The organism is Oerskovia rustica (assembly GCF_014836555.1).
Classification (GTDB): domain Bacteria; phylum Actinomycetota; class Actinomycetes; order Actinomycetales; family Cellulomonadaceae; genus Oerskovia; species Oerskovia rustica.
Genome location: NZ_JACSQQ010000013.1, coordinates 1 through 40,966, shown reverse-complemented (window position 1 = coordinate 40,966; position 40,966 = coordinate 1). Strand labels below are relative to the sequence as shown.

The following is a 40,966-nucleotide window of genomic DNA, read 5'->3' as shown; positions in this document are numbered from 1 at the left end:
ACGCCGCGGACGGCGTCGACGAGCCGCTGGCGGACCCCGCGGCCACGGCCGAGGACACCCGGGACGTTTCGGGCGCCGTCGACAACGATTGAGGAACGGCCGTCTCAACCCGGGTGTTCTGGCAGCGCTCGCGAGAGACTTGTGCGTAAGGTCGTGCCTCGATCACCGGGTTGCCGGGGGTCGGTGACGCACCGGTGACGGGGTCGACCGCACGACCGCCTGACGGTGCCTGCGAGAGGGAGAAGCCGGATGACCGACACACCTGGACTGACACCTGGACAGACCCCGAGCCGTGACGCGGAGCGCCAGCAGGCGATCCTGTCCGCGAAGAACGAGCGGCTCGCCGAGGCCCTGCGGGCCGCGCGGGACCAGATCATCGACCTCAAGCGGCAGATCGACGAGCTCGCCAAGCCGCCGGGCACGTACGCGCTGTTCCTCGGTGCGCACCCCGACGGCACGGTCGACGTGTCCGCGGCGGGCCGCAAGATGCACGTCGGGGCGAGTCCGAGCCTGGACGTGTCGCGGTTGGCGCCGGGCCAGGAGGTCAAGCTCAACGAGGCCATGACGGTCGTGGCCGCGGGCGGGTACGAGCAGGTCGGCGAGCTCGTGACGGTCAAGGAGCTCCTGGGCTCCGACCGTGCGCTGGTCGTCGGGCGCTCCGACGAGGAGCGCGTCGTGCGCCTCGCGGGCTCGCTCGCCGACGCGCCTCTGCGCGTCGGGGACTCCCTGACGATCGACACGCGCAGCGGCTTCGTGTTCGAGATCGTGCCCAAGTCCGAGGTCGAGGAGCTCGTCCTCGAAGAGGTCCCCGACATCGACTACTCGGACATCGGTGGCCTGGGGCCGCAGATCGAGCAGATCCGTGACGCGGTCGAGCTGCCGTTCAGCCACCCGGACCTGTTCCGTGAGCACGGGCTGCGCCCGCCCAAGGGCGTCCTGCTGTACGGGCCCCCCGGGTGCGGCAAGACGCTCATCGCCAAGGCCGTCGCGAACTCGCTCGCGCACACCGTCGCCAAGGCGCGCGCCGCCGCGGGCGAGCTCGCGGGGGAGACGGTCGTCTCGGACCCCCAGGGCGCCAAGAGCTACTTCCTCAACGTCAAGGGGCCCGAGCTTCTCAACAAGTACGTCGGGGAGACCGAGCGACACATCCGGCTCATCTTCGCGCGCGCCCGGGAGAAGGCCTCGCAGGGCACCCCGGTCGTGGTGTTCTTCGACGAGATGGAGTCGCTGTTCCGCACGCGCGGCACGGGGCTGTCGTCCGACGTCGAGACGACGATCGTCCCGCAGCTCCTGAGCGAGATCGACGGCGTCGAACGCCTCGACAACGTCATCGTCATCGGCGCCTCCAACCGCGAGGACATGATCGACCCCGCGATCCTGCGGCCCGGGCGGCTCGACGTGAAGATCAAGATCGAGCGCCCCGACGCCGAGGGAGCCAAGGAGATCTTCGCGAAGTACCTGACCACGGACCTGCCGATCCACGCCGACGACCTGGCTGAGCACGGCGGGAGCCCGCAGGAGGCCCTCGACGCGATGATCACGAGCGTCGTCGAGCGCATGTACTCCGAGGAGGACGAGAACCAGTTCCTCGAGGTCACGTACGCGAGCGGCGACAAGGAGGTCCTGTACTTCAAGGACTTCAACTCGGGCGCCATGATCCAGAACGTCGTGGACCGCGCCAAGAAGTCCGCGATCAAGGACCTCCTGGCGACCGGTCAGCGCGGCATCCGGGTCGAGCACCTGCTCGCGGCGTGCGTCGACGAGTTCAAGGAGAACGAGGACCTGCCGAACACGACCAACCCCGACGACTGGGCGCGGATCTCCGGCAAGAAGGGCGAGCGCATCGTCTTCATCCGCACGATCGTCCAGAAGAAGGGCGACGGGGCGGGCGCGGTCGCGCGCACGATCGACACCGTGACCAACACGGGGCAGTACCTCTAGGCACCTGCAGGCACAGGGGCCGGCGCGAGGCGCCGCACCACACGACCAGGCCCGACGGCGCACCCCGCCGCCGGGCCTGGCTCGCGTCGGGGACGGGTCGGGCAGGTGCGTCGTGGCGGTCCTCTCCGTGGACAGCCCGCCCCGCCGTCACGGCCCCGGCATAGGGTGGTGCTCGTGACCGTGCGACGCGTGATGGGGATCGAGACCGAGTACGGCGTGCTGCAGCCCGGGCGGCCGCTCGCGAACCCGATGCTCATGTCGAGCCAGGTCGTGACGACCTACCGGGCGCTCGCGGCCCGTGCCGACGGCGCTCGCGGCAAGGCCCGGTGGGACTACGACGACGAGGACCCGTTGCAGGACGCCCGGGGGTTCCACCTCCAGCGCGCCTCGGCCCACCCCTCGCTGCTGACGGACGACCCGACCCGGCCTGCGCCGTCTGGCCCCGTGGCGCAGCGCCCCGGCGTGTCGACCTCCCTCCAGGAGGTCGCGCGCCCCACGCACGAGGAGTACGACGACCCGAGCGCCGCGAACGTCATCCTGACGAACGGTGCGCGGCTGTACGTCGACCACGCGCACCCGGAGTACTCGTCGCCCGAGGTCACGAACCCGGCCGACGCGGTCTGCTGGGACGTCGCGGGCGAGCGCATCATGCTCGCGGCCTCGCGCGAGCTGAGCGCCGTGCCGGGCTCGGAGGTCGTGCTCTACAAGAACAACGTCGACGGCAAGGGCGCCTCGTACGGCACGCACGAGAACTACCTCGTCGAGCGCGACGTCCCGTTCGCGACGATCGTCGAGCTGCTCACCCCGTTCCTCGTCACTCGCCAGGTCTTCACGGGTTCGGGCCGCGTGGGCCTCGGCGCCGTGGGGCAGGAGCCAGGCTTCCAGCTCTCGCAGCGCGCGGACTACATGGAGGCCGAGGTCGGCCTCGAGACGACGCTGCGCCGCCCCATCGTCAACACGCGCGACGAGCCGCACGCCGACCGTCAGCGCTGGCGGCGCCTGCACCTGATCATCGGGGACGCGAACCTGTTCGAGGTCGCGACCTACCTCAAGCTCGGCACCACCTCGCTCGTCCTCTTCGTGATCGAGCAGCTCGACGCGCTCGCGTCGGTCGAGGCGGCGACCGGGGTCTCGCTGCGCGCCGAGCTCGCGGCCCTGCGCCTGCACGACCCCGTGACGGACGTGCAGAGGGTCAGCCGCGACCTCGACCTGACCGCGCCGCTCCTGCTCGCCGACGGGCGCCGGCTCACGGCCCTCGACGTCCAGCGCGTGTATGCCGACGTGGCGCGCCGTGCGGCCGAGCACCTGGGCACGCTCGACGACGAGACCCGGTCGGTCCTGGACCGCTGGGACTCGGTCCTCGAACGGCTCGGGACGGACCCCTCCTCGTGCGCCAAGGAGGTCGAGTGGGTCGCGAAGCTGCGGCTCCTGGACAGGCTGCGGCAGCGCGACCACCTCGACTGGGACCACCCGCGCCTGGCCGCGATGGACCTCCAGTGGTCGGACGTGCGCCCCGAGCGCAGCATCTACCACCGGCTGCTCGCCGCGGGCGCGGCCGAGCGCGTCGTCGACGAGCGCGCGGTCTCCCAGGCCGTGCACCACGCGCCGGAGGACACGCGCGCGTACTTCCGGGGCGAGGTCATGGCCCGGTTCGGCGACCAGGTCTCGGCCGCGAGCTGGGACTCGGTGATCTTCGACGTCGTGGGCGCCCCGTCGCTGCAGCGCGTGCCCATGCTCGACCCGCTGCGCGGCACCCGGGCCCACATCGGCGCGCTCCTCGACGCGAGCACGGACGCGGGGGCGCTCCTCGCAGGCCTCTCGGGCAGCCGATGACGGACCCCGCCGCGCGCTCGCGGCTCGTCGCACCTCGCGATCGGCACGCAAGAGCCTAGGCTTCAAGAAGACGCGGGCCTCGCGCAGGGCCGCCCACGGACCAGCAGGACAGCACGCACACCCAGGAGGCGAAGATGGCCCAGGAACGCACCAGCGCATCGCACGAGGACCGGCGTCCCGACGACGACGCGGCCACCCCCGCGCCCGTCGCACCGCAGGCCCAGGACCGGGACGCCGAGGTCGACTCGCTCCTGGAGGAGATCGACGAGGTGCTCGAGTCCAACGCCGAGTCGTTCGTCCGAGGGTTCGTCCAGAAGGGCGGCGAGTAGCCGGACCGGCCAGGAGCTGATGACCATGGACTTCTCCGGGCGTCTGCCGCACGCCTTCACCACGCCGGGCTCGTCCTCCTTCGTGGAGTTCCTCGCGAGCCACGCCCCTGACCTCCTGCCCTCTGCGAAGGCCGTCGCGGGTCCCTCCGCCGCAGCCGGCCACGGCGCTGCGGGCGCGCAGCTCGCCCCGCACGCCACGACGATCGTCGCGCTGACCTTCGGGGACCCCGGGTCCCTGGGGGCCGGGGTCGTCATGGCGGGGGACCGGCGCGCCACGATGGGGTCGATGATCGCCAACCGCGAGATCGAAAAGGTCTTCCCGGCCGACGAGTTCTCCGCGGTGGGCATCGCGGGGACCGCGGGCATCGCGGTCGAGCTCGTGCGCCTCTTCCAGCTCGAGCTCGAGCACTACGAGAAGATCGAGGGCGCGCTCCTGTCGCTCGACGGCAAGGCCAACCGGCTCTCGACCATGATCCGGGCGAACCTCGGCCTGGCCATGCAGGGCCTGGCGGTCGTGCCGCTGTTCGCGGGCTACGACCTGGACCGTGGGCTGGGGCGCATCTTCTCCTACGACGTCACGGGCGGACGCTACGAGGAGCGCGACCACCACAGCGTGGGGTCGGGCTCGGTCTTCGCGCGCGGGTCGCTCAAGAAGCGCTGGCACCCGGGGCTCGAACCCGCCGACGCGGTCCACGTGGCCGTCGAGGCGCTGTACGACGCGGCGGACGACGACTCGGCAACGGGCGGCCCGGACGCGGTCCGTCAGATCTGGCCCGTGGTGGTCACCGTGACCGCCGAGGGGTACCGCCGAGTCCCTGACGACGAGCTCGCGGCGGTCGCGGCGCAGATCGTCGCGGAGCGCACCGAGCAGGCCGACGGGAACCGTGCGGCGCGCGTGCGCATCGCACGCCCGACGGCGGGGCTCGCCCCGGAGCCGCCGGGGCTCCCGGCCGACCAGCCGGACCCGACCGACCAGAACGAGGGAGGTGACGCACGATGAGCATGCCGTTCTACGTCTCGCCCGAGCAGCTCATGAAGGACCGGGCCGACTTCGCGCGCAAGGGCATCGGCCGGGGTCGCTCGGTCGTCGTGCTCGCCTACGACGAGGGCATCGCGTTCGCGACGCACAACCCGTCCCGGTCGCTGCACAAGATCTCCGAGATCTACGACCGCATCGCGTTCGCGGCGGTCGGCAAGTACAACGAGTTCGAGAACCTGCGCGTCGCGGGCGTGCGGTACGCGGACCTGCGCGGCTACTCGTACGACCGGTCCGACGTGAACGCGCGCGGGCTGGCGAACGCGTACGCGCAGACGCTCGGCACGGTCTTCACGACCGAGTCCAAGCCGCTCGAGGTCGAGCTCGTCGTGGCCGAGGTCGGGTCGAGCCCGTCCCAGGACCAGATCTACCGCCTGTCCTACGACGGGTCGGTCGCGGACGAGTCGGGCTTCGTCGTCATGGGCGGGCAGGCCGAGCAGCTCGGCCGGGACCTGGGCGAGGCCTGGCACCCCGGCATGACGCTCCCCGAGGTGCTGCGTCTCGCGGTCGCGACGCTCGGCGGCGCGGGCGCCCACGACGCCCGGGACGCGCTCGAAGGGGCGGAAGCGATCCCCCCCAGCCAGCTCGAGGTCGCGGTCCTCGACCGCACCCGTCCTCGGCGCGCCTTCCGCCGCCTGACCGGCGCGGTGCTGGCCGGGCTGCTCGAGGAGACACCCGAGGAGGCTCCGGATGGACCGTAGGATCTTCGGTCTCGAGACCGAGTACGGCGTGACCTGCGCCTCGGACGACGGCCGCGGCCTGTCCGCGGACGAGGTCGCGCGCTACCTGTTCCGCAAGGTCGTGGCCTGGGGGCGCTCGTCGAACGTGTTCCTTCGCAACGGCTCGCGCCTCTACCTCGACGTCGGGTCGCACCCCGAGTACGCGACGGCCGAGTGCGACGACGTCCGCCAGCTCGTGGCGTACGACCGCGGCGGCGAGCGAATCCTGGAGGGCCTCGTGGCCGACGCCCAGGAGAGGCTCGAGCACGAGGGGCTGCCTGGACGCATCCACCTGTTCAAGAACAACACCGACTCGGCGGGCAACTCCTACGGCTGCCACGAGAACTATCTCGTGCGCCGTCAGGGTGACTTCTCGCGCCTCTCGGACGTCCTGGTGCCGTTCCTCATCACGCGCCAGGTGCTCACGGGGGCCGGGAAGATCCTCGCGACACCGCGCGGTGCGATCTACGCCCTGTCGCAGCGCGCGGACCACATCTGGGAGGCCGTCTCGAGCGCGACCACGCGCTCGCGCCCCATCATCAACACGCGCGACGAGCCGCACGCCGACGCCGAGTCCTACCGGCGCCTGCACGTCATCGTCGGTGACTCGTCGATGGCGGAGACCACGACGATGCTCAAGGTCGGGGCGACCGACCTGATCCTGCGCATGATCGAGGCGGGGGTCCCGATGCGGGACATGGCCCTCGAGAACCCGATCCGGGCCATCCGCGAGATCAGCCACGACATGACCGGCAAGCATCCCGTGCAGATGGCGAACGGGCGCACCGTGACGGCCGTGGACCTGCAGGGCGAGTACCTGCAGCGGGTCAAGGAGTTCGTCGACGCGAACGAGACCCCCACGCCCGTCGTGAAGCAGGTCCTGGACCTGTGGGAGCGCGGGCTGCGTGCCCTGGAGACCGACGACTTGTCGCTCGTCGACCGTGAGCTCGACTGGGTCATCAAGCTCAAGATCCTGCGCCGCTACCAGGAGAAGCACGGCCTCGAGCTCGACGACCCCCGCATCGCCCGCCTGGACCTGGCGTACCACGACATCTCGCGGACCGACGGGCTGTACAACATGCTCGCGGCGCGCGGCATGGTCGAGCGCATCACCACGGACCTCGAGGTCTTCGAGTCGACGGCGATCCCGCCGCAGACCACCCGGGCCAAGCTGCGCGGGGACTTCGTGCGCAAGGCGCAGGAGGCCCGGCGGGACTACACGGTCGACTGGGTGCACCTCAAGCTGAACGACCAGGCCCAGCGGACCGTGCTGTGCAAGGACCCGTTCCAGAACGTCGACGAGAGGGTCGAGCGGCTCATCGAGTCCATGTGACGTCGGCCCGCAGTCCGGACACGAGCAGGGACGGGGCGCCGCCACCGCTAGGGTGGTGGCACCCCGTTCCCTGCTCGTCCCGAGGAGCTTCGTGCGCCGTCAGCACCACTGGTCGTCCGTCGTCGTCGTACTGGCGCTCGTGCTGACCACCACGGCCTGCTCGGAGCTGCCGGAGCGCGAGGACGCGTCCGCGAACTCCGAGGTCACGGTCTCGGGGAAGATCGGGGACCCGCCCGTCGTCGAGTTCCAGCAGCCCCTGAGCGTCCCGGACGAGCGTGGCGAGGTCCTCGTGCCCGGAACAGGCGCGGAGCTGGTCGAGGGGCAGGACGTGCTCGTCAACATGTACGCGCTCGACGGGCGGGACGGCACGGTGCTGCAGAACACGTACACCGACGCCCCCACGTCGCTCGCCCTGACGGACGCCGAGGCGGGGTCGGAGATCGTCGACCTCCTGGCCGGGCAGCGGGTCGGGGCGCGCGTGCTGTACCTCGAGGAGGCGAACGACGTCCCGCTGGTCCTGGTCATCGACGTGCTGCCCACGCGCGCGTCGGGGGCCGAGATCCCACCGGTCGAGGGGTTGCCCACGGTGGCGCTCGACGACGACGGGGCTCCCACGGTGACGATCCCCGCCGACACCGCCCCTCCGGGGGACCTGGTGGTCCAGCCGCTCGTCCGCGGCGCCGGGGTCCAGGTCGAGGCCGGGCAGGTCGTCACGGTCCGCTTCACGGGGGTCGCGTGGTCGTCGGGCGAGATCGTGGACTCGAACTGGCCCGAGGGCACCAAGCCGGCGTCGACCATGATCGGGATCGGGCAGATCATCGAGGGGTGGGAGCGGGGCCTCCTGGAGCAGAGCGTCGGCAGCCAGGTGCTGCTCGTCGTCCCGCCCGCCCTGGCCTACGCGGGCACGGGGCGGCCGTACGCGGACGAGACGCTCGTGTACGTGGTGGACATCCTGGACGCGCACTTCCCGGTGGTCGACGAGACACCGGGCCTAGAAGGTCAGACGGAAGGTCAGTAGCTCATGTCGGTCACGGTCCGTGTCATCCCCTGCCTGGACGTCGACGCGGGGCGCGTCGTCAAGGGCGTCAACTTCGAGAACCTGCGCGACGCGGGTGACCCCGTCGAGCTCGCGGCGCGCTACGACGCCGAGGGGGCGGACGAGATCACGTTCCTCGACGTCTCGGCCTCCTCGGGCAACCGCGAGACCACGTACGACGTGGTCCGCCGGACGGCGGAGCAGGTCTTCGTACCGCTCACGGTCGGTGGCGGGGTGCGCACGCCCGACGACGTCGACAAGCTGCTGCGCGCGGGGGCGGACAAGGTCGGGGTCAACACGGCGGCGATCGCTCGCCCCGAGCTCGTCGCGGAGATCGCCGACCGGTTCGGCAGCCAGGTCCTGGTGCTCTCGGTCGACGCGCGACGCGTGAGCGGTGAGGTGCGGACGCCGTCGGGCTTCGAGGTGACGACGCACGGCGGTCGCCGGGGGACCGGGATCGACGCGGTCGAGTGGGCCGTGCGCGCCGCGGAGCTGGGCGCGGGCGAGATCCTGCTGAACTCGATGGACGCCGACGGCACGACGGGTGGGTTCGACCTGGAGATGTTCGCCGCGGTGCGCTCCGAGGTGAAGGTCCCGCTCATCGCGAGCGGGGGAGCGGGCACCCCCGAGCACTTCGCCCAGGCCGCGCAGGCCGGCGCGGACGCCGTGCTGGCCGCGAGCGTGTTCCACTTCCGGACGCTGACGATCGGCGACGTCAAGGAGCACATGCGCGAGGCCGGCCTGCTCGTCCGCTGAGTGCGTGCCCGACGACGACGCGCGCCTCAGCGCGGTCCGGGCACCACGGCGTCGAGCGCTTCGACGTCGGCCGCGTCGCCCTGGACCGTGACCCCGGCGTGGCGCCCGCGACCGAACGCGTGGAGCACGAGCTCGCCCACCTGACCCGTGACGACGACCGTGCCGGCGAGGCGTCCGTCATCGGACGGACGCTGCGGCGGTGACTTGACCGCCAGACGCTGCCCGCCGGGGACGACCAGCACGACGCTCACGGGGGAACGGCGGAAGAACAGCGGGGCGGCGCGGCGGAGCTGCGCCCAGAGCGCGTCCCGCAGGCCGGGCGGCAGGTCGCGGGCGCGCCCGTCCGAGGGGTTCGTGCCCCCGGTGCCGCCGTCCGTGCCGGTCTCTTCCGGCCCCGCCTCCCACGTGCCGCGCCGCGCGTCCTCGGTGTGTACGAAGTACTCGGCGAGGTTGACGAGGTCCCCGGCCCAGGACCACGGGCTCCACGCGGCGGGAGGCTGCTCGACGCGGGCCAGGAGCGCGGCGTAGCCTCCGGGCTCGAGCGCGGTCGCCGCGAGCTCCTGGAGGTGGCCCTCGGACCAGCGGTGCAGCGGCCCGCCGTTGGCGCCGGCCTGCGTCCACGGCTGGCGCTCGCGCAGGATCACGTGCGCCGCGAGGTGCCGGGTGCGCCACCCCTCGCAGAGGGTCGGGGCGTCGGGGCCGGCCTGGGTGAGGGCGTGGACGAGGGCGGCGCGCTCGTGGGCGTGCCAGGCGGTGGGCTGCATCGGGCCATGCTCGCACGAGCACGCCATGTCCCGTGTGAGAAGATCGTGACAACCCCCACGAAAGACGAGGATCGTCCGTGTCCGCGCGACGGAGCACCCCCACGAACACCCCGCCCCGGACCCAGGACGCGCGCCCCGGCGCTGCGCCCGGCCGGTCGGAGTCCACCCACCCGCACCCCGACGCACCCGCAGGGTCCACCGGACGGACAGTGCCGCCCGCGCCCTCGTCGTCGGCGACGACACGGCGCCACGCCCTGACCGGTTCGCGCACGCGACGCTCGCTCCAGCTCATGGGGCGCGGCATGCGTTCCGAGTGGCGCGTCTACATCTTCGCGATCGGGGCCTCCGCGCTGTTCGGCGCGACGACCGTGGGCATCAGCCTCGCGGTCGGGCGGGTCACGGACGAGGTCGTCGTCCCTGCGCTCGCGGGGGACGCCGACGCCCGGGGCGACCTGTGGATCGCTGGGCTCGTGCTGGTGGGCATCGCGGTGACGCTCGCGCTGACCGTCGCTGGTCGGCGCATCTTCGCGGGCTACGGCTACGCGAACATCCAGGCCCGGCACCGCACGGCCGTCACGCACCAGTACCTGCGCCTGCCCATGTCGTGGCACCGCGCCCATCCGGCGGGCCAGCTCCTGTCGAACGCCAACTCCGACGTCGAGGCCGCGACGGGGGTCTTCAACCCGCTGCCCTTCGCGCTGGGCGTGGTCGTGATGATCGGCGTGTCCGCGGTCATGCTGTTCCGCATCGACGTGTGGCTCGCGTGCGCCGCGCTGATCGTCATCCCGGTCGCGGTCGCGGTCAACGTCGTCTTCCAGAAGTACATGTCGCCCGCGATCACACACGCTCAGCAGCTGCGGGCCGAGGTCTCGGACGTCGCGCACGAGAGCTTCGAGGCCGCGCTCCTGGTCAAGTCGCTCGGCACCGAGGCGCGTGAGGAGCGCCGCTTCGCGGCCCGCACCGACGAGCTGCGCGCGGCCAACGTGCGCGTCGGGATCGTCCGCGCGTACTTCGACCCGGTGATCGAGCTGCTGCCCTCGCTGGGCACGCTCCTGGTCCTCGGGGTCGGGGCGGCCCGGGTCTCGGCGGGGGCGGTCGACACGGGCGAGATCGTGACGGCGGCGTACCTGCTGACGATCATGGCGGTCCCCGTCCGTGCGTTCGGGTGGGTCCTGGGCGAGCTGCCGCGTGCGCTCGTGGGCTACGAGCGCATCGCGAGCGTGCTCGACGCCCCGGGCATCCCGGTCGCGGGCGAGCAGCGGCTGCCCGTGACGTCGCGGGGTGCGCAGGTGCGCTTCGAGGACGTTGGCGTCGACGTCCGCGCGGGTGGTCGCGACGTGACCCTGCTCGACGGCATCGAGCTCGACCTGGCCCCCGGGCGGACCGTCGCGGTCGTCGGCCCCACGGGTGCGGGCAAGACCACGCTCGTGTCCCTGCTCTCGCGCCTGTCGGACCCGACGCGGGGCCGTGTCCTGATCGACGGCGTCGACGTGCGCGACGCGCTCGCGTCCGACCTCACGGGTCAGGTCGCGCTCGTCGGGCAGTCCACGTTCATCTTCGAGGACACGGTCCGTTCCAACGTGACGCTCGCGGACGAGGGCGTCGGCCCGACCGACGAGCAGGTGTGGGACGCGCTGCGCCTGGCGAAGGTCGACGACGTCGTCTCCCGTCTGCCCGGCGGCCTCGACTCGCCGCTGGGCGAGCGCGGCTCGAACCTGTCGGGCGGGCAGCGGCAGCGGCTCGCGATCGCGCGTGCCCTGGTGCGCTCCCCACGCCTGCTGGTCCTCGACGACGCCACCTCCGCCGTCGACCCGCGCGTGGAGCAGCAGATCCTGGCGGGGCTGCGCGGCGAGGGCCCCACGGCCGCGGCAGGCGCACGCCCGACGGCGGAGCACCCCACGGTCGTCATGGTCGCCTACCGCATGTCGAGCGTCGCGCTCGCGGACCAGGTGGTCCACGTCGAGTCCGGGCGGGTGGTCGACGTCGGGACGCACGAGGAGCTGCTGGCCCGCGATCTCGGCTACCGCGAGCTCGCGACCGCGTACCAGCGCGAGGCCGAGCGTCGCGCGGAGGCCGACGAGCTCGACGGCGCCCTGCCGGACGGGCACGAGGAGCACGACCAGGACGACGAGCAGCGCGAGGAGATCGAGCGCTGCGAGCAGGAGGAGACCGACGAGATCGTGCGTCATGCCGAGGAAGAGACGGTGACCGAGTGAGCACCACGACCGCCACCCCGCCCCGCGAGCGTCGTCGTCGCGGCCGCGCCGCGAAGCCCGAGGTCGTCGTCGAGGACGCGACGGGCGCCCGCATCGCCTCGGCGAGCGCGCTGGGGGTCTTCGCGACCCTGCGCAAGGGCGTCCAGATGTCGCCGGAGATCCTCCAGGGCGTGTGGATCACGCTGCTCCTGGCCGTCGCGGCCGCCCTGGGGCGCATCGTCGTCCCGATCGCGGTCCAGCAGACGGTCGACACCGGCATCATGGCGCCGGGAGGCCCCGACACGAGCCGCGTGACGCTGCTCGTGGGGGCTGCGGCCCGCGTCCTGGTGGTCGCGGGCCTGTGCTCGGCGCTCGTCAACGTGCGCCTCTTCCGCTCGACCGAGGCCGGGCTCGCGAGCCTGCGCGTGCGCGCGTTCCGGCACGTGCACGACCTGTCGGTCCTCACGCAGAGCACCGAGCGTCGCGGCGCCCTGGTCTCGCGCGTCACGAGCGACGTCGACACCATCTCCCTGTTCGTCCAGTGGGGCGGCATCATGCTGCTCGTCTCGGTGCTGCAGATCGGTGCCGCGACGATCCTCATGGCGTTCTACTCGTGGCAGCTCACGCTGCTCGTGTGGGCGTGCTTCGTGCCGCTCTTCCTGATCCTGCGCCCCGCGCAGAAGCACGTGAACGCGGCGTACACCGCGCTGCGCGAACGGGTCGGCGCGATGCTCGGCGCCATCTCGGAGTCCGTCGTGGGCGCCGAGACGATCCGCGCCTACGGCGTGGGGGAGCGCACGGGACGCCGGATCGACGCGGCCGTCGAGAGCACGCGCACGGGCATGGTCCGGGCGCAGAAGCTCGTCTCGACCGTCTTCTCCAGCGGCGTGCTCGTCGCGAACCTGGTCCTCGCGGCGGTCGTGGTCGTGGGCACCCTGCTCGGCATCGACGGGACGATCACGGCCGGCAAGCTCCTCGCGTTCCTGTTCCTCGTGCAGCTCTTCACAGGGCCGGTGCAGATGGCGACCGAGATCCTCAACGAGCTGCAGAACGCCGTCGCGGGCTGGCGTCGTGTGCTCGCGGTCGTCGAGACCCCGATCCAGGTCGTCGACAAGGGCGAGCAGGGCGTGCGCTCGCCGCGCGGGCCCGCCCACGTGACGCTCGAGGACGTCCGCTTCGCCTACCCGGACGGCCCGGAGGTGCTCCACGGCGTGGACCTCGACTTCCCGGCCCGCACCTCGGTCGCGGTCGTCGGCGCCACGGGCTCGGGCAAGACGACGATCGCCAAGCTCGTGACACGGCTCATGGACCCGACGTCGGGCGCGGTCCGGCTCGACGGCGTGGACCTGCGCGACCTGTCGGCCGCGAGCCTGCGCGAGCGCGTGGTCCTCGTGCCGCAGGAGGGCTTCCTGTTCGACGGCACGCTCGCCGAGAACATCGCGTACGGCGTGCGGGACGTGTCGGAGCAGGGAGGTCCTCGGACGGGGGAGACCGCCGCGCAGGCCGCCGCCCGGCACGCCGGGCGCATCGACGCCGCGGTCGCCGAGCTCGGCCTGACCGACTGGGTCGCGGACCTGCCGCACGGGCTGGGCTCCGCCGTCGGGCAGCGTGGCGAGGCGCTGTCCGCGGGCGAGCGGCAGCTCGTCGCGATCACGCGCGCGTACCTCGCCGAGGCCGACCTCCTGGTGCTGGACGAGGCGACGTCGGCGGTCGACCCCGCGACCGAGGTCCGCATCGCGCGGGCCCTGGACTCGCTCACGGCGGGCCGCAGCACCATCACGATCGCGCACCGGCTCTCGACCGCGGAGGCCGCGGACCTCGTGGTCGTGGTCGACGCGGGGCACGTGGTCGAGGTCGGCCCGCACGCCGAGCTCGCGGCCGCGGGAGGCGTCTACGCCTCGATGCACGCGTCGTGGGTCGCGCAGACGCGATGAGCGAGGTCGGCGGGCGGGCCGAGGCGCGGACCACGGACGAGGGGAGCCCGGGGATCTGGCAGGATTCTCGGGTGCCCCAGAACGCAGCCCCGTCCGCCGACCAGCCCGTCCCTGCGGACAAGACCTCCGACGGGACCTCGATCGCGGCTCCCGCCGAGCTGCCCGCGACCCTCGCCGCCCGCCTCAAGCGCGACGCCGACGGCCTCGTCGCCGCGATCGTCCAGCAGCACGACACCGGTGAGGTGCTCATGCTCGGCTGGATGGACGACGAGGCGCTGCGCCGCACGCTGACGACCGGCCGGGTCACGTTCTGGTCGCGCTCACGGCAGGAGTACTGGCGCAAGGGCGACACGTCGGGCCACGCGCAGTGGGTACAGTCCGTCGCGATCGACTGCGACGGCGACGCCCTGCTCGTCCGCGCCGACCAGGTGGGTGCGGCCTGCCACACCGGTGCCCGGACCTGCTTCGAGGCGGGTGGAGACCTGGGCGCCGTCGTCGGGAACCGCCCCGAGACCGAGACCTCCGAGGAGAAGACGCAGTGACCGGACCGGCCCCCGTGACCAGCTCGCCCGTCCCCGTGGTGCCCGCCGCGGGCCTTCCCTGGGGCGAGACCTGGCCCGCGGTCGAGGGATTCCGCGCGCTCGCGTCCTCGCGCCGGGTGGTCCCGGTCGTGCGCCGCCTCCTGGCCGACGACGTCACTCCCGTGGGCCTGTACCGGACCCTCGCGCAGGGCCGCCCGGGCACGTTCGTGCTGGAGTCCGCCGAGGTCGACGGCTCCTGGGCCCGCTACTCGTTCGTGGGCGTCGCCTCGCGGGCGACGCTCACCGCGCGCGACGGTCAGGCCGTGTGGACGGGCGACGTCCCCGCGGGCGTCCCCACGTCCGGGGACGTCGTCGACGTGCTCGAACGGACCCTCGACGCGCTGCGCACCCCCGCGATCGACGGCCTGCCCCCGCTCACGGGCGGGCTCGCGGGCGCCCTGGGGTGGGACGTCGTGCGCCACTGGGAGCCCACGCTGCCCGCGAACGCGCCCGACGAGCTGGGTGTCCCCGAGGTCACGCTGTGCCTCGCGACCGACCTCGCGGTCGTGGACCACCGTGAGGGCAGCGTGTGGCTCGTGGCCAACGCGATCAACTTCGACGACACCGACGAGCGGGTCGACGAGGCCTACGTCGACGCCGTCGCGCGCCTCGACCGCATGCAGGGCGAGCTCGTGGCCGGGACCGGCCGTGGATCCTCGACCGCGGCCGTCGTCGTCGACGTCCCCGAGCCCGAGCTCGAGTTCCGCTCGACGCGCGAGGAGTTCGAGGACGCGGTGCTCGCGGGCAAGGAGGCGATCCGCGACGGCGAGGTCTTCCAGATCGTCATCTCCCAGCGGCTCGACCTCGACTGCCCGGCACCGCCGCTCGACGTCTACCGGGCTCTGCGGACCATCAACCCGAGCCCGTACATGTACTACTTCCAGCTCACCGACGCCGACGGCGCGGACTTCGCCGTGGTCGGGTCGAGCCCCGAGACGCTCGTCAAGGTCGACGACGGGCACGTGGTCACGTTCCCCATCGCCGGGTCGCGTCCGCGCGGCGCGACCCCCGAGCAGGACGTCGCGCTGGGCGAGGAGCTGCTGGCCGACCCCAAGGAGCGCGCCGAGCACATCATGCTCGTCGACCTCTCGCGCAACGACCTCGTGAAGGTGTGCGAGCCCGCGTCGGTCGAGGTGGTCGAGTTCATGGCCACCAAGCGGTTCAGCCACATCATGCACCTGTGCTCGACCGTCGTCGGGACGCTGCGCGAGGGAGCACGGGCGCTCGACGTGCTTCGTGCGACGTTCCCGGCGGGCACCCTCTCGGGCGCCCCGAAGCCGCGCGCCATCGCCCTGATCGACGAGCTCGAGCCCGCGTCGCGCGGCATCTACGGCGGGACCGTGGGCTACTTCGACTTCGACGGCAACATGGACATGGCCATCGCGATCCGCACCGCGCTCATCCGAGGTGGACGCGCGAGCGTCCAGGCGGGCGGGGGCATCGTGGCCGACTCCGTGCCCGCCCTCGAGTACGAGGAGTCACGCAACAAGGCGGCGGCCGCGGTGCGCGCCGTCCAGCTCGCGGCGCGCCTGCGGAGCCTGGCATGACCGGGGTGTCGCCCGGCGCTGCCGGCGCCGCGCGAGGTACCGGGTCCGCGGCGGCCGCTCGTGCGCCGCGGTCGTGGCGCCTGGCGCGCCGCAGCGCCATCCTGCTGCTGCTCGTGCTCGGAGGCGGCGCTCTCGCGGCTGCCGCACCCACCTGGCTGCGCACCTCGGGGGCCACACCGCTCGACCCCGACGTCCTGGTCCAGGTCACGGGCACGTCGGCCGCGCCGGGAGTCGGCGCGGGCGCGCTGGTCGTCGTGGCGAGCGCGCTGGCTCCCGGACTGGTCGGGCGGATCGGTCGCTGGCTCGTGCTCCTGGTGTCCGCCGCGAGCGGGGTCGTCGTCGCCGCATCGGCCGCCGCGATCCTGCGCGACCCCACGCAGGCCGCCCGGACCGCGGTCGCCGAGGCGACCGGGGTCACGGACATGACGAGCGGCATCGTCCTCACCCCCTGGCCCTACGTCGCCTGCGCCGTGGGCGTGCTCGTGGTCCTCGTGGCCCTCTGGGCGGCGGTGTCCTCCCCGTCGTGGGGGCGGGTCTCCGCCCGCCACGAGATCGTCCGCACCGAGGCCTCGCCGTCGTCCGGCACCGGTCGCGCCGACGCGTCGTCCACCGCGTCTGCCGACGCGCCGGCGGGCGACGCGGCGGCCGCACCGGAGGGCGAGGAGCCCGACGAGCAGGAGACGTGGGACTCGCTGACCCGCGGCGAGGACCCCACCGACCGCTGAACATCACGTCCTGCCAGCAGGAACAGACCGACCCGCGTCCGATAGGCTGGGCGCACATCTTGACGAAAGGCACACCCCCATGGCCGAGAAGCCGCAGACCACCGAGATCTCCTACCTGCCGCCGTCGGCACCTCCCACGAACCACGGGCACACCGTCGCGGCCTGGTTCACCATGATCGGCATCATCGTGGGCGCGGTCGTCGCGGGTGTCGCCGTCGCGATGGCCCAGGTCTGGCTCTTCTGGGTCGGCATGGTCGTGGTCGCCCTGGCCCTCGTCGGCGGCGGCGTGCTGCGCAACATGGGGTACGGCCAGCCGAAGCCCGGGGTCGCACCCCGGACGACGACGCAGCACTGACCCCTCCCGGGCGAGAGCCCGGACGTGACTCCACGCGCCGCGCACCCCCTTCGGTGCGTGGCGCGTGCCGTACCACCGGCAGCAGACCCGGCGTCGACCGGGCCGCGCAGCCGTCTCGTAGAGAGCAGGTCGCACCATGAGCTACCCACCCACCCCGCCGAACGACCCCTACCGCCCCGAGGGCGAGCAGCCCGGCGGCGAGCCCGTGGATCCGCAGGCCCCCGGCCAGGCGCCGCCCCCGACCCCCGGCTACCCGACCTACCCCGGGCAGCCCGCGTCGCCGTACGCGGCGCCCACGGGGCAGCCCGCCCCGGGTTCCGTGCCCGGTGCAGAGCAGGGCGGGTACTCGCCGTACCCGCCGCCCGCGCAGCCGCCCTACGGTGCGCCGCAGCAGGTTCCGTACGGTGCCTCGCCGTACCCCGCCCCCGGCGCTCCCGGGGGCTACGGCTACTTCCCCCGTAACGACCTGGGCATCTGGGCCCTCGTGCTGGGCATCGCGTCGTTCGTGCTGTCGTGCGGGTTCCTCACGGGCATCCCGGCCATCATCGTCGGCACGAAGGCCAAGCGTGCGGTCGAGGCCGGCGAGGCGAACAACGGAGGGCTCGCGCAGGCGGGGGTCATCCTCGGCTGGGTCGCGTCGGCGCTGTCGGTGCTCGCGATCATCCTGTTCGTGATCCTGGTGGGCTTCGGGCTCGCGTTCGGCGAGGTCGACTCGACGTCCTACTGACGAGCGGCACAGGACGAGAGGGGGCGCGCAGATGACGAGACCACCGGTGTCGCCGCCGGCTCCCTCGGCGACGGTTCGGGCCGAGGACCGGACGTGGCGTGCCCTGCGCACGCCGCTCGGGGTCGGGGCGGGCGTCGCAGGGGCCACCGTGCTCCTCGCGCTCGTGGACCCGCACGAGGGCGGCTACCCGTTGTGCCCGCTGCTCGCCCTCACCGGGTGGGCGTGCCCGGCGTGCGGTGGCCTGCGCGCGACGCACGACCTCGCGACGGGCGACCTCGCGGGGGCGTGGGCCATGAACCCGCTCTGGGTCCTCGTCGTGCCGTTCCTCGTCGTCGCCTGGGCCCTGTGGGTCCGTCGGGCCCGGCGCGGAACGACGGCGAGGGCGGTCCCCCCGTGGACCGGGGTCGTCGGGCTCGCGATCCTGATCGGCTTCGGGATCGCGCGGAACGTGCCCGCGCTGGCGCCGTTCCTGGGGCCGTCCTGACGCCCAGGCGTGGACCTGGGACACGTCTCGCGAGGTGACACGTGTCCCTGGTCACTCTCAGGCGGCTCTACGATGGCAGGTATCTCCCTGTCAATGGTTCGCGGAGAGATGCTGCGGGTGACCCGTCACGGTCCCGGCGGACGGACGCGAGCCTCTGGTGGCACGGAGTCGACGACGAGCACGGGGAGATATCAGATGACGGTTCTGGAGGACATCGTCGCGGGAGTCCGCGAGGACCTTGCGGAGCGCCAGGCGAGGACGACCCTGGACGAGCTGAAGGAGCGCGCCTCGCGCGTCCACGGAGCGCTCGACTGCATCAGCCGCCTCAAGGCCGAGGACGCCGTCGCCGTGATCGCCGAGGTCAAGCGCTCGAGCCCCAGCAAGGGCAACCTGGCGGCCATCGCCGACCCCGCGTCGCTCGCCTCGGAGTACGAGAAGGGCGGCGCCGCCGTCATCTCGGTGCTCACCGAGCAGCGACGGTTCAACGGGAGCCTGGCCGATCTCGACGCCGTGCGGGGCAAGGTCGACATCCCGGTCCTGCGCAAGGACTTCGTCGTGACGCCGTACCAGGTCTGGGAGGCCCGTGCCCACGGTGCGGATCTCGTCCTGCTCATCGTCGCGGCGCTCGAGCAGACCGTCCTGACCTCGCTCGTCGAGCGCGTCCACTCGCTCGGCATGACCGCCCTCGTGGAGGTGCACACGCTCGACGAGGTCTCGCGCGCGATCGACGCCGGTGCCCGCGTCATCGGCGTCAACGCCCGCGACCTCAAGACCCTCGAGGTCGACCGTACGACGTTCGCACGGCTCGCCCCGGCCATCCCCGACGAGTACGTCCGCATCGCCGAGTCCGGGGTGCGTGGCCCGCACGACGTCATGGACTACGCCCGTTCCGGGGCGCACGCCGTCCTCGTGGGCGAGGCCCTCGTCACGGACGCCGCACCGCGCGCGTCGGTCGCCGACCTCGTCGCGGCCGGGTCGCACCCGTCGCTGTGGTCCGTCCGCCACTGAGCAAGCCCCCGACACCCCCAGATCCCGTACCGAGGAGGTCAGGCCGCGTGCCCGACGCAACACGTTCCCTGCAGGACCAGCAGGGCCCCTACTTCGGGGACTTCGGCGGACGCTTCGTCCCGGAGGCCCTGATCGCCGCTCTCGACGAGCTCGAGGCCGAGTACCGCAAGGCCGTCGTCGACCCGACGTTCCAGGAGGAGCTCGCCCGGCTGCACAGGGAGTACACGGGGCGCCCCAACCCCCTCACGGAGGTGCCCCGCTTCGCGGAGCACGCCGGGGGGGCGAGGGTCTTCCTCAAGCGCGAGGACCTCAACCACACGGGGTCGCACAAGATCAACAACGTGCTCGGCCAGGCGCTGCTCGTCAAGCGCATGGGCAAGAAGCGCGTCATCGCGGAGACCGGCGCCGGGCAGCACGGCGTGGCCACCGCGACGGCGGCAGCCCTCATGGACCTCGAGTGCGTCGTGTACATGGGCGAGGAGGACACCGAGCGCCAGGCGCTGAACGTGGCGCGCATGCGCCTGCTCGGTGCGACGGTCGTCCCCGTCACGATCGGCTCGCGCACCCTCAAGGACGCCATCAACGAGGCGCTGCGCGACTGGGTCGCCAACGTCGACACCACGCACTACCTGCTCGGCACGGTCACGGGGCCGCACCCGTTCCCCGAGATGGTCCGCGACTTCCACCGCATCATCGGCGAGGAGGCGCGCGCGCAGATCCTCGACCGGATCGGCCGCCTGCCCGACGCCCTCGCTGCGTGCGTGGGCGGCGGGTCGAACGCACTGGGCCTGTTCAACGCGTTCCTCGACGACAAGGACGTCGCGCTCTACGGCTTCGAGGCCGGGGGAGAGGGCGTCCCGACCGGCAAGCACGCCGCACGGTTCAGCGGTGGCGCGCCGGGCGTGCTGCACGGCGCGCGCTCGTACCTCATGCAGGACGAGGACGGCCAGACGCTGCCCAGCCACTCGATCTCCGCGGGGCTCGACTACCCGAGCGTCGGGCCCGCCCACTCGTGGCTGCACGACCTGGGCCGGGCGACCTACGAGCCCGTGACCGACGTCGAGGCCATGGAGGCCTTCCGTCTCCTGTGCCGCACCGAGGGCATCATCCCGGCGATCGAGTCGGCGCACGCGCTGGCCGGAGCGCTGCGGATCGGCCGCGAGGCGCAGGCCGCGGGCAAGGAGGACACCGTGATCCTGGTGAACCTCTCGGGCCGCGGGGACAAGGACGTCGCGACCGCGGCGCGGTGGTTCGACCTGATCGACGCGGACACCGTGGTCGACGGCGAAGGGAGCAGCCTGTGAGCGGGACCGTCGGGGGCGTCCGCGCCCCCCACGCGACGTCGGCACGGATCGACGAGCTGGCGGCCGAGGGGCGCGCGGCGCTCATCGGCTACCTGCCGGTCGGCTACCCGAGCGTCGAGGGGACCGTCCAGGCCGCGACGGCGCTGGTCGAGTCCGGGGTCGACATCATCGAGCTCGGGCTGCCCTACACGGACCCCGTCATGGACGGGCCCGTCATCCAGCGCGCGGTCGAGCACGCCCTCGCGGGCGGCACGCGCGTGCGGGACGTCTTCACGGCGGTCGAGGCCGTGGCGGCGCTCGGCGTCCCCGTGCTCGTCATGACCTACTGGAACCCCGTGCTGCGCTACGGCGTCGAGGCCTTCGCCCGCGACCTGGCGGCCGCCGGGGGAGCCGGGCTCATCACGGCCGACCTCATCCCGGACGAGGCGGGCGAGTGGATCGCCGCCGCGGACGCGCACGGCCTCGACAAGGTGTTCCTCGTCGCGCCGAGCTCGACCCCCGAGCGACTGCGCCTGACGGCGGCCGCGTCGCGCGGCTTCGTCTACGCCGCGTCGACCATGGGTGTGACCGGAGTCCGCGCCGAGGTCGGCAGCAGGGCCGAGGAGCTGGTCGCCGCGACCCGCGCCGCAGGGGGCGAGCACGTGTGCGTGGGGCTCGGCGTCTCGACGGCCGCACAGGCCGCGCAGGTCGGTCGCTACGCCGACGGCGTGATCGTCGGCTCGGCCTTCGTCCGTCCGCTCCTCGGTGACGAGCCCTGGGAAGAGCGCCTGGAGAACCTGCGCACGGTCACGCGTGACCTGGCGGAAGGCGTCCGCACGGCTCGCGCGGGCGACGGGACCACCGGGCAGGTGACGGCATGAACGGGCTGGTCTCCGCCGTCGGGCCTGTGGTCGCCTCGATCCCCAGCCCCTCCGAGCACACCTGGTACATCGGGCCCTTCCCGCTGCGCGCCTACGCGCTCGCGATCCTGGCGGGCATCGCGGTCGCGGTGTGGCTCACGCGCAAGCGCTGGGTCGAGCGTGGCGGCGACGCCGACGACGTCCTCGAGATCGCGTTCTGGGCCGTGCCCTTCGGCATCGTCGGTGGGCGTCTCTACCACGTCATCTCCTCGCCGGACGCGTACTGGGGTCCCGACGGCGACCCGCTCAAGGCCCTGCGCATCTGGGACGGCGGCCTCGGGATCTGGGGCGCGATCGCCCTCGGTGCCGTGGGTGCCTACATCGGCTGCCGACGCCAGAAGGTGAGCTTCCCGGCGTTCGCGGACGCGCTCGCCCCAGGTCTCCTGCTCGCCCAGGCGATCGGCCGGCTCGGCAACTGGTTCAACCAGGAGCTGTTCGGTGGTCCCACCACCCTCCCGTGGGGGCTCGAGGTCGACCCGAGCATCGCGGACTACGTCTGCAGCAACGCAGGACTCACGTGCGGGGCCGGGACGCTGTTCCACCCGACGTTCCTCTACGAGATGCTGTGGAACGTCGCAGCAGCCTTCCTCCTCATCTATCTCGACCGTCGCTTCAGGTTGGGTCACGGTCGGGTATTCTGGCTGTACGTTCTCTTCTACACGCTTGGCCGCGTGTGGATCGAGATGCTACGCATCGACGACGCCGAGCTGGTGCTCGGTCTCCGACTGAACGTCTGGACCTCCATCCTGGTCGGAGTCGGTGCGTTGATTGCGTTTATCGTTGTCGGGCGCCGAAACCCAGGGCGCGAAGAGACAGTATCGCTCGATGCTGCGGAGCCCGAGCAGGCAGATGCTGCCAGACCCGACCCAGGTCGCTGAAGCATCCGTCTTTTCATAGGCGAACCCGCTGGACAACCATCCAGCAGGTTCAGTCATGTCCGTTGGGCCGATGAAGTCCCACAATCCCCCAAGTTGGATCAAAGCCCGGCCCATGGCCGGGCGCCTGTGAGGACGGTGTTGATGACCACGCCGCTGCACCGGGCTGCTGCGCCTTCGGCACAGGGCCTGTACGACCCTGTGGCCGAGCACGACGCGTGCGGTGTCGCCTTCGTGGCGACGCTCCGCGGCACGCCCGGACGCGACATCGTTGACGCGGGGCTCACGGCCCTGCTCAACCTGGACCACCGCGGCGCCGTCGGCGCCGAGGAGAACAGCGGTGACGGGGCAGGCATCCTGACCCAGATCCCCGACGCCTTCGTGCGGGACGTCGTCGACGTCGAGCTGCCGCCCGCGGGCCACTACGCGATCGGCATGGCCTTCCTGCCGCAGGACCCCGTGGCTGCGGCCGAGGCGGTCCGGCAGGTCGAGGCCATCGCGACCGAGGAGAAGCTCGTCGTCCTCGCCTGGCGCGACGTCCCCGTGACGGCGGACCTCGTCGGGCCGAGCGCGCGCGCCTCGATGCCGACCTTCCGTCAGCTCGTGGTCGCCGACCTGACCCGCGAGCTGTCCGGCCTCGAGCTGGACCGTCGGACGTACCGTCTGCGCAAGCGCGCCGAGCACGAGCTCGGGCTGTTCTTCGCGTCGCTGTCCTCGCGCACGCTCACCTACAAGGGCATGCTGACCGTCGCGCAGCTCGAGCCGTTCTTCCCGGACCTCTCGGACCCGCGCTACGCGAGCGAGCTGGTCCTGGTGCACTCGCGCTTCTCGACCAACACGTTCCCGTCGTGGCCGCTCGCCCAGCCCTTCCGCATGATCGCGCACAACGGCGAGATCAACACGGTGCGAGGCAACCGCAACTGGATGGCCGCACGCCAGGGCATGCTCGCGAGCGACAAGCTCGGCGACCTCGGTCCGCTGCTGCCGGTCTGCTCGGAGGGTTCGAGCGACTCGGCCAGCTTCGACGAGGTGCTCGAGCTCCTGCACCTGTCGGGCCGTTCGCTGCCGCACGCCGTGCTGATGATGGCGCCCGAGGCGTGGGAGAACCACACGGAGATGGACCCGGACCGTCGGGCCTTCTACGAGTACCACTCCACGCTCATGGAGCCGTGGGACGGCCCCGCGTGCCTGAACTTCACCGACGGCACCCTCATCGGTGCCGTCCTGGACCGCAACGGGCTGCGCCCGGGGCGGTACTGGGTGACCGAGGACGGCCTCGTCGTCCTGGCGTCCGAGGCCGGGGTCCTGGACCTCGACCCCGCCACGATCGTGCGCAAGGGCCGGCTCGAGCCGGGCCGCATGTTCCTGGTCGACACGGGCCAGGGTCGCATCATCGAGGACGAGGAGATCAAGGGGCAGCTCGCCGCGCAGCGTCCGTACGCGCAGTGGGTCGCCGAGAACTCGGTCTACCTCGACCGCATGCCCGAGCGTGAGCACGTCGCGCACAGCCCAGCCTCGGTCCAGCGTCGCCAGCGCGCCTTCGGCTACACCGAGGAGGAGCTGCGGATCCTGCTCACCCCCATGGCCGGCACGGGCGCCGAGCCGCTCGGCGCCATGGGCACGGACACGCCGATCGCGGTGCTGTCCAGCCGGCCGCGGCTGCTGTTCGACTACTTCACGCAGATGTTCGCCCAGGTGACGAACCCGCCGCTGGACGCGATCCGCGAGGAGCTGGTCACGTCGATCGGCGGGGCGATCGGCCCCGAGCCGAACCTCCTGGACGACAGCCCGCTGCACGCCCGCAAGCTGATCCTGCCGTTCCCCGTGCTCGACAACGACGAGCTCGCGAAGATCCTGCGCGTCGACCGTGACCCGGCCCTCGAGGGCATCTTCCGGGCCGTGACCGTCAAGGGGCTGTACCCCGTCGGTGGGGGTGGCCAGGCTCTCCAGGACCGCCTCGAGGAGATCTTCGCCGAGGTCGACCAGCACGTGGCCGAGGGTGCGAGCTTCATCGTGCTCTCCGACCGCGACTCGAACCAGGAGCTCGCGCCGATCCCGTCGCTGCTCCTGTCGAGCGCGGTGCACCACCACCTGCTGCGCCGCCACACGCGCACCCAGGTCTCGCTCGTCGTGGAGGCCGGGGACGTCCGCGAGGTGCACCACGTGGCCCTCCTGATCGGCTACGGCGCGGCCGCGGTCAACCCGTACCTCGCGATGGAGACCGTCGAGGACCTCGCCAAGTCGGGCTTCGTCCCGGTCAGCCCCGAGCAGGCCGTGAAGAACCTCATCAAGGCGCTCGGCAAGGGCGTCCTGAAGGTCATGAGCAAGATGGGCATCTCGACCATCTCCTCGTACCGCGGGGCGCAGGTCTTCGAGGCGCTCGGTCTCTCGCACGAGCTCGTCGCGGACTACTTCGCCGGGACGACGAGCCGCCTCGGCGGCATCGGCCTCGACGTCCTCGCGGCAGAGGTCGCCGCACGGCACGCCGAGGCCTACCCGGCCTCGGGCAACCACCAGGCGCACGTCCGTCTCACCACGGGCGGCGAGTACCAGTGGCGCCGCGACGGCGAGGAGCACCTGTTCGACCCCGAGACAGTCTTCCGCCTGCAGCACGCGACGCGCGAGCGCCGGTACGACGTCTTCCGCCAGTACACCCAGCGGGTCGACGACCAGTCGACCCGTCTGATGACGCTGCGCGGCCTCCTGGAGTTCCAGGAGGGGCAGCGCCCGGCGCTGTCGATCGACGAGGTCGAGCCGGTCAGCGAGATCGTCAAGCGCTTCAACACGGGTGCGATGTCCTACGGCTCCATCTCGGCCGAGACGCACGAGACCCTCGCGATCGCGATGAACCGGCTCGGCGGACGGTCGAACACGGGTGAGGGCGGCGAGGACCCGGAGCGCCTGTACGACCCGGAGCGTCGTTCGAAGGTCAAGCAGATCGCGTCGGGCCGCTTCGGCGTCACGTCCGAGTACCTGACCAACGCGGACGACATCCAGATCAAGCTCGCCCAGGGCGCCAAGCCCGGCGAGGGCGGTCAGCTGCCCGGTCACAAGGTGTACCCGTGGGTCGCCAAGACGCGTCACTCGACGCCGGGGGTCGGGCTCATCTCCCCGCCGCCGCACCACGACATCTACTCGATCGAGGACCTCGCGCAGCTCATCCACGACGCCAAGAACGCGAACCCGTCGGCTCGCGTGCACGTCAAGCTCGTGAGCGAGTTCGGCGTGGGCACCGTGGCGACAGGTGTGTCCAAGGCGCACGCCGACGTCGTCCTCATCTCGGGGCACGACGGCGGCACGGGCGCGAGCCCGCTGACCTCGCTCAAGCACGCGGGCACCCCGTGGGAGCTCGGCCTGGCCGAGACCCAGCAGACGCTCGTGCTGAACAACCTGCGCGACCGCATCGTGGTCCAGGTCGACGGCCAGATGAAGACCGGGCGCGACGTCGTGATCGGTGCGCTGCTGGGGGCCGAGGAGTTCGGCTTCGCGACGGCTCCCATGGTCGTCTCCGGTTGCGTCATGATGCGCGTGTGCCACCTGGACACGTGCCCGGTCGGCGTCGCGACGCAGAACCCCGAGCTGCGCGCCCGGTTCACGGGCAAGCCGGAGTTCGTCGTGAACTTCTTCGAGTTCATCGCGGAGGAGGTGCGCGAGCACCTGGCCCGCCTCGGGTTCCGTTCGATCGAGGAGGCCGTCGGGCACGTCGAGGCGCTCGACACCCGCAAGGCGGTCGAGCACTGGAAGGCTCAGGGTCTCGACCTCGGGCCCGTGCTCGAGAAGCCGCAGCCCGTCGAGGGGTCGTCGCTGCGCAACACGACGACGCAGGACCACGGGCTCGACCGCGCGCTCGACAACCAGCTGATCGCGCTGGCGACCGACGCGCTCGAGAACCGTGAGCCCGTGCGGATCGCCCTGCCGATCCGCAACGTCAACCGCACCGTGGGCACGATGCTCGGTCACGAGGTGACCAAGCGGTACCGCGGCGAGGGCCTGGCCGACGACACGATCGACGTCTCCCTCACGGGGTCGGCCGGTCAGTCGATGGGCGCGTTCCTCCCGCGAGGCATCACGCTGCGCCTGTTCGGCGACGCGAACGACTACGTCGGCAAGGGCCTGTCGGGCGGACGCATCATCGTCCGTCCTGACCGTGCCGCGGTCCTCACGGGGTCGAGCAACGTCGTCGCGGGCAACGTCATCGGCTACGGCGCCACGTCCGGGCAGATCTTCCTGCGCGGCCTGGTGGGCGAGCGCTTCGCGGTCCGCAACTCGGGCGCCACGCTCGTCGTGGAGGGCGTGGGCGACCACGGCCTCGAGTACATGACCGGCGGGTCCGTCGTGATCCTCGGACCGACGGGACGCAACCTCGGTGCGGGCATGTCGGGAGGTACGGCCTACGTGCTCGACCTGCGCCCGCAGGCGATGAACACGACCGGCGTGTCCTCGGGCGAGCTGCTGCTCGACACGCTCGACGACGCGGACGCCGCGCTCGTCGAGGGCCTGGTCCGGACGCATCTCGAGGAGACGGGCTCGACCGTCGCGGCCGAGCTGCTCGAGGACTTCGACGCGGCGCGCGCTCGCTTCACGCGCATCCTGCCGGCCGAGTTCGCCCGCGTGCGCAAGGCGCTCGCCCAGGCGGAGCTCGACGGTCTCGATCCTGCCGCCCCCGGCGTGTGGGACCAGATCTTGGAGGTGGCCCGTGGCTGATCCCCGCGGATTCCTGAAGGTGCGGGAGCGTGAGCTCCCGCCCAACCGCCCTGTCGAGGTCCGTCTGCGTGACTGGCGCGACGTCCACGAGCACCGTGTCGAGGGGCAGCCGTTCCTCAAGGAGCAGGCCGGCCGTTGCATGGACTGCGGCATCCCGTTCTGCCACCAGGGCTGCCCGCTCGGGAACCTCATCCCCGAGTGGAACGACCTCGTCTGGCGCGACCAGTGGGCCGAGGCCAGCGAGCGGCTGCACGAGACGAACAACTTCCCGGAGTTCACGGGGCGGGTGTGCCCGGCGCCGTGCGAGTCGAGCTGCGTGCTGGGCATCAACCAGCCTGCCGTGACGATCAAGAACGTCGAGGTCTCGATCATCGACGAGGCGTTCGCGCGGGGCTTCGTCACGCCGCACGTGCCGCAGAGGCTCACGGGCTCGACGGTCGCGGTCGTCGGGTCGGGGCCGGCGGGGCTCGCTGCGGCGCAGCAGCTCACGCGGGCCGGCCACACGGTCGTCGTGTACGAGCGGGACGCCGCGATCGGTGGCCTCCTGCGGTTCGGCATCCCGGACTTCAAGCTCGAGAAGACGCACATCGAGCGTCGTCTCGCGCAGATGGAGGCCGAGGGCACGCGCTTCCGCACGGGCGTGGAGATCGGTGCGGACATCACCTGGGACGAGCTGCGGCGCCGGTTCGACGCCGTCGTGCTCGCGACGGGCGCGACGATCCCGCGTGCGCTCCAGGTGCCGGGCAGCGACCTCGACGGCGTGCACTTCGCCATGGAGTTCCTGCACCAGGCGAACACCGTGGTCGCGGGCGGGACCGTCGAGGACCAGATCGTCGCGACGGGCAAGAACGTGATCATCATCGGCGGCGGCGACACGGGCTCGGACTGCCTGGGCACCTCGCTCCGGCAGGGTGCCGCGAGCGTCACGACGCTCGCGATCGGCAAGCAGCCGCCGCGTGAGCGGGCCGCGGGCCAGCCCTGGCCGACCGACCCGATCCTGTTCGAGGTCTCGACCTCGCACGAGGAGGGCGGTGAGCGGGCCTACCTGGCCTCGACCGTCGAGTTCCTCGCGGGCGAGGACGGTCGGGTGCGAGCACTGCTCGTCGCCGAGACCGAGTACCTCCCGGACGGGCGACGCGTCCCGAAGGCCGGCACCGAGAAGGAGATCCCTGCCGATCTCGTGCTCGTGGCCATGGGCTTCACGGGACCCGAGACGGACACGCTCTCGACCCAGTCCGACATCGGGCTGACGACGCGCGGGCTCGTGGCGCGCGGGGACGACTTCGCGGCCACGGTGCCCGGGGTCTTCGTCGCGGGCGACGCGGGCCGGGGCCAGTCGCTCATCGTGTGGGCGATCGCCGAGGGTCGTGCCGCGGCGGCGTCGGTCGACGCGTACCTGCAGGGCAGCAGCGAGCTGCCCGCTCCGGTGCGCGCGTCGACCGTGTCGCTGAGAGCATGACAGGAGTGTGAGACGCGCCCCGACGTCCGACCGGACGTCGGGGTGGAGACGGGGCCCAGGCAGGGGCCCGAAGCGGTCCGGTTCCGCCGGACACGAAGGAACAACGAGGCTGGAGAAATGCGCAGAGCAAAGATCGTTTGCACCATCGGACCCGCGACCGAGTCGAAGGAGCAGCTCCGGGCGCTCGTCGACGCCGGGATGGACGTGGCGCGGATCAACCGCAGCCACGGCAGCGCCGAGGAGCACGCAGCCGTCTACCACGGCGTGCGCGAGGCCGCTGCGGCGTCGGGCCGTTCGGTCGCGGTGCTCGTCGACCTGCAGGGCCCCAAGATCCGCCTGGGCCGCTTCGGCGGCGACGAGAAGCACTGGCTCAACGAGGGTGACGTCTTCACCATCACGACCGAGGACGTCGTCGGCACCAAGGAGCTCGTCTCCACGACGCACAAGGGTCTGCCGGGCGACGCTCGCGTCGGCGACCCGATCCTCATCGACGACGGCAAGGTGCTCGTCCGCGTCACGGCCGTCGAGGGCCCGCGCGTCGTGACGCGCGTCGAGGTCGCAGGCCCTGTGTCGAACAACAAGGGTCTGAACCTCCCGGGCGTCGCGGTCTCCGTGCCGGCGCTGTCCGACAAGGACCGCGACGACCTGCGCTGGGCGCTGCGCATCGGCGCGGACATCATCGCGCTGTCGTTCGTGCGTTCCGCCGCGGACTTCGACGACGTCAAGGCGATCATGGACGAGGAGGGCCGCACGGTCCCCGTCGTCGCGAAGATCGAGAAGCCGCAGGCCGTCGAGAACCTCGCCGAGATCGTCGACGCGTTCGACGGTGTCATGGTCGCGCGTGGTGACCTCGCGGTCGAGCTCCCGCTCGAGCAGGTCCCGCTCGTGCAGAAGCGCATCGTGGAGATGGCTCGCCGCAACGCGAAGCCGGTCATCGTGGCGACGCAGGTGCTCGAGTCCATGACGAACTCGCCGCGCCCCACGCGCGCCGAGGCGTCGGACTGCGCGAACGCCGTCCTGGACGGGGCGGACGCCGTCATGCTCTCGGGCGAGACGAGCGTCGGCGAGTTCCCGATCCTCACGGTCGAGACGATGGCCCGCATCATCGAGGCGACGGAGGAGGCCGGCCGCGAGCGTATGGCTCCGCTCGGCTCGACGCCGCACACCCGCGGTGGCGCGATCACGCGTGCCGCTGCGGAGATCGGTGAGATCCTCGGCGCGAAGTACCTCGCGACGTTCACGCAGTCGGGCGACTCGGCGCGCCGCATGTCGCGTCTGCGTTCGTCGATCCCGCTGCTGGCCTTCACGCCGCGTGAGCACGTGCGCAACGTGCTGTCGCTCTCGTGGGGCACGCAGACCTACCAGGTGCCGGAGGTCCAGAACACCGACGCCATGGTCGGCCAGGTCGACACGACCCTGCAGGCCAACGGTCTCGCCGAGGTGGGCGACCTCGTGGTCGTCGTCTCCGGTGCGCCCGTGGGCCAGCCGGGCACGACGAACTCGATCCTCGTGCACCGGATCGGTGACAGCACGGACGTCTGATCCGCGCTGACCCCTGATCGACGACGGCCCCGGCGGCCGGACGCGCTCCTCGCGCGACCGGCCACCGGGGCTTCGTCGTCCCGGCCCGACGGCGGTGCTCACCCCGAGCGGTGGACCGCACGGAGGCGCGGGAGCGCGCGGCGGACGTCTTCCGGTCGGCGGTCGAGCGGTACGCCCGGTGCGAACCGTCGCGCCCTGACGTCCGGGTGCCGTCAGGCCCCGAGCGCCAGGTGCGCCGCGAGGCCGAGGATCACGAGCCCGCCGACGGCCGCGGTGACCCGCTGACCGGTGTCGTTGGTCAGGGCCCGTCCGAGCACCGCGCCACCGCCCGCGACGACCAGCTGCCAGCTCGCGGACGCGAGGAACGCCGCGGCGACGAACACGGCACGCTCGGGCCCGGTGGCGTCGGGGCTGAGCGCCCCGCCCGCGACGAGCACGGCGAAGTAGACGACGGTCGCGGGGTTGACCAGGGTCAGCCCGAGGAGCGTCGCGTAGGCGCGCACGGGAGTGGTGTCGCTCGTCGCCGGGCGGGGCGTGGCGCCGTCGGGCACGACGCGCTGGAGAGCCGGACGGCACGTGCGCCACGCGAGGAACACCAGGACAGCGACCGACGCCCACGTGAGCGGGGTGCGGATCGACGCGACGAACGGCGCGACGACCGCACCCGCCACCACGGCGACCGTCGCGTAGATGCCGTCCGCGGTCGCGGTGCCCAGGCCCGCCGCGGCGCCCACGGTGAAACGCGTGCGCGCGGTGAGCGTCACGAGGTAGACCGCGATGGCGCCGACGGGGATCGCGATCGCGTACCCGGCGACGAGGCCCGCGACGAGCGCGGCCGTCATCGGTCCGGGTGAGGTCGCCGGGTCGGGAGGCCCTGCTGTCGGCCGGCAGGTCGCGCTGGAGCGGCGAGCGGGCGGGGAGCGGGTGTCGTCGGCATGGATCGAGGATCACCTCTGGGGGCCGAGCCGTCAAGCATTCTTCGGAGTCGTGCAGCGCTCGTGCCCGACGGCGCCGCTCGCCCGGGCGCGGACGGCGGGCCGGTCGTCAGCCGACGAGCACGGCTGCCGCGACCGCGCCCACGACCGCACCGAGCACGAGGCCCGTGACGACCTCCGTGCGCGTGTGGTCGCGCACCCCGAGCCGGGCGAGGCCCACGACCACGGCGACGACCAGCAGACCGGCCGCGAGCCACCACGACAGCGTGGTCGCGACGCCTGCCGCGACCGAGAAGACGCCCGTGTGCACCGACGCACGCACGACCGGGGTTACGAGGGCGAGGGCGACGATCCCCGAGAGGTAGGCCGTGAGGAGCTGGGGCAGCAGCGGCGGAGCACCCGTGAGGTGCAGGGCGACGATCGCCGTGACCTCGATGAGGACGAGTCCCGCGAAGACGATCATGCGCTGCGCGCGAGGACGCACGTGCCGGGACTCGAGCACCCGCAGGCGGGCGAGCCCGTGCACGAACAGGTAGGGCAGCCCACCGCACAGGAGCACGGCGAGGGCGACGTGGCCGAGGCCCGACATGCCGGGGGAGGCGTACAGGGCGGTCGCGAGCACGAGCGCGGCGACCGTGTAGCCGGGGGCGAGCACCTCGGTCACGAGGACGGCCCACCGGGGGTGGGGCGCCGTCGTGCCAGGGGTCGCCTCGGCCGGCGGTGCGGTGGGGACGGGGTGGGCCATGGTTCTCCGAGCGGCAGGGTGCGGTCGCGGTCAGTGGTGGTCGTCGCGCTCGCTGCCCGGCGGGAGGTGCGAGCCCTCGTGGCCGTCGTACCCGAGGACGGACACGAGGACGCTCGCGCGCCGCTCGCCCGTCTGCTCGCGGAACGCCCGCCCGAGGTCGCGCAGGGCCTGGTCGTCACTGACCCAGTCGCCCCAGTCGGCCGGGACCGCTGGGCGCTCGTCCATCCCTCTCCGGGTCGCGGCGAGGTCGATCTGGAGGGCGCGCAGCACGGGTGCGGGCGCGTCGCCGACGAGGGCGCGGACCTGCGCCGCGTCCTGTGGGTCGGAGTAGCGGGCGAGGGTCGCCAGGGCGTCCATGATCTCGATGGTGCGGTGGTACTCCGCGACCTCGGGCCGGACGGCGGGCAGCCGGGACTCGGCGACGGCGTCCACGAGGTGGGAGTGCAGGGCGCCGAGGTCGGCGTGCCGACGCCTGCGGGTGCGGGCCGCGGAGAGGAGGTGTCCCATGATCCCGACCGTGAGCAGGACGCTCGACGTCGCGATGAGGTACCGCGTGCGGACGCCGAGGAGGCGGAACTGCCCGACGGCCTCCGGTTCCTGCAGGACGATGTTGACGGCGCTGAGCAGCGCCCACAGGACGCCGACGAACGCTCCGGCCGCCGCCAGGTCCATGCCCCATCTGCCGCCGCGCGGTCGCTCGCCGCGCGAGCGCAGGGTGGAGACGCCGAACGTCGCCGTCGCCCACAGGAAGGCGCCGTAGTAGGCGGCCCAGTAGAGGGCCATCCACGGCTTGCCGGCGGTCTGGAAGTCGAAGTCCCGTCGCTCCCACGGCCCGTTGAGGACGAAGACCACGACGAGCACGCTCACGACGCCGACCACGCCCGCCACGACGTACCGGGGACGAGGACGTCGCCCCTGGGTCCCCTGGACCCAGGCCGCGATGCACAGGCAGCCCGCGACGAGCAGCGAGTGCTTCGCGAGCTCGTGGAGCCCGGCCGGGGCGGACGTCAGCAGGAAGGACTCGACGGTGTCGATCCGCAGCGCGGAGGCCGCGGCCACGAGGCCGAGACCCCAGGTGAGCGCACGGTCGCCGTCGAGGTGTGAACGGTGCCGCAGCGCGGTCCACCCCGCTGCCCCGGCGAAGAGCAGGAAGGCGAGGTAGGTCACCGGTAGCGCTCCATGCCTGCCAACCGGTGGGCGACACCGCCCGTCGCCTCGATCGACATCATGAGCTCGCTCGCGAGGGACTCGGCACGGTGCTCGACCGGGTCCTCGTAGCGGTTGCGTCGCTGCGGGCCCGGGGGAGGAGCCGTGGGATCGTCGCACGCGTCGAGGATGTGGACGAGCTCGTGGGCGATGATGTGCTGCCGGTGGCGCGGGGAGAGCGCGGCCTCGGAGCTGACGATGACCTTCTCGCCGTCCGGCAGGCTGAGCCACATCCCGGAGACCCCTTCGCCGAGGGGGCCGTCGACGACGTCGACCGGGCGCCCGCGACGGGTCGCGACGATCCCGCGCGCCTCGTCGATGCTGCGCGCGCGGTCGAGGCCGGCGGAGGTCAGCCAGGCGCGATGCTCGGTCACGGTTCGTCGTCGGTCTCGACGGCAGGGAGCGACTGCATGCGGCGCATCTGGTCGAGGAGCTGGGTCACCGCACGGACGTTCTCCGCCGAGAGCCCCTCGGCGCGCATCGCGAAGGCCTCGACGCCGTGGTCCGACAGGGCGAGGCGCAGCTCCTTCTTGGGGTCCTCGCCCGTGTCGAGGAGGTCCTTGGGCTCGACGCCGAAGTACGCCGCGAGACCCTCGATGATGCGCAGCGAGGGAGAGGTGCGGTGGCCGCCGCGCAGCGCGCTCAGGTAGGCCTCCTTCACGGCGTAGCCGTGCTCGGTCATCCAGGTCGCGACCTCGCGGTTGGTCGCGCCGCGTCCGGCCCGCTGCCTGGTCGCGAACAGCTCGTTCAGCCGGTGCTGGAACGCGCGGCTGAGCCGCTCGCCCGGGGGGTTCTCCTGTGTCGTCACCTCTCGATTGTCCCAGGATCGACGGGGTGCTGGTAGCACCTGTCCGCCGAGCCGACGGACCGGCGCCGGGCGGGTGAGGGCGGGCGCGTCGAGCGCTGTTTCCGGCGGTGTCTCCGAGGACAGGAGCGCGACCACCGGCGGGACGCCGTGGGCCGGTCCCGATGTGGTGGCGATGTGTGACCGGCGCGCTCGTGTGGTGCAGTTCACATGAGAGCTCTCTCATCTACAGGAACATCGTCGTCTGGTCAGGGATGCCCTCAGTAGAGTACGGATGTCGCGGTTCGTGACGGTCGAGGCCTTGGGGGTCGTGCGTCCCGTCACGCCGCGACCGCCCGGCGCCTCCGGGGGAGCAGGGGGTCCCCGGACGGCGCCGGCGCTGTCCCTGCGTCCTTCCAGCGGTCGGCCCGTTCCCGTCTAGGCCTGCGCGCCCGCCTCGCGCCTCGTGTGCTCGACGTCGAGCGCCCGGTCCAGGTCCTCCAGGATGCTCCTGGCCTCCTCGACGTCCCACGTCGTGCCCTGCAGCTCGAACTCGAAGAGCACGGGGCGCCCCGACGTCCGGGCGATCTGCCGGCACGCTGCCTGGTAGTGCTCGCCGAAGTTCCGGTTGCCCGACCCCATGACCCCCACGAGACGTCGCCGCGTCACAGGGCTCGCGAGGAAGCGGCGCACCGGTTCGGGGATGGTGTCGTTGTCGACGTTCCCCGTCTTGTACGAGGGCGTGAGCAGCACCCAGGGGCCGTCCGGCACGGAGCGGCGGACCTCACGGTCGCCCAGGTCGAACGCCTCGCGGCCCAGCCGGAGCGCGAACGAGCGCACCATGCCCGACGTCGACGAGTAGAAGTAGACGACGGTCCGCACCGGGCTCACCAGCCCAGGAGCACCCGGGCCCCCGGGGGAGCCTTCGGCGACGGGAGAGCGATCGGGACGGGCGGCGTCGGGCACGGGTGCGGCACTCCTCGGGTCGGGGGGACTCTCCAGTCCACACCGGCCCTGCGCGGCCGGCCAGGGCACAAGGTCCCGTCCCGGTGCTCATGGAGGTCCCGGCGGCACGGGCCGTGCCAGCGGGCTCCAGCGTGCTCCCGCCGTGCGACGGGAGCACGCCGTCCTGCTCAGGGGGCCGCGGTCACGACCGCGCGCGAGGCGGCGTGGCGTGCGCCGAGGTAGCCGAAGACGACGGCCGGCCCGATCGTCGAGCCGGGGCCAGGGTAGGTGCGTCCCATGACCGCTGCGGTCGAGTTCCCTGCTGCATAGAGCCCCGGGACGGGCGAGAGGTCCTCGCGCAGGACCGCGCCGTGCTCGTCGGTGAGGAGCCCGCCCTTGGTCCCGAGATCGCCCGGGACGATCTTCACGGCCGTGAACGGCCCCCTCCCGATCGGGCCGAGGTTCGGGTTGGGCCTGACGCCGGGGTCGCCGTAGTAGCGGTCGTACAGCGAGTCCCCGCGGTGGAAGTCCTCGTCGACGCCGGTGCGCGCGAAGCCGTTGAAGCGTTCGACGGTCGCGGCGAGCTGCGCGGGCTCCATGTGGAGCAACCGGGCGAGGTCCTCGAGCGTGTCGGCGACGACGAGGGTCCCGGCCTTCTCGAGCTTCTTGGTGCCCGACGGCGCGATGGTGAACAGGTACCTGCGGCGCGCACGGGAGTCCAGGACGAGCCAGGACGGTATCGAGGGCGTGGTGCGGTCGTGCTCGAGCATGGCGTGCCCGAAGTCGATGTAGCTCGCCGACTCGTTGGTGTACCGCTGCCCGTGCTGATCGACGAGGATGCTGTACGGCATGGACCGCTCGCTGAGCACGAAGCCGTTCATCCCCTCCTCGTTCGCGACGCCGGCCCCCCACCAGGCGTCGTCCATGAGGGCCAGCGTCCCGCCTGCCGCGACCCCGGCCTCGATCCCCGTCCCGAGGTCGCCGTCCGCGGCCGCGCTCCACCCGGGTACCCCGTGGTACTTCTCGCGCCACTCGGTGCGGTGCGCGAAGCCTCCGGCCGCGATGACGACGCCACCCCGGGTCCGGACGGTCCGCCGGCCGGCCGGACCGCCGAGCACCGCCCCGACGACCGCGTCGTCCTCGACGACGAGCTCGCCGAGCGGGGTGCTCAGCAGGACCGGGGTGCCCTGCGTCCGTACGACCTGCATGAGCGAGCACACGAGCGCCGCACCGATGCCCGCGGGGCGCTGCCCGCGCACCAGGGAGCCGAGCGTGCGCCCGACGAAGCGGGCGCCGCGGACGAAGCCGCTGGGCGAGGACCACGCGCGGGCGAGAAGCCACACGTCGTCGGTGCGGAGGGGGAGCGGCATCCCGCCGTCGTTCATGCGTGAGTACTTGATCCAGGTACCGAGCCGTCGGGTGTCGAAGGCCTGGGCCTCGATGCTGCGTCCCACCATCCCACCGGGCTGTTCCGGGTAGTAGTCGGGATAGTCGGTCGCCCGGACCCAGCGCACCCCGTGCGTCTCGAGGCTCGTGACGACCTCCGGCACGGCCTCGACGAAGGCCCGCTTGCGCGCCGGCGAGGTCGCCGGACCGGCGTCCTCGACGACCGCGTCGAGGTACGTCAGCGCCTTCTCGGCGGAGTCCTCGACGCCGTCACGTGCCATGAGCGGGTTGGCCGGCATCCACAGCCCACCGCCGCTGCGCATCGTCGTGCCGCCCCACCGGTCCGTGCCCTCGACCAGCAGGACCTTGGCGCCGGCGTCCGAGGCGGCTACCGCCGCCGAGAGCCCCGCTGCACCGGTCCCGACCACCAGGACATCGACCTCGTCGTCCCACGACCGCTCCATCGCGGCCTCCTCTCACGCGCAGCTCACACGCTTCGGCAGAACCGGAGGATGATCCTCCGTATCGAGAATGTAGCGGGCGATACGCTGCTGCGGAAGAGGCCGACCGAGGGGGAACGATGTCCGAGCAAGTCCTGCGCGCCGACGCGCAGCGCAACCGCGACCAGATCGTCACGGCGGCCACGTCCCTGTTCGTCGACGTCGGCCCCGACGTCGCTCTCGAGACCGTCGCCCGCAAGGCCGGAGTCGGCATCGGCACGCTCTACCGCCGGTTCCCCGACCGGGAGGCGCTCCTGCGCGCCGTCCTGCAGGACGCGCTCGAAGGGCTCCTGGCCGACATGCGCTCGGCGCGCGACCACGAGCGCACGGCCTGGGACGCGCTGGTCGGTGCGCTCGGTTGGTCGCACCGCCTGCGGGTCGTCCTCACCCTGACCGGTGCGGTCACGGCCGCCGAGTCCGCGGACCTCGCGCACCACGCCGGTCTCGTGCAGGTCCGGGACGAGCTCGTCGGCGCCGCACAGCGGGAGAAGAGTCTGCGCAGCGACGTCGCGACAGGAGACGTCGTCCTGCTCATGGCGGCCGTCAGCCGAGGGCTGCCACGCGGGACCACGAACGCCGCGAACGCCTACACCCGCGCCCACGCGCTCGTCCTCGACGCGTTGCGCGCCCCGGCGGCGACACCGCTGCCCGGCGTGCCGACGCGCGTCGGCGACCTCCCGCTGTAGACGTCCCGCTGTCGACGTCCCGCCGTGGGCGGGCGCCCTCCGCCACCGGACCGACGGCGGTCGTCACCGGGCGAGGACGCCTGCCGGGGCGACAGGTTGTGCGCCAGAACCGACAGGTTATGCAAACCGACCACCCCCCTCACCAGGGGTGCGCTGTGATGAGTTCGTTATCAACCGACCAGCGACACCAACGTCTCTGGGCACCAGGGCGTGGCGGCCCTCAGCGGACGAGGGGCTCGACCCCGACGTCACCCGAGTCCGCCCGGTCGACGGCGCGGCAGGGGACGGCCCCGGCCTGCGACCGCTCTTGGACAGTCGAAGGAGACACACAAGTGGACCCACGCACGCAACCCGCGCCTGAGGTCGCCGTCGTGCGCTGCCACCGCGCCGAGGTGGCCCAGGACAAGACGTGCCACGCACGGACACAGCCCCGAGGACGTCAGGGGGGCTCTCGTGCGCACGTTCTGGACTGACCTCTCCGAGCGACGCCCCACGGTCGCGCAGTTCATCATGTTCTCGCTCCTGAGCACCGGCATGACGGTGCTCCAGCTGGCGCTGATGCCGCTGTTCAAGTGGGTCTTCACCAAGACACCTCTCGTGGACCAGACCTTTCAGGCGTTCGCCGTGAACGTGAACGCGGACGGTTCGCCGTTCTACCTCTTCGACTACGCGGCGGGTGCCCTGCCCGCCGGAGGCGGCGGCCTGGCGTACTTCCTGGCGGTGCAGGTCACCCTCCTCATCGCCCAGGTCATCAACTTCTTCCTCCAGCGCAACGTGACGTTCAAGTCGGACACGAACATCTGGCGTGCGGCGGCCTGGTACTTCGTCGCGTACGTGCTGATCACCTTCGCGGCCGCGGCGTTGCAAGGCTTCTACAAGGCGCCGATCTACCAGTGGATGGTCGAGCGCTGGGGCAGCACCGGGGAGGTCGGGGCGGACCTCGTCACGATGATCATCAACGCGCTGATCTCGGTCCTCGTGTACTTCCCGATCCTCAAGATCATCTTCAAGCAGGCGCCCGGGACCGACGGGCCACCGGGCCCGGGCCCGACCGTCGCCGAGCCGGTCGTCGAGGCGGCCCGCTAGTCGCGACGCCCGCCCCAGAGCAACGCAGCCCGTCGGACCGGTCGGGCGTGCAGAACCACACCAGTGCACCCACGAGAGAAGACCTCCGTGGGGGAACGGAAGCAGAACCATGACGGAAGAACTGACCACGCTCGAGAAGGCCGCACTCCTCAGCGGGGAGAGCGTCTGGGAGACGCGGGCGGTACCCCGGCACGGCATCCGGACGCTGTGGCTGTCCGACGGCCCGCACGGCATCCGCAAGCAGACGGGCTCGGCCGACCACCTCGGCCTGGGCGCGTCGCAGCCCGCGACCTGCTTCCCGACGGCGGCCACGGTCGCGAACAGCTGGGACCCCGAGCTGGCGCTGTCGGTCGGCGAGGCGCTCGGCGCCGAGGCTGCGGACCAGGGTGTGGACGTGCTGCTCGGTCCTGGTCTCAACGTCAAGCGCAGCCCGCTGTGCGGGCGCAACTTCGAGTACTTCTCCGAGGACCCCCTGCTCTCCGGGCGCCTCGCCGCCGGATACGTGCGCGGGATCCAGTCGCGCGGCGTCGCGGCGTGCCCCAAGCACTTCGCGGCCAACAGCCAGGAGCTGCGACGCATGACGAGCGACTCCGTGGTGGACGAGCGGACGCTGCGCGAGATCTACCTGACGGGCTTCGAGGTCGTGGTCCGCGAGTCCTCGCCGTTCTCGATCATGTCGAGCTACAACCTGATCAACGGCACCTACGCCAACGAGAACCCCTTCCTGCTCCAGCAGGTGCTGCGGGACGAGTGGGGCTTCGACGGCGCGGTCGTGACGGACTGGGGCGGCGGCAACGACGCGGTCGAGGCGGTCCGCCGCGGCGGGACGCTCGAGATGCCCTCGCCGGGCCTCGACTCGGCCGCGCAGATCGTGGCCGCCGTGGAGCGCGGCGACCTGGACATGGCGGACCTGGACGCGCGGGTCGAGGAGATGAAGGTCCTCGGGAGCCGTATCGGTGGGGCGGGGCGCGAGGTCGACCTCGACGCGCACCACGAGCTGGCGCGCACGGTCGCCGAGCAGAGCGCGGTGCTGCTGCGCAACGAGGACCATCTGCTGCCGTTGGCGTCGGGGACCCGGGTCGCGGTCGTCGGCGACTTCGCCGCGACGCCTCGCTACCAGGGCGCCGGATCCTCGGTCGTCAACCCGACCCGGCTCACGACTGCCCTGGACGCCCTGGGCGCCTCGGACCTGCAGGTCGTGGCGACCGCGCAGGGCTTCACGCGCGGCGGGGACGCGGACCCCGCCCTCGTCGCAGAGGCCGTCGACGCGGCGCGCACGGCGGACGTGGTGCTGCTGTACCTCGGGCTGGACGAGATCAGCGAGTCGGAGGGGCAGGACCGGAGCCACCTGCGTCTGCCGCCGAGCCAGGTCGAGCTGTTGGCGCGGATCTCCTCGGTCACGAGCCGGATCGTGGTCGTGCTGAGCGCGGGATCGGTCGTGGAGGTGCCGTGGCTGTCGCAGTGCGGTGCGCTGGTCCACGGCTACCTGGGCGGCCAGGGCGGCGCAGAGGCCGTGGTGCGGGTCCTGACAGGTGCGGTGAACCCGTCGGGTCGCCTCGCGGAGAGCTACCCCGTCCGTCTCGAGGACGTGCCCAACGCGCGCTACTACCCGGGCGAAGGGGTCGACGCCGAGTACCGCGAGGGTCCCTACGTGGGCTACCGCTACTACTCGACGGTCGGCGTCCCGGTCGCCTTCCCGTTCGGGTTCGGCCTGAGCTACACGACGTTCGCCTACACCGACCTCGCGGTCGACGCCGACGGCGTGACGTTCACCCTGACCAACACGGGTGATGTCGCTGGGGCCGAGGTCGCCCAGCTCTACGTGGGGCGCCAGGACGCCGACGGCGTGCACCGCCCCGTGCGCGAGCTCAAGGGCTTCGCGAAGGTGCACCTCGCGCCGGGCGAGTCCCGACGCGTGCGCATCGACTTCGACCGCTTCACCTTCCGGCACTTCTCGACGACGTCGAGCGCCTGGGAGACCGAAGGCGGCGCCTGGACGCTCGCCGTGGGCTCCGACGTGGAGACCGTGCTGCTGACGGCCGAGCACGTCGTGGCGGGTACGGCCGCTGCCGATGTCGACGCGGTGCCGGACGAGTACCGCACCGGCCGGGTGACGGACGTCTCCGACGAGGCGTTCGCCACGCTCCTGGGCCGACCGCTCGCCCCGCGAGGCCAGGTGACCGGGCCGCTCGGCGTCAACAGCCCGTTGTCGGACATGGAGCACGCACGGAGCCCGCTGGCCCGGTTCGCCTACCGGGAGCTGGCGAGGCGGATCGCTCGCGCCGAGGCCAAGGGCACCCCGGACCTCAACCTGCTCTTCCTGCGCGGGATGCCGTTCCGGGCGATCGCGAAGATGACGAACGGCGCCATGAGCATGGACATGGCCGAGGGCCTGCTCACGATCGTCAACGGCCACTTCTTCCGTGGAGCGGGGGCCCTGGTCGCAGGGTTCTTCCGCAACCGCCGCTCCACCCGTCGGATGCGGGCCGAGCTCGCGCGCTGACGCGCACGTCCGGTTCGTTCCTTCTTCCTGAGAGAGAGTGTGTGTGATGTTCCGACGGATTGGTCAGGCGTGGTCGGGGTTTTCTGAGCGGCGTCCGGGGACGG

Annotated in this window: 34 protein-coding genes; 26 read left to right on the top strand and 8 right to left on the bottom strand. The window is 72.3% G+C overall.

Annotated elements, in window-relative coordinates:
* Window positions 1-249 precede the first annotated feature (249 nt).
* The 8 genes from arc (at window position 250) to hisF (ending at window position 8,983) form a co-directional block, all read left to right on the top strand.
* Window positions 250-1,941 carry a proteasome ATPase gene (gene arc, locus H9652_RS09360; protein ID WP_191795991.1) on the top strand — a complete coding sequence of 564 codons (1,692 nt, stop codon included), beginning with the start codon at window positions 250-252 and terminating at the stop codon, window positions 1,939-1,941.
* A 192-nt stretch (window positions 1,942-2,133) separates the two neighbouring features.
* Entirely contained in the window at window positions 2,134-3,774 is a 1,641-nt protein-coding gene (gene dop, locus H9652_RS09355; RefSeq protein WP_225228007.1) for a depupylase/deamidase Dop, read from the top strand.
* 134 nt (window positions 3,775-3,908) lie between these two features.
* The gene (locus H9652_RS09350; RefSeq protein WP_191795990.1) at window positions 3,909-4,103 is read left to right on the top strand and encodes a ubiquitin-like protein Pup; all 195 of its coding nucleotides are present in this window, start codon (window positions 3,909-3,911) and stop codon (window positions 4,101-4,103) included.
* A 19-nt stretch (window positions 4,104-4,122) separates the two neighbouring features.
* Window positions 4,123-5,103: a proteasome subunit beta gene (gene prcB / locus H9652_RS09345; RefSeq protein ID WP_225227993.1), complete on the top strand. Its 981-nt coding sequence runs from the start codon at window positions 4,123-4,125 to the stop codon at window positions 5,101-5,103.
* Window positions 5,100-5,840, top strand: a complete 741-nt coding sequence (gene prcA, locus H9652_RS09340; protein WP_191795989.1) for a proteasome subunit alpha — start codon at window positions 5,100-5,102, stop codon at window positions 5,838-5,840. The genes prcB and prcA overlap by 4 nt, the downstream gene beginning before the upstream one ends.
* The gene (pafA, locus tag H9652_RS09335) at window positions 5,830-7,191 is read left to right on the top strand and encodes a Pup--protein ligase (RefSeq protein ID WP_191795988.1); all 1,362 of its coding nucleotides are present in this window, start codon (window positions 5,830-5,832) and stop codon (window positions 7,189-7,191) included. The genes prcA and pafA overlap by 11 nt, the downstream gene beginning before the upstream one ends.
* Window positions 7,192-7,282: 91 nt before the next feature.
* A complete protein-coding gene (locus H9652_RS09330; RefSeq protein ID WP_191795987.1) occupies window positions 7,283-8,209 on the top strand; it encodes an FKBP-type peptidyl-prolyl cis-trans isomerase in 927 nt (308 codons plus the stop codon).
* A 3-nt stretch (window positions 8,210-8,212) separates the two neighbouring features.
* Window positions 8,213-8,983, top strand: a complete 771-nt coding sequence (gene hisF, locus H9652_RS09325; protein WP_191795986.1) for an imidazole glycerol phosphate synthase subunit HisF — start codon at window positions 8,213-8,215, stop codon at window positions 8,981-8,983.
* A 26-nt stretch (window positions 8,984-9,009) separates the two neighbouring features.
* Here hisF and H9652_RS09320 read toward each other — a convergent pair whose 3' ends face one another.
* Window positions 9,010-9,747 carry a TIGR03085 family metal-binding protein gene (locus H9652_RS09320; protein WP_191795985.1) on the bottom strand — a complete coding sequence of 246 codons (738 nt, stop codon included), beginning with the start codon at window positions 9,745-9,747 and terminating at the stop codon, window positions 9,010-9,012.
* Between the two features lie 290 nt (window positions 9,748-10,037).
* Here H9652_RS09320 and H9652_RS09315 point away from each other — a divergent pair, with 290 nt between their 5' ends.
* From H9652_RS09315 to pyk, 15 genes are all read left to right on the top strand, one after another.
* The gene (locus H9652_RS09315; protein WP_191796052.1) at window positions 10,038-11,963 is read left to right on the top strand and encodes an ABC transporter ATP-binding protein; all 1,926 of its coding nucleotides are present in this window, start codon (window positions 10,038-10,040) and stop codon (window positions 11,961-11,963) included.
* Window positions 11,964-12,109: 146 nt separating this feature from the next.
* A complete protein-coding gene (locus H9652_RS09310) occupies window positions 12,110-13,876 on the top strand; it encodes an ABC transporter ATP-binding protein (protein ID WP_191796051.1) in 1,767 nt (588 codons plus the stop codon).
* A gap of 140 nt (window positions 13,877-14,016) precedes the next feature.
* Window positions 14,017-14,418: a phosphoribosyl-AMP cyclohydrolase gene (hisI, locus tag H9652_RS09305; protein WP_318244074.1), complete on the top strand. Its 402-nt coding sequence runs from the start codon at window positions 14,017-14,019 to the stop codon at window positions 14,416-14,418.
* Window positions 14,419-14,432: 14 nt separating this feature from the next.
* The gene (locus H9652_RS09300) at window positions 14,433-16,004 is read left to right on the top strand and encodes an anthranilate synthase component I (RefSeq protein WP_191796050.1); all 1,572 of its coding nucleotides are present in this window, start codon (window positions 14,433-14,435) and stop codon (window positions 16,002-16,004) included.
* The gene (locus H9652_RS09295) at window positions 16,001-16,729 is read left to right on the top strand and encodes a Trp biosynthesis-associated membrane protein (protein WP_191795983.1); all 729 of its coding nucleotides are present in this window, start codon (window positions 16,001-16,003) and stop codon (window positions 16,727-16,729) included. The genes H9652_RS09300 and H9652_RS09295 overlap by 4 nt, the downstream gene beginning before the upstream one ends.
* A gap of 79 nt (window positions 16,730-16,808) precedes the next feature.
* A complete protein-coding gene (locus H9652_RS09290; protein WP_191791288.1) occupies window positions 16,809-17,084 on the top strand; it encodes an HGxxPAAW family protein in 276 nt (91 codons plus the stop codon).
* Between the two features lie 136 nt (window positions 17,085-17,220).
* On the top strand, window positions 17,221-17,811 hold the full coding sequence (locus H9652_RS09285; protein WP_191795982.1) for a DUF4190 domain-containing protein: 591 nt from the start codon (window positions 17,221-17,223) through the stop codon (window positions 17,809-17,811).
* Between the two features lie 31 nt (window positions 17,812-17,842).
* A complete protein-coding gene (locus H9652_RS09280) occupies window positions 17,843-18,295 on the top strand; it encodes a DUF2752 domain-containing protein (protein ID WP_191795981.1) in 453 nt (150 codons plus the stop codon).
* A 195-nt stretch (window positions 18,296-18,490) separates the two neighbouring features.
* Entirely contained in the window at window positions 18,491-19,303 is an 813-nt protein-coding gene (gene trpC / locus H9652_RS09275) for an indole-3-glycerol phosphate synthase TrpC (RefSeq protein ID WP_191795980.1), read from the top strand.
* Between the two features lie 47 nt (window positions 19,304-19,350).
* Window positions 19,351-20,607 carry a tryptophan synthase subunit beta gene (trpB, locus tag H9652_RS09270; protein ID WP_191795979.1) on the top strand — a complete coding sequence of 419 codons (1,257 nt, stop codon included), beginning with the start codon at window positions 19,351-19,353 and terminating at the stop codon, window positions 20,605-20,607.
* Complete coding sequence (gene trpA, locus H9652_RS09265; protein ID WP_191795978.1) at window positions 20,604-21,467, top strand: tryptophan synthase subunit alpha; 864 nt, start codon at window positions 20,604-20,606, stop codon at window positions 21,465-21,467. The genes trpB and trpA overlap by 4 nt, the downstream gene beginning before the upstream one ends.
* Complete coding sequence (lgt, locus tag H9652_RS09260; protein ID WP_191795977.1) at window positions 21,464-22,384, top strand: prolipoprotein diacylglyceryl transferase; 921 nt, start codon at window positions 21,464-21,466, stop codon at window positions 22,382-22,384. Before trpA ends, lgt begins: the two co-directional genes overlap by 4 nt.
* A gap of 141 nt (window positions 22,385-22,525) precedes the next feature.
* Window positions 22,526-27,085: a glutamate synthase large subunit gene (gene gltB, locus H9652_RS09255; protein WP_191795976.1), complete on the top strand. Its 4,560-nt coding sequence runs from the start codon at window positions 22,526-22,528 to the stop codon at window positions 27,083-27,085.
* On the top strand, window positions 27,078-28,544 hold the full coding sequence (locus H9652_RS09250) for a glutamate synthase subunit beta (RefSeq protein WP_191795975.1): 1,467 nt from the start codon (window positions 27,078-27,080) through the stop codon (window positions 28,542-28,544). The genes gltB and H9652_RS09250 overlap by 8 nt, the downstream gene beginning before the upstream one ends.
* 117 nt (window positions 28,545-28,661) lie before the next feature.
* Window positions 28,662-30,086: a pyruvate kinase gene (gene pyk, locus H9652_RS09245; RefSeq protein WP_191795974.1), complete on the top strand. Its 1,425-nt coding sequence runs from the start codon at window positions 28,662-28,664 to the stop codon at window positions 30,084-30,086.
* Between the two features lie 212 nt (window positions 30,087-30,298).
* Here pyk and H9652_RS09240 read toward each other — a convergent pair whose 3' ends face one another.
* From H9652_RS09240 to H9652_RS09210, 7 genes are all read right to left on the bottom strand, one after another.
* Window positions 30,299-30,928, bottom strand: coding sequence for a LysE family transporter (locus H9652_RS09240; RefSeq protein WP_191795973.1), 630 nt, complete (start codon window positions 30,926-30,928; stop codon window positions 30,299-30,301).
* Window positions 30,929-31,130: 202 nt separating this feature from the next.
* The gene (locus H9652_RS09235) at window positions 31,131-31,766 is read right to left on the bottom strand and encodes a hypothetical protein (RefSeq protein ID WP_191795972.1); all 636 of its coding nucleotides are present in this window, start codon (window positions 31,764-31,766) and stop codon (window positions 31,131-31,133) included.
* Window positions 31,767-31,796: 30 nt separating this feature from the next.
* Window positions 31,797-32,933 carry a DUF6545 domain-containing protein gene (locus H9652_RS09230; protein ID WP_191795971.1) on the bottom strand — a complete coding sequence of 379 codons (1,137 nt, stop codon included), beginning with the start codon at window positions 32,931-32,933 and terminating at the stop codon, window positions 31,797-31,799.
* Window positions 32,930-33,346: an ImmA/IrrE family metallo-endopeptidase gene (locus H9652_RS09225; RefSeq protein ID WP_191795970.1), complete on the bottom strand. Its 417-nt coding sequence runs from the start codon at window positions 33,344-33,346 to the stop codon at window positions 32,930-32,932. The genes H9652_RS09230 and H9652_RS09225 overlap by 4 nt, the downstream gene beginning before the upstream one ends.
* Complete coding sequence (locus H9652_RS09220; protein ID WP_138824553.1) at window positions 33,343-33,780, bottom strand: XRE family transcriptional regulator; 438 nt, start codon at window positions 33,778-33,780, stop codon at window positions 33,343-33,345. The genes H9652_RS09225 and H9652_RS09220 overlap by 4 nt, the downstream gene beginning before the upstream one ends.
* Before the next feature lie 414 nt (window positions 33,781-34,194).
* Window positions 34,195-34,647, bottom strand: coding sequence for a class Ib ribonucleoside-diphosphate reductase assembly flavoprotein NrdI (nrdI, locus tag H9652_RS09215; protein WP_404822011.1), 453 nt, complete (start codon window positions 34,645-34,647; stop codon window positions 34,195-34,197).
* Between the two features lie 242 nt (window positions 34,648-34,889).
* Window positions 34,890-36,551, bottom strand: coding sequence for an FAD-dependent oxidoreductase (locus H9652_RS09210; RefSeq protein WP_191795969.1), 1,662 nt, complete (start codon window positions 36,549-36,551; stop codon window positions 34,890-34,892).
* Between the two features lie 116 nt (window positions 36,552-36,667).
* Between H9652_RS09210 and H9652_RS09205 the strand changes: the two genes are divergently transcribed.
* The 3 genes from H9652_RS09205 (at window position 36,668) to H9652_RS09195 (ending at window position 40,862) form a co-directional block, all read left to right on the top strand.
* On the top strand, window positions 36,668-37,273 hold the full coding sequence (locus H9652_RS09205; RefSeq protein ID WP_191795968.1) for a TetR/AcrR family transcriptional regulator: 606 nt from the start codon (window positions 36,668-36,670) through the stop codon (window positions 37,271-37,273).
* A gap of 453 nt (window positions 37,274-37,726) precedes the next feature.
* Window positions 37,727-38,359 carry a hypothetical protein gene (locus H9652_RS09200; protein ID WP_191795967.1) on the top strand — a complete coding sequence of 211 codons (633 nt, stop codon included), beginning with the start codon at window positions 37,727-37,729 and terminating at the stop codon, window positions 38,357-38,359.
* Window positions 38,360-38,468: 109 nt separating this feature from the next.
* Complete coding sequence (locus H9652_RS09195) at window positions 38,469-40,862, top strand: glycoside hydrolase family 3 C-terminal domain-containing protein (protein ID WP_191795966.1); 2,394 nt, start codon at window positions 38,469-38,471, stop codon at window positions 40,860-40,862.
* The last annotated feature ends 104 nt before the right edge of the window (window positions 40,863-40,966 follow it).

Excerpts from the sequence above, each read along its gene's own strand:
- arc (WP_191795991.1), top strand. The coding sequence starts at position 250 with ATGACCGACACACCTGGACTGACACCTGGACAGACCCCGAGCCGTGAC.
- dop (WP_225228007.1), top strand. The coding sequence starts at position 2,134 with ATGGGGATCGAGACCGAGTACGGCGTGCTGCAGCCCGGGCGGCCGCTC.
- H9652_RS09350 (WP_191795990.1), top strand. The coding sequence starts at position 3,909 with ATGGCCCAGGAACGCACCAGCGCATCGCACGAGGACCGGCGTCCCGAC.
- prcB (WP_225227993.1), top strand. The coding sequence starts at position 4,123 with ATGACCATGGACTTCTCCGGGCGTCTGCCGCACGCCTTCACCACGCCG.
- prcA (WP_191795989.1), top strand. The coding sequence starts at position 5,100 with ATGAGCATGCCGTTCTACGTCTCGCCCGAGCAGCTCATGAAGGACCGG.
- pafA (WP_191795988.1), top strand. The coding sequence starts at position 5,830 with ATGGACCGTAGGATCTTCGGTCTCGAGACCGAGTACGGCGTGACCTGC.
- hisF (WP_191795986.1), top strand. The coding sequence starts at position 8,213 with ATGTCGGTCACGGTCCGTGTCATCCCCTGCCTGGACGTCGACGCGGGG.
- H9652_RS09320 (WP_191795985.1), bottom strand. The coding sequence starts at position 9,747 with ATGCAGCCCACCGCCTGGCACGCCCACGAGCGCGCCGCCCTCGTCCAC.
- H9652_RS09315 (WP_191796052.1), top strand. The coding sequence starts at position 10,038 with ATGGGGCGCGGCATGCGTTCCGAGTGGCGCGTCTACATCTTCGCGATC.
- H9652_RS09310 (WP_191796051.1), top strand. The coding sequence starts at position 12,110 with ATGTCGCCGGAGATCCTCCAGGGCGTGTGGATCACGCTGCTCCTGGCC.
- H9652_RS09295 (WP_191795983.1), top strand. The coding sequence starts at position 16,001 with ATGACCGGGGTGTCGCCCGGCGCTGCCGGCGCCGCGCGAGGTACCGGG.
- H9652_RS09290 (WP_191791288.1), top strand. The coding sequence starts at position 16,809 with ATGGCCGAGAAGCCGCAGACCACCGAGATCTCCTACCTGCCGCCGTCG.
- H9652_RS09285 (WP_191795982.1), top strand. The coding sequence starts at position 17,221 with ATGAGCTACCCACCCACCCCGCCGAACGACCCCTACCGCCCCGAGGGC.
- H9652_RS09280 (WP_191795981.1), top strand. The coding sequence starts at position 17,843 with ATGACGAGACCACCGGTGTCGCCGCCGGCTCCCTCGGCGACGGTTCGG.
- trpC (WP_191795980.1), top strand. The coding sequence starts at position 18,491 with ATGACGGTTCTGGAGGACATCGTCGCGGGAGTCCGCGAGGACCTTGCG.
- lgt (WP_191795977.1), top strand. The coding sequence starts at position 21,464 with ATGAACGGGCTGGTCTCCGCCGTCGGGCCTGTGGTCGCCTCGATCCCC.
- gltB (WP_191795976.1), top strand. The coding sequence starts at position 22,526 with ATGACCACGCCGCTGCACCGGGCTGCTGCGCCTTCGGCACAGGGCCTG.
- pyk (WP_191795974.1), top strand. The coding sequence starts at position 28,662 with ATGCGCAGAGCAAAGATCGTTTGCACCATCGGACCCGCGACCGAGTCG.
- H9652_RS09240 (WP_191795973.1), bottom strand. The coding sequence starts at position 30,928 with ATGACGGCCGCGCTCGTCGCGGGCCTCGTCGCCGGGTACGCGATCGCG.
- H9652_RS09235 (WP_191795972.1), bottom strand. The coding sequence starts at position 31,766 with ATGGCCCACCCCGTCCCCACCGCACCGCCGGCCGAGGCGACCCCTGGC.
- H9652_RS09210 (WP_191795969.1), bottom strand. The coding sequence starts at position 36,551 with ATGGAGCGGTCGTGGGACGACGAGGTCGATGTCCTGGTGGTCGGGACC.
- H9652_RS09205 (WP_191795968.1), top strand. The coding sequence starts at position 36,668 with ATGTCCGAGCAAGTCCTGCGCGCCGACGCGCAGCGCAACCGCGACCAG.
- H9652_RS09195 (WP_191795966.1), top strand. The coding sequence starts at position 38,469 with ATGACGGAAGAACTGACCACGCTCGAGAAGGCCGCACTCCTCAGCGGG.